We start from the raw sequence: 56222 nt of genomic DNA on the forward strand, positions 1-56222 counted from the left end.
GTACTTCCCGTCATTCGTTCGGCTGGTGGGGCGTTCAAGGTTCTGCGAGGAAGTCCACCGCTTCTTCCCGCCGCTTTGCTTCACAAGGTAGACACAAAGGGCGGCTATGCCGTTTTCATCGGCTTGCAGGCGGTCAGCGTTGCAAAATCCGATTCGATCGCCTTTCTTCTGGCCCTTGCGTTTTCGCTTCCTCCACAGCTCTTCCACCACGTCACGGTCTAACCCGCCGTTCATAACGATATGGTGATGAATACGAACGGGTGTGTCGCTGTTTCGTTTGGTGGTGTATGACGTGATCAGCAGATATTTCAGCGGCGGCAATCCCTCTTTCTCCCTGCGGTATGAAATCCGGCGGAGGTAGTTTGTCGCTTCCCGTTCCGCGTCCTCCACCGTGGCCGGAAGATATTTCGGGCTGTATGTAGCCGATACATGAAGCGCGTCCGGGTCGTCCCCGAAATTCAGGTTTCCAAGCTGGATAAAATATCGCCGGGCGTTTATGTCGTTCAGGTTCTTTTGCTTTGGCTCCGATTCTCGCACTTTCTTCGAGCGGGTCCGCCTTGTGGCTCTGTACTGCGCGTCTGTGTACTGGAATATGTCAACTTCCCGGTAACTCTTTCCGCAATAGATTTTCTTTTCTCTGATAAATGTTCGCACTTTGCTTCACCCTCTTTCTGCGGATGATGAAGCGGGCGTGTCCTGTCTTTCCGGTCTGCTCCCCGTCAGGGCGCAAAGGGGGAAGAGGGTTCCTATCCTGCGCCCCCTCCCTCTTCCCCCTTTGCAATCCCCCTTTACCCTCGGCGGCGCAAAAAGAGAAAGTGAAGAGGGAAGAGGACGTGGAGTAGGACCGCTGAACCCGTGCTTTCTTCCTGTCTGCGTAACAAGGCTTCGTCGGAATGATAATACCCATTACAAGCCCGCTACGCCGCATAAAAACGGCGTTGTTTCTTGACTTTTCCGCCGCTTTTTGCTATACTTTCGTTAGGTTGATAGATGATATATTTTCATCGGCGGAATCCGCTTCGCGTTGCTTTGCAGAACAACGCGGGGCGGTTTTTCTTATGTACTTTTTGCGGCGGCGGGGAGGGGTTTACCCCTCCGCCGCCTTTTTGTCTGCCTCTTCCTGCGCGATCTCTTCCGCGTCCTACTTTGACTGGAACAGGGCGGCAACCACCGCGCCCAGCGCGTCGCCCCACAAATAGGGCGGATAATCGTTCAGCGTGGACATGAGCGCGTCCACGGCTTCCAGCTTCATTTCTTCACGGCGCGCGGCCTGCTCTTCTTCGTCGTCCTCTCCGGGGATAGATACCAAGATTACAGATTTCGGATAGCAAAGCGGGCGAACGCCCCCGTTGCCGTAGTACGCGTCGTTCCAGTTCATCGCGCCGGAGGAATAGACGTTGCGGACGTAGTACGAGTTCGACGCGTCACACGTCCACGGGGTCAGGTTCCAGCACCATTCGTCCACGGGCGGGGTGATCTCCCGATACTTGCGGCAAAGCGCGTCGGACCGCAAAGCGATCTTGTCCGTGGCGGTTCCGTAATCGGTCATTCCGTCGTCGGCGGTCAAGTCGCTTTCCCAATCAAGGAACGCGGCCCGGTCCGCGCCCTCCGCAACCAATGCGTCGAGGAACGCCCCGTTCAGTTCCCGGCGCAAAGAGGATTTCCGCCAGTCGTTGCAGTTCTCTTCATCGAACGCCCGGAGAAAAACAGGCTCCGCCGCCAGACAAAGCGTTCCCGCGCCGATGTCCTCGAATTTGACCCATTCCACGCCGCCATACATGAAGCGGTCGCCCGGTTTCAGTTCAGCAAGTTTTTTCATGGTCCTTTTCCTCCCGAAAAATAGATTTGATTTCCTTGATATAGTCCCGCACCGTTGCGGAAATTGTGTAGTAGAACACGGGGAGGAAGAGGGCGAAAACTTCGCCGCCGATCGCCTTATATCCCCGTTCTGTCAGGGCGTAGGCCGCACCCGCTCGAAACAGCAGGACCCCGGCCACGGTCAGGGCCGCATATTTCGCCACGGTCCAGCCGTTCAGCCGGACGCGCCGCCGGGTGTTCTTCTGGCTCCGCCGCCGCGGGCGGGCTTGTCCCGCTCCAATGGTGATTGTTCTGATTTCCTGCGTCATGGTGTCGCCTCTTTCCCGAATCTGAACCCGGCCTTGAATGCTTCTATGCACTCTTTAGCAATCAGGTCTTTCAATCTGCCGTACTCCAAATAGTCGTTGTAACTTCCGCCCCGCAGGTACGCCGGGCGCGCTCCGATTTCCTCCATGTCTGCGATCAGACTTTTAACCCGTTCGTTCAGTTCTTCCTGGGTCATCTTCTCCCGCTCCTTTTGGCAACGTGATTCGGTCTGCCGCCGCGATTGCAACGGCGCGCCCGTTCCGGTCCAGCAGTTCGCCTTGCACGTGAAGTCCTTTCCCGTCCGGGGTCTTTCGGTAAATCACCGCCGTTATTTTCTGATAGGTAATACCGCCGAACGCAACCGGGCGTTCATCCAGAAAAGCCCGCTTCAATTCATTCACTGTCACGGCGCGCACCGCCTTTCCGGGAAATCTCGTATTCTGCCCCGTAGCGGCGGCGTTTGCACCGCCAACAGGTGATTTTCAGGTTCTTTCCGCCAGCTATGCGGGTTATGTCGTGCTTCCCGGCCTTTTTTAGTTCGAGGAAGCAGGGCAAGCAGAATTGACGCTTCACAGCTTCACCCCCTCTTTGATTTTCAAATAGAATTCCTCCGGGGTCATGTCCGCCGGAACGGTCAAACTGATTGCGTGGAACTGCTTACGGCATTTCGTACATTCCCGCCGCTCGATTGCCCCCACGGTCCAGATATTCACACTTCCGCCGTGGCCGGGGTAAAGTCCGATTTCTCCGCAACGGGGACAAACAACACGCAAGCCATTTTTCACGATCTCGCCGGATTCTCCGTAAATCACGCCGTTTGTGGCCTCTCGCGCTACGTTCTTCATTCCGGTTCCCTCTCGATCACTTCACAATCCCCGGCGCGGATTCCCAAATAGTTCCCGCCGTGGTGGATGAAATAGACTGTTTCGCCGTCCCCGGTCGTCGATACCCCTTGCACGTAGAAAATCCGGCCTTTCTCAACAAGCGGAATTTTTGTATCGCGGGTGATTCGGATTTTCACGCCGTCACCCTCTTTCCCAAATCCGCTTGACTTCTTCGCAACAGTAGTCCGCCCCGTTGGTTAGCACCCAATCTTTCAGATCGTCCCGCTGGGCGCGCTTGCAATGCCGTTCCAGCGCGTCGAAATCGTCTTGCAGGGTGTCCGGGTTAAGGAATTTCAGGGTTTGCCCCGTAGCGAACGCCAGTTCAGCCGAAACCACAATGCACCCTGTTCCGTCGTAGGTGTCCGGGTGAATGCGAATGAACAGGTTCCCCAACCTCATTTTGAAGTAGCCGGGCATTGCGGTTTCTTCTTTTGTCAGGCCCTTTGTGGTCCCGAATTCCTGCATTGCCACGGCGCGGGCTTTCGTGGCCGTCAGTTTCACGCCGCCGGGGTATTCTTTTTTCTTCATGGTTCCGCCTCCGCCGCCATAGCTTCAAGCCCTAACCACCAGCCCGGACTATTCCGTTTGTCCTCATAAGGACAAGGGCTTCCGTCGTCACAACTGACTTTCCCGCACCCGGCGCAATAGTTCCGCTGGAATTCTTCGTCCCACGGCCCTTCCAAAATCGGCAAGGCCCGCAAGAACGCGGCCAACGTCTCCGGGTTTTTGGTGATCGCTTCAAAATTAGTTGCCAACTCGCACGCCCCCTTTAGCATTCGCCGCGGCGGGCTTCCCGCGCCGCTTGAAATTCTCCTGAACTCTCTGTTGTGCAAGAACGGGGTTGTATTCCCGCCGCTGGTTGCGGTCAAGTTCTCCCGTTTCGCCGCGCTTCAATTCGCGGTAGACCGTCGCCGTTGTCACGCCAAGCCCTGCGGCAATGTCGGCCACGCGGTCCCCGTTCAGGTATCGGGCGGCGATTTGCTCCCGGTCCCGAAAGTCTATGTATCTGTACTGCCGCACCACATTTCACCCCCGTTCTGTTTCTGCTTCCCGCAGGCGCGGTGGTGGTACGCCGCGCCTGCGGCCTTTCATTCGTAAACTTGATAAATCTCGCCGTTTTTCATCAGCCACGCCCGCCCCGAACAGTTAAAGCGGATGAAGTTCCAGTCCGTCGCGTCATAGTACGGGGTCCCGATGATTTTTACCCGGCTTGCCTCGAACCCGAATTCCTCGCAAACTTCAATCCGCGCGGCCTCTTCGGTGATCTCTTCGGAACAGTTATTGACCACCCATTTCTCGCGGCCCACTTGATACGCAATAACCGCTTCCGGTCTATTCACGCACCATCTGTAATGCGCGTACTGCATAACGTCGCCCGCAGTCAGCCGCCCCGCGTTTACGTGTTCCATGACCGCCTCGTAAAGCCCCGACGCGTCAACCAGTTTCCCGCGGCTCATAACCTCCGCCGCGAACTCTTCTTCTGTCAGGGTGATTCCGTGTTGTGCTTTCCACGCCCGGTCATAGCCAGCTTTTAGCGCGTCGCTCGAATCGTACAAATATCCGTTATCCAGCACGAATTTTTCAAACGGTTTCAGATTTGCGAAATCCGCCGTTTCCCTGATTTTCTCGGCCAGCAAGTCACCATATCCGGGAACTGCCCCCACATTCTCCGGGAGGCCCGCCCGCTCGTTTTCATCGTAAATCCGGCTATCCGGGTGCTTGTCGCTCCAAAACTCAATGCACCCGCCGTCGTTCACCTCGTAGAACGTCCCGTTCTCTTCCGTCGTGTAGGTCTTTCGGATTACGTTCCCCTCCAAGGTGGACATTTCCTTGTACTGAACTCCACCGATGATTTCCGCTTTCGCGGCCTCGTACTCTTCAAAAGAAACGTGCGTCATGTCGGTTCCTCCCTTGTATTTCTGGCTCTGTTATGGTAAAAAAAATAAATGCGATAGAACTTTCACCCGTCGTTCGACGTGGTGTTTGTTCTTTCGCATTTAATATTACAAGGCGCGAGTAAAAGATATTACATTCATTTCTGAAATCAATTTATTGACCAATTTGTTTGCTGCTGTTTGATAAGCCGCTGAAAATGCTGTGTGTTCAGAAAGACCCCTTATAACATCTGCAGCCGCTTGGAGGTCGCCGGAACATATGCATTGTTCCATCTCGTCTGGCTCTATGATCATATGAACTTCACAATCGCGTTTTGCCATCCAAAATAGCGCATATCCAAATGACGACTTATCCTCATCTGTTTGTGGCAGCAGACTTGGATGACGACAGTTTTTAACGAAATAGTCTGTTGCTTGATAATCTATGGTTAGTGATGTAAGTGAATTCTTTATTTCATCAATAGCACTTTGTAGCGCTTCCTTGTCTTTGAATATCGAAAATTCTTTCATGGTGTCCACAATAATTTCATTACAATGATAGACACCAGAAAGGTCAAGTGGTAGAAAACAAAGCCATCCCTTACCGCGCTTCTTAATTAAATCCTGGATAGCCGCCATATTACAATCAACATAGCGTTTTGCATCTAACCAAAGCATAGTTTTTATTACGCTCGCAAATCCAATCCAATCGGTAAATTTGCATTGAGAAAGTTGATGCAACTCATCTAAATTGCAGGGTTGATGAGAAAAGTAATCCATCAAAATAACTCGTATATTCTTAGACTCCACACAAGGTACTGTCTTGAAAACTATATCTTTCTCAGTCGTACCAGTTTGTGCGCAGATGGTATCAAATACAATTTGCGCACGAACCGGATGAAGAGCTTCAATCTTGTTCTCATCAATAACTCTAATAAGATACTCATCTTTTAACCGTTGTATGGCTGACTGCATAGTCGTGCAATGGATCTCCTTTTTTGCTGATAGGAAATCTACATTGGCACCTAAACGGCCGGCATAACATACCAACTGTAACAATTCCAACCAATCATCGGATACTTTCTCTTTTATGAGCGCATCAATTTGATACTGTAGGCGAGCTGTCAAAGTTTGATTGTTTGAAAGCAAGTATACAAATTCAATTAAGGGCCCTCCACCGCCGAAGGCAATCCATGCTTCTTCAAATGTTCTATAAATTGGGTGTGGTCTTTCACTTGTAAAAATATTATAAATATTCTCTGCTTCATCCTTTGAAAGCGCTAATTCAACCACATCGTATTTAATAGCTTTTCCATTCAATGGGGTGGCATTATAGTCTTCATCACGAATTGAAACCAAAACAGGTATCCCTAATCCACGAGTCTGTAATTCTTGAATCAGAAATGCCCATAGCATTTCTCCCGGTTGCACATCAATATAAATAATAAGATTTTCATTATGCTTTCCAAGTCCATCTAGTGCAGCCACAAGGTTTTGGGCTTGCGTTTCCGTAGCGATTGTGCGGACACAAAATACGCATCCTTCCGGATATGTATCAAGCAAATAACGGTAGCATAAAGCGGATTTTCCTTGACCTGAAACTCCTTTAATTACTGCTACGCCGTTTTTCTCAATGGCAAATTGAATCTTTTTTAACCAGTAGCCTCGTTTGACATCCACACCGCTTCGAATATGTGATGGATGGACAGAAACCCCTTGTGAAAACTCATTCTGAAGCTGCTCTTGGCTGGTATTAAGTTTCAGTTCACTCAAGCATACGAGAGACTTATTATATTCTTTGTAAAAACCATCAATAGCAGAAATACTTACTCCAATTTCATGGATTTTGTCTTTCCACATTGCTAAAGTTGTATAGCCTTTACTGTTGGATAACCTAGAAATGTATTGCACTAATAATTCTTGAGCCAGTTCAGGTGCTGGCATTACAGGTACATAACTTCGGATCTGTTCTTTTAGGTTCTCTTTGAGTTCCTTAAGGCCAACTTTTTCAAATTTCAGGGAATTGATTAACCAAGCGGCGTCTTCGGCTGACAGTTTATGTTTTTCTTTCAACCGATTAGCCAATATCATTTTTACTTCTTTGTTGTCGTTGGCGACTTCTTGAAACTCTGCACCCAACCTCCCAAAATAAACAATCTTTACACCGGAAAAGGATTTATCTATGGCGTGTAAACTACACATCCGATTAAAAAAGCCCTCTCCACCCTTAGATGTTTTAATAGAAGCAAGGCTTGAAAGTGTTAGATCGGAAGATATATTTTTAACTTGAACAGCCTCAATAACAGATCCATCTTTTTTTATAACCAGATCTTCGATATCTTCGGGGTAATATTCGTAACCGTCTTCATCCGCAAGCAATCTATAAGCAATATATAAAGTTTGAGATGAAAAACCTTTCCATGCAGCCTGAGCACCAATATCTGATTTTGTAAAATTCGGATTACTCATCTCTTACCTCCTTAAAGCAAAGCCGCGCAGATGCCCCATCAAAAGGACATCTCTATATCTATTGTTAAATTACCAAAATAGTGTGCTATCGCCTTCAGTTTAAATAAACTTATATTATTTTCTGATTTATTATATCATTTCCCTCTTTTTCCCACAACGCAAGAGTCAAAGGAGGCAAAAATATCTCTGCCAAGAAAAATGAAAGCAATTTACCGATTCTCAATCGTAGTCAATAAAGATAGCGTCATTATCAGGCCTTATGCAATGATTACACTCCTATCTTTGTCTAAAAAGGCGAATTTGGGCGTTTATACTACATAGAAACGATCTTCATATAGGAAATTTACTACCCCTATACACGGAAACCATCACGGCGTTTCTTGCTCATTTTGAACCATAATTTCTACACCTTTAAAAGGGGAAGAAAAATAGTGTGGGCAAGGATGCCTCCGCCACCTTGAAACGCTGCTTGTAAAGCTTTAGTAGTGTTGTCCTATGCCCGCTTCAACATCTCTTCTAATCTAAAAGTAGGTCCTCGATAGTTCTTTGGCCCCGTATCCAATCCTGTCTAGTCCAATTGACACCTATGGGGACTTGATAGGATAGGATTTGATCCTTTTGTACTTGATGAATCTGTATTTCTTTTATCTTTATTTAATTGCGGCCGGTTTTCCAGACATGGGTTATCCATATCCGGTTTTCCCGTATCTGGACAAGCCGTATTCGGATCGTCCACATACGTTTGAGCCGTTTGGTGAGATGGAGCGTCACATAGATGACATATTTTCGTAGATTTAAAAAAGTGTTGTTTTCTGAGAAAAAAGCTACTTCTGTGCCACTTTGACACGCTGGGTGATAAATCACCCATGTCCCATTTCTAACGGGCAATACAAAAAGAAAAAAGAGGCTTTTTCAACCCAAATCAGTACATTTATTTGAGACATTATGAAAGGGCGGCTGCTTCAAAATAGCCGCCCCAAAGTAGAGGGATATACAAGATAATTTTCTGTTTGGATGTCCATAAACCTTGATATTACTGGGGTTTTCAAAAAGTTCTGTATCACCACTCATACCATCGGAGTATCCTTCGTGGTACTCCGATTTTTTATTTTCCAAATTGTCCGGATTTTCCCAAGTCCTATAATTACACTCGGACCATCGGAGTATCCTTCGGGGTACTCCGATTTTTATTTTCCAAATTGTTCTGTGATATTTGTACGGAAATGTGCAACTTTTTGCTTATTTCCCCTTATTTGTGAAGAATGTTGTACTATAAACGATGTTTCGGTACAATACAAAAGGGTGCAGGACTACCAAGCTGGGTCAAATGGACGCACCATTCAGAGGGCGAAACCCACTGTGAAGAGTGCTTGATGCTGGATGGCTGCAAGCAGAGATAGAACGGCAAGCGAGGGAACGTTATGTCTCTGGGCAATATGAGCTTGGAAAGCTAAATATGTTTGGACAAAGAATCAATATCAGAGTAACTATTCCAAAGAAAGATGGCTTTGGCGATGTTTCTTTTGTCACAGGTTGGATGGTAAAACCCAACGGGCAGATAAAACTGAATACGCCATACGGAGGTAAATAATATGACATACATGGACAATGTAGAAGTTATCGTCGAAAAGGAAAAGTACACAAGAGATGGCGTTCATAAAGGTATGCAAGGGTGGATCACTGAACCAGAAAACATCAACGGATATTGGTTGGTTAATTTTCCTCAGTGCGGTGAAAAGAATGATATTGCTACAATTCCCGTCAGGGAAGAAGATATGAAAGTGGTGAAAATCCTTGATGCACGCATGAACGAGCAAATCAAGGCGCAATTTGAAAAAGAAGCCGATCAGGCAAAAACATTTGCCGAAAAGCTGGATGATCTTTCTAATTATCGTATCTAATGGGATAAAAACCTCTTGCTTGCTACGCTAAAACCATTGATATGACTGGATTTTTCCAAGTCCTATAATTACACTCCGATTTTTTATTTTTTAGATTGTTCTGTGATGGTTGTAAAGACCCAATTGGTATAAAATATTCTATCTCTATCCTATCCAAACATTGCAATTAAACTTTGAACGGACGCTCCCAATAGAGCGTCCGTTCATCTTTTATAAAACATATCTGCTGTGCATGTCATCCAGATCTTATCTTCCCGCATTGATAGCAAATTGGAATGGAAAAAATATCAAATGCGCAACCCATTCTTCTGTTTGGAAGAACTTCCTTCGTCCGCACGAAATTTTAACTCCAGCTCCCGACTCAGGCGGTACAAGGTAACAATCGCCACTGCCGCCAGGATAACCTCTGCTGTAAGTTGGGCATAGGCCAGACCAAAAAGAGTCCAAAACAGGTTCCAAATAAACAAAGCAGGAATCTCCAACACAATTTTCCGCAGAATTGCAAAACTCAGTGCCCGTTTCCCCATACCACGCGCCTGAAATACAGTATTCGCCGCGGCGATTCAAAGAAGATAGCGGCAGCAAAAAACGCAGAAAAGACCGCAGCCTTTGCCTGCACCATGGTTCAAACGACCGCACAGCTGGAGCGCCAGGCAGTCCCCTTTTCCAAGCTGACAGTTGGGCTGGAATGTGGCGGGTTAGATGCTCTCTCAGACATCACGGCCAATCCGGCAAACAGCGAAATTTGCCGTGAAATCTGTGATTTGATCGATCTGGGCGAAAAATCCCCTGTTGTTCCGGTCTATCGATTATGGATGGGCCAGGCTTTGACACAGAGTCCATGACCGGCCTGGTAGCGGGTGGCGCTCAGATCTGTATCTTTCGTACCGGCCATGGAACTCCGATTGGCCATCCATGCTGTCCCGTAGTAAAAGTGGCAAGCAACAGCAAGGTTTTCCATGCGATGCCCGGGGATATGGATATTAACGCTGGTGAAATTCCGGAGGGAAAAACGCTGGAAGAGGTTGGCGAACAGATCATCTCTCTCATCCAGGCAGTTGTAAACGGCCAAGAGACTGCTGCTGAACAGAATCTTCAGGGTGGTATTGGGGGAATGTATGCATTCTCCCGCTCCTTCTAAATTTTCTATTTTCTAAACATATAAGCAGACACCTTATCCCTATCCCTAATATGGACAGCAATACACCCCAGAACGACGTCTTCCGCAGAAGGCATCTGTCCTGGGGTGTATCATCCGGGCAAGATGGAAATTATTTGGACTTTTTCTCCTTAATCAAACGCAGCACCTTCTCCGGGGTGGCAGGAAGGCTGTCCACCACCACCCCAACTGCGTCATAGATGGCATTGACGATGGCCGGGGACTGGGTGTCTACCACCATCTCGCCGCAGCCCTTTGCTCCGTAAGGACCATTGGGGTCGTAGTTCTCATAAAAAGAGGTGGCACTATGCTGGGGCATATCCATAAAAGTAGGGATAATATAGTCGGTAAAGCTGTCAGCATAGGGCTCCATACGCTCCGGGAAACGGGGGGCCAAATCCTCAAAGAGCGCCATACCAATTCCCTGGATATTGCCTCCGTCAGCCTGGGCCTCGGCCTGGAGAGGATTGATCACCGTGCCCATGTCATAACAGTTGTACAGGTTGATTACCCGTACCACCCCGGTCTCGTCATCCACCTCCACATCGGCCACGCAGGAGCCGTAGGCCATGATTTTACTGGGCAGAGTAGCTCCTGTCTCCGGATCACGCGGCGGGGCGGGCTCGGGAAGGTATCCCCCGGTCCCCATGAGAAATACCCCGCCATAGTTGCTGGCCGCCCCTATCTCCGCCAGAGTCATTCCCTTTTCCGGCTGGGTGGTGATAAACGTCCGGCCCTTCTCATAGGACATCTCCGCAGCAGGCACGCCCAGCTTCTCCCCCACGAAAGTCTTAAGCTTTCCTATCAGATCGTCGGCAGCCGCCAGGATGGCATTGCCCACGATGACGGTAGAGCGGGTACCTGCCGTATCCATGCTGAAGGCGGCGGTATCAGAGTTCGTATTATCAAAATTAATTTGCCCGGGCTCAATTTCCAGCCGCTCAGCGGTAATCTGGACCACTACATTTTTGAGACCCTGCCCCATCTCACAGGAGGCATTCGACACGTCGATGGTGCCGTCGGGCTTGATCCGCAGGGAGACCAGATCCGGATCTCCGCCCCCATTGAATCCAGAGGGATAGTAGATGGTGGAGATCCCCCGTCCTGTCCGAATCATTTTTCCACCTCCTTGGAGCTCATCGTCCGGTACTGCTCTTCCAGGGAGATGCCCGCCAGGTCAGCTACCCCTTGGAGCGTCTCTATGGTGGACACTGCCCGCAGCCGGTTGCCCACATGGCTGATGTCATCCTCGTGGAAGGCATTGATAAACCGGATAGCCATGGGAGATATTCCTACTGCACGGGCGTCCCGATCCAGTTGAACCTGCTCGGCAAACTGGCCCACATTGACTCCGAATCCCCGGCGGGATCCGCTGGGCAGCTTGTTGGTAAACACCATATGGGTGTCTACTGCCAGGTTCTCAATCAGGTTCGCTCCCGCCACCAGGTTTGCATTCTTCTCGGCGGCATAAAGGCCCAGTTCGGTAAAGGCTCCGCAGTCGTGGATAACCTCCACATGCCGGGCAGTGATCTTTCCATCCCTGCGCACACCGTCCTTGATCTTGAAAATCCAGGGGGTGGAAATCGTGGTGAACATCATCTCCTCGGCCCGTGTGAGCGTGTAGCGCACCGGTTTGCCCGTCTTGAGGGCCAGCAGGCCAGCGATATGGTCAGTGGCCACACTGTTGCCCGAGCCGAAGCTACCACCAATGGTATTGCCAATGAACTTCAGCTTATTCATGGGAAGCTGAAACACATTAGCCAGGTCGCCCATGACAAAGTAAACACCCTGTGTCTTGCTGTAGAGCACCAGCTTACCGCTTTCGTCTACATAGGCCAGTGTGGAGCAGCACTCCAGCGGGGCATGCTCCTCGCAGGGCGTGGTGTAGCGCCCCTCCACAATGACATCGGCTTCGGCAAAGCCCTTCTCAATATCTCCCCGGCGGACACGCCGCACCGGCGAGGTCCCGTCAAAGAGGTGAACATTGCCTTCCGGCCGGATCTGGGGGGCATCAGGCTCCATGGCCTTCTCCGGGTCAAAGACAGGTTCTAGCTCCTCGTACTCTACCTTAATCTTGGCCAAGGCATCCAAGGCAGCTTCCTTGCTCACCGCTGCCACTGCTGCCACCGGCTGCCCCCGATAGCGGGTGATCTCCTCGGCCAGCACATGGTTGTCAGGTACCATGGCAAAACGATTGTAGGGCACGTCCTCCCGCGTGATGACCCCGTACACCCCGGGCATCCGTTTTGCCTGGGTCACATCCAGCGAGACAATGCGGGCACGGTGATAGGGACAGCGCAATACCTTGCAGGTCAGCGTGCCGGGCATGGTCACGTCGCTGACATAGATCGTGCGGCCAGTTACGTGGCCCAGGCCGTCATAACGTGGGATAGGCTTACCGATGGCATTAAACATCCTGCTCCCTCCCTTCGGGCAGCGGACCGTACTCGCCATTTGCCACAGCCAGCACCGCCTGGGCGTATTTCTCATAGGAGCCGCAGCGACACAGGTTGCCGCTCAGTGCCTCCTTGATTTCCTCCAGCGTGGGATGGGGATTGCGATGCAGGAAGGCATCGGCGGCCATCACCATGCCGGGTGTGCAGTATCCGCACTGGGGCGCGCCTTTTTCATAGAAAGCCTGCTGGATCGGGTGGAGCCCCTGGCTGGGGGTGATGCCGTCCAAAGTAACTACTTCACGGCCCTGGACTGTCATGGCCAGAACCAGGCAGCTCTTTACCGCTTGGTTGTCCAGATGGACCGTGCAGGCGCCGCAGTCCCCATGGTTACAGCCGCACTTGGGGCTGGTCAGGCCGATCTCGTCCCGGAGCATCTCCAGCAGGGTGGCTTCGGGCTTTACCGCCACCTCCACGGGGATGCCGTTCAACACAAAGGATACCATCTGTTTCATGTCCGTTTCCTCCCTTATGCCTGATCGGCCATGCCGGCGGCGGCCAGGATAGCCCGCCGAACCAACACCGGCGCGGTCTCCATCCGATACCAGGCGGTAGAGCGGATGTCATCAATGGGCGAGAGCGCTTGGTTGACCAATCCAGCCGCCCTTTCCACAGCTGCATCGTCCAAGGGCTTCCCCACCAAGGCCTGGGCCGCCGCCTCACACAGTTTGACGGTAGGGGCAGCACTGCCCACGGCGATCCGTGCAGCGGTACACACGCCGCCCGACTGTTCAATGTAGGCCGCAGCATTGACCACAGAGAGCGTTTCGGCCGCCCGGCGCCCCAGCTTTTGGAAATTAGCATGGCCCGTGCCGGGAAAGACCGTAATCTGGGTGAGAACCTCATCCGCCGCTGCCACCGTTTTGCCCAGACCGGTAAAGAACTCGGCCAGGGGCACCTTCCGCTCACCGGACGGGCCCCGAAGGGTGAGCTGGGCACCCAGCACCAACAGAGCAGGTAAAGTATCCGCCGCCGGAGAGGCATTCATGATGTTCCCTCCCAAGGTGGCTGTATTGCGCACCGCAAAGCCAGCCATGAGGTCGGCAGCCTGGCACAGCACAGGGATTTTATCCCGCAGCAGAGTGCTGTCCTGGATCTGAGTGATGGTGGTCATGGCACCAATGCAGATGGCCTCTCCCTCCTCCCGGATACCGCCCAGCCCAAGTTTGGCCAGGGAGATCAGGGCCATGGGCGGCTTCTCCTCATAGGGGATCTGATCCCGCTCCATATTGATCCGGGGTACCAGGTCGGTGCCGCCAGCCAGGAACTTGATCTGAGCTCCCTGCTGGGCGGACACCGTTTCAAAGAGGGCCTGGAAGTCATCCGGTGCAAAGAACCGGTATTCTCTCATGGCATTTCCTCCTATTTCTTGGCAAAGACCGACTTGCTAAAATCGTAGTTCTCGCTGCCATCGGGATAGCGGTAGCGTCCCTTGTCCTTGTCGGCGGGGTAGTTGAATCGTCCGCCGCAGCGCATGATCATCGTCTTGATCTCGGGAGTATTCTCACTGACAATACGCTCAAACTGCTTGACCAGCAGTTCCGGGTCCCCGGCGGTATTGGCCCAGTTATCGTAGTGATCGGGGATAAGTACTTTAGCCTGGAGGATCTGACCCACCCGGGCGCAGTCGTAGGGAGTCATCTTGTCGGTGGCACCGGGGGCGTTGGAACCCATGTCGAAAATCGCCACATCGATGTCATACTTGTCCCGGATGGCCACATAGCCGTCATGGTACCAAGTGTCACCCATGAAGAGAATGTTGCCCGCGCTGGTCTTGAAGAGGTAGCAGCAGGCCGCCTGCTCAAAGGGCAGCAGCACATCCCCCTCGCCAGTCTTAATGGCTGTCTGGTCATAGCAGATGAGGAATTCCACCTCGGCTCCCTTTACCTTCACGCTCTCCCCTACCTTGGCCAGAACGATTCGGTCATCCGGCACACCGAAGCCCTTGAGCTTCTCCACTGCCGTAGGCGGGCCGTAGAAGGGCGCATTGGTGGTCTGGAGGGCAGCCTTGACTGCATACAGGTCGCAGTGATCCTGATGGGCATGCGTACAGAATACTCCGTCCAGCTGATTGAACCGCCAGGGGTCAATCACCTGAGGATTGAGGCGGATCCAGTTGATGGAATCAGCCCCCGATTGCTTGCACACTCCGCAGTAATAGAGCTCGGTGTACATGGATGGTCCACAGTACTGGTCGATGAAGAAGATACCCCCCTCATCCGTCTTGAGCACCCAGGAGGGGCCGCCGCACCACCACAGGCTTACCTGTCCCTTGGGCACCTGATAGGATTCAATCTCCTGGTTGAGGAAGGTCCCCCACTCAGGGAAGCTGTCTTCCAGCCACTGGGTCCGGTCGATGGGGTGATCCTGGTTGACATAGGCACCAGAGATGATGCCCCGTCCGTCACTCTTCGGTACGTTGTTTGCCATAGTAACTCAGCTTCCTTTCTTGATCAAATAGAATGGTTGGTAGCTTCTATGGATCGCGCCCTAGGGCGCGGTGGAACCAATCGTGGTTATGTCTCGGGATGAGACAGGATCTCATAGGCTGTCCGGCGCGCCCGGGCATCCCGGCAGGCCTTCTCCTCCAGGCGCTGGGCTCGATCCGGGAAGCGAAGAGCCAGGGAGGCATACCGATTCTCTCCCCGCAAAAAGTCCTCCAGGGAGCCGGTGGGTGCCTTGGAGTCCAGCTGGAAGGGATTCTTCCCCGCCTGGGCCCGTGTGGGATCGTAGCGGTAGAGATGCCAGTAACCCGCCTCCACTGCCCGCTTCATCTCCTGCTGGCTGCATCCCATGCCGCACTTGAGGCCATGTTCGATGCAGGGACAATAGGCAATGATGAGAGATGGGCCGGGATAGGCCTCCGCCTCCCGCATGGCTCGCAGGCACTGTTCTGGATCGGCTCCCAGAGCCACCTGGGCCACATAGATATAACCGTAGCTCATGGCGATCCGTCCCAGATCCTTCTTGCCGGTCTCCTTCCCGGCGGCGGCAAATTTGGCCACTGCCCCTGCAGAGGTAGATTTGGAGGACTGACCGCCAGTATTGGAGTAGACTTCAGTGTCCAGCACCAGCATGTTGATATTTTCTCCGCTGGCCAGCACGTGGTCCAGGCCGCCAAAGCCAATGTCATAGGCCCAGCCGTCTCCTCCAAAGGCCCACACCGATTTCCGCGCCAGATAGGATCGGCCCTCCAGCACAGTCTGGGCGGCACGGGCGGCCTCCCCGGTGAGTTGGGCTCCCTCCAGGGCATCCAACAGGTCGTCGGAGGCGGCGGGAGCGGCATCGGTATCCAAGTAGGCCTGAGCCTCTGTTATACCGGCCTGAGCCAGTACCCGAACCGACTCGCCCAGGGCCTCCCGTTCCTGCTGAGCCGCAAGAAACATACCATAGGCATATTCCGCACAATCCTCAAACAGAGACATGGCCCAGGCCGGTCCCCTGCCCTCACGGTTGGTGGTATAGGGGGTCGATGGCGTGGAACCGCCGTAGGCGGTGGAACACCCCGAGGCGTTGGCAATGTACATCCGATCCCCAAATAGCTGGGTGAGCAGTTTAATGTAGGGGGTCTCCCCACAGCCGGCACACGCTCCGGGGAACTCAAAGAGCGGCTGAGCAAACTGGCTGGACTTTACGTTGGCGGCACTCACCGCGTCCTTTTTCACCTGCACCTGTTCTACCGCGTAGGTCCAGTTGGCATCCTCTTCCCGGGCCTGGTCCAGAGGAACCAGTTTTAAGGCCTTTTCCTGGGCCGGGCAGCAATTGACGCAGCTGCCGCAGCCGGTGCAGTCCAAGGGGGAGATCTGAATCCGGTAGGTATATTTCTCCAATCCCTTGCCCCGGGCGGACAGGGTCACAAAGGTGTCGGGGCGCTTGTCTTCCTCCTCCTGATTCAGCAGGAAGGGACGGATGGCCGCGTGGGGACAGACCAGGCTACACCGGTTACACTGGATGCAGTGATCCGGCAGCCAGCAAGGGACCTGATAGGCGGTGCCCCGCTTCTCATAGGCAGTGCTTCCTGGCGGGAAGGAGCCATCTTCCATCCCCACAAAGGCACTCACCGGCAGGCGATCGCCCTGCTGACGATTCATTACACTGGCCATTTTCTCTACATAGGTCGGGACGGAGCGCACAGGGACAGGTACATCCTCAGCCTGGGCCCAGTGCTCCGGAATGGGAAAGCTGCGCAGCTGGCTGAGCCCCGCATCCACAGCGGCGCAGTTGAGATCCACTACCTTTTGCCCCGCCTTTTTATAATAGGTCTTGTAGATGGCCTGCTTCATCAACTGGGCCGCCTGGTCCATGGGCAACAAGCCGGCCAGCTGGAAGAAGGCCGCCTGGAGCACCGTGTTGATTCGCCCTCCCAGTCCCAAGCGCTGGGCAATCCCTCCAGCATCAATGAGGCAGAGCTTGGCATTCTTCTCCGCCAGCCCCCGCTTGAACGAAGCGGGCAGGTGGCATTCCAGTTCCTCGTCGGTCCAGGGACAGTTGAGCAGGAAGGTGCCTCCAGGCTTCAGGTCAGCAGTCATGTCATAAACTCGGAGGTAGGCAGGGGTATGGCAGGCCACCAAGTCAGCCCGGGTAACCAGATAGGAACCCCGGATCGGTCTGTGGGAAAAACGCAGATGGCTCTGGGTCAGGCCCCCTGACTTCTTGGAGTCGTAGACAAAATAGGCCTGGGTATACAGGTCGGTGGCCTCTCCCACGATCTTGGCACTGTTTTTATTGGCCCCGACGGTTCCATCGCTCCCCAGGCCCCAGATCTTGCAGGCAAAATCCCCTGGGACAGAGAGATCCGGGTCAGGAAGCATGGGCAGAGAGAGATGGGTGACATCATCCTCGATACCAATGGTAAAACCATTTCTGGGCTGGTCGCTGGCCAAGTTCTCATAGACTGAGAGGATCTGACCGGGAGTGGTATCCTTGGACGCCAGACCATATCGGCCGCCTACGATGCGCATATCGGGGTTTGCTCTGTAAAAGACATTGCATACATCGGAGTACAAGGGCTCCCCGGTTGCCCCGGGCTCCTTGGTCCGATCCAGCACGGCAATGCGCTCGACCGAAGGGGGAATGGCCGCCAGCAGGTGTTCGGCCGAGAAGGGCCGATAAAGGCGTACCGCCACCATACCTACCTTGCCCCCCTGTGCATTGAGGTAGTCCACTGTCTCCATGATGGCACCGCACACCGATCCCATGGCGATGATGATGTCCCGGGGCTCCTCCGCTCCGTAATAGTCAAATAAGTGGTAACTGCGGCCGGTAAGTGCGGAAATCTGGTCCATATAGCCCTGAACGATACCGGGCACCGCATTATGGAAGGGATTGGATGCCTCCCGCTGCTGGAAGAAGATGTCTGGGTTCTGCGTAGTGCCCCGGGTGCAGGGATGGTCTGGGTTAAGGGCCCTGGCCCGGAAGGCCCGGATGGCATCCCAATCCACCAGAGGCGCCAATGCCTCATCTTTGATCACATCAATCTTCTGGATCTCATGGCTGGTGCGAAATCCGTCAAAGAAGTGGAGGAACGGTACTCGTCCCTTGATTGCTGACAGATGGGCCACCGCTCCCAGATCCATCGCCTCTTGGGGACTGGCAGAAGCCAGCAGGGCAAAGCCGGTCTGGCGGCAGGCCATCACATCGGAATGATCTCCGAAGATGGACAGGGCATGGGCGGACAAGGTCCGGGCAGATACATGGAACACGCCCGGGAGCAGTTCACCGGCAATCTTGTACATGTTGGGGATCATCAGCAGCAGCCCCTGAGATGCGGTGTAGGTGGTGGTCAGGGCACCCGCCCCCAGGCTGCCGTGGACGGTACCGGCAGCGCCTCCCTCACTCTGCATCTCCACCACTCGGACAGGTTGTCCAAATAGGTTCTTACGTCCGGACGCTGCCCACTCGTCCACCTGCTCGGCCATGGGGGACGAAGGGGTGATGGGAAAAATACTCGCTACCTCGGTGAAGAAGTATGACACGTGGGCAGCGGCTGTGTTCCCATCCATGGCCGCCTTGTAAGTATACTGGTTCATACATCCTCTCTCTTTCCGAACAGGCACTGAGACAGTTTGAGAAATTCCGCATCCCGTTTGGCGATGGCCTTGGCCGCCTTATCTCCGCTGTAGTCGTGGAAACCAGCACCGCTCTTGACTCCCAGTCGGCCCGCTTCAAAGTTCTCCTGGATGATTCGAGGCACACAGGTGTCGTTACACAGTTGGCCGAAGAGATAGCTGCCCACATTGTAAAAGACATCGATCCCGCCAAAATCCACGGTCTCAAAGGGGCCCAAGCAGGCATAGCGCATCCCCAGGCCGTATTTCATCACGCTGTCTACGTCCTCCAGGCTGGCATACCCCTCCTCCACAATGTGGCAGGCCTCCCGCAGCAGTGCATACTGGAGTCGATTGAGCACAAAGCCGGGCGGATCCTTGTGGACCATCACCGGGTGCTGCTCCAAGCGGAGGGCCAGAGAACGAATCGTCTCCAGACAGTCCGGGCTGCTCTTCTCCCCGGCGATGACCTCCACCAGGGGGATGAGATGGGGTGGATTGACCCAGTGCATCCCGGCAAAGCGCTCCGGATGCTTCACGGCCTGGGCAATCTGAGAGATGGAGAGGCCGGAGGTATTGGTGGCCAGCACGACATCCTCTCCCACCAGCTCGGATACCTCAGACCAGAAGCTATGCTTCACCGCCATCTTCTCTACAATGGCCTCCAGCACGAAGTCTGCACGGGTAAATACCTCTTTCTCGGTCGTGTAGCAGATCTGCTGCACCAAGTCCCTGGACTCCTCCTGGGTAAGGGCCCCCTGGTCCACCATGGCCTTTTGGTTGATGGCGATGAGGGAGGCCGCCTTATCCAACGCCTCCTTGGCAATGTCGTAAAGAGTGACGGAATAGCCATGGGCCGCAAAAATCTGGGCAAAGGATGCCCCCATCACCCCGGATCCCGCCAATACGACATGCCGGATGTCTGCTGCCTGTTTCATCGTTCTACCTCCTCTTCTCCACAATGGATGACCGCGCCCTGGGCCGCCGAGGAGGCCCAACGGGCATAACACTGTAAATATCCTCTGGGGGCCTGCACCGGCGGGGGTGTCCACTTGGCCCGGCGGCGAGCCAGCTCATCTTCCTCTACCAGCAAGTCCAACCGTCCGGCGGGCACGTCGATGACAATCTCATCCCCGTCCTCTACCAGAGCGATAGGCCCCCCTTCGGCGGCCTCGGGGGAGATATGCCCCACAAAGCAGCCATTGTTGGTGCCTGAAAACCGTCCGTCGGTGACTAAGGCCGTCTGCTCGGCTAACCCTCGACCATAGAGGAATTTCATAGCCCTGTACATCTCCCGCATACCGGGTCCCCCCTTGGGCCCCTCATAGCGGATGACCACCACATCGCCTGGCTGAACAGTCCCGGCCAGAATAGCCTCGTTCGCTGCTTCCTCCTGGTTAAACACGCGGGCCTTTCCGCGGAATCGCTGTAAATGAGGTCCATATGCCCCCGGCTTGGTAACCGCTGTGTGGGGGGCCAGATTCCCCCGGAGCACCGCCACACCCCCGTGGAGGCCATAGGCAGTCTCCCGTGTGCGGATGAGCTCCGGGTTATCCGGGAAGAGGTAGTGGTACCCCTTCAAGTTCTCCCCCACCGTCTGTCCGGTACAGGTGAGGGCGGTGGAGTCGATAAGATCACCCAGCCGTTCCATCAGCCGTGGAATCCCACCCGCACGGTGGAACTCCTCCATATCATAGGCCGCCGCAGGATTCACCTTTACCAAATGGGGCGTAGTGTGGTACATCTGATCAAAAAGATCCATGACACTTCCGCTCCATCCCGCCTCATAGGCCACCGCGCTGAGATGAAGCACTGCGTTTGTGCTGCCGCTGATGGCCTACACGACCCGCACCGCATTGCGCAGGGCCCTTTCATCCAGGATTTTTCGAGGGGTAATCCCCGCCTCCACCAGCTGACAGATCCGGATGCCCGCCTCATAGGCGCTGCGCTGCCGGTCAGCCCAGACGGCCGGGATAAGGGCACTGCCCGGAAGGCTCATTCCCAGAGCCTCACTGACACAGGCCATGGTGTTGGCCGTGCCCAAAAAGGAACAGGACCCACAGCCTGGACAGCTTACATCCTCCCAGGGCCCGCAGCTGAGCGGCGGTAATGCGTCCGGCATGGTACATGCCGGCGGCCTCATCATTGGAGGTGGCATCTGATTTGCGCCCGTCAAACATTCCGCCTCCCTGCATTACTCCTCCGGTGACCACAATGGTCGGAATATCCAATCGGGCCGCAGCCATAAGCATCCCAGGCAGGATCTTATCACAGGAGGCCAGCAGCACCAGGGCATCCAGTCGGTGCGCTTGGGCCTCGATTTCTACCGAATTGCATACCACCTCACGAGCAGGCAGAATATACTTCATCCCCTCGTGGCCGTTGGCAATCCCGTCACAACAGGAGATAACTCCGAACTCCACCGCCGTTCCCCCTGCGCGGTAGATCCCCTTGCGCACAAAGTCGGCCAGCTCCCGCAGGTTGTAATGGCCTGGAACCAAGGTACTCCAAGAGTTTGCAATTCCGATGACAGGCCGGTTCGTAAGTTCTTCCTCGGAATACCCCATGGCCTTGTACAGGGAGCGGCACAGCCCATTGTCCGTCCCGGTCAAATTGGTGCTGCTTCTCAACGTCACATCCCTCAGCTCCTCTGACATATGTTGTCTGACTTCATGCAATAATATTATCACATCTATCATAAATGTCAAACATTAATTTAACGGCTCTATAATTTTAGTCATATTGCCAATAGCATCTGTGAAAATTGTGTAAATCGACGGCTATTTTCAAATTGCATGATGTCATACAAACAGGTATAATAAAAAATAAATGAAACTGTTTTTCTGCGTGCCCGCCCCTGTTTCTGGTGCGGGCGGCCGTGTTTAAATGAGGAAGTGTTTGTATGAACCAGGTACAGCAGCCGCAGACCTCTCCCCTTTCTCCCTCCGAGGTGTTCTCCCATCTCACCGTCACCAGTCGGAGGGCTATTTCAGAGGAGCTGTTTGAGAAACTGCGGGAAGCTATTCTCTCCGGGGCACTGCCCGAAGGTTACCCTTTTCCCAACGAGAACGAACTGTGCAAGAAGCTCAATATCGGACGCAGCACTCTGCGGGAAGCCTATGCGCCCTTGGAAACGCTGCACTTGATTACCCGCACTAAGACAGGCACTTGTGTCAGCAAAGAGTCAGATCGGCGCAATGCTATGAACTTTGATGCCATTGCTCAATATACCCAGCCCCAAAATATGATAGAGTACCGGCGGATTGTAGAGGTAGGAGTGGCCCAGTTAGCTGCGCAGAAAGCTGCCCGGGAGGATATTGTAGAGCTGGAGTCCATTGTGGCCGAGATGGAGAAACATGGGGATGATCCGGAGACTCTGACCCAGCTGGATTTTCAGTTTCACTCTACTCTGGCCCGGATTACTGGCAATGAGCTGCTGATGATCTCCTTCAATACCATCCGCATTGTCTATGAGCGGTTTGTAAAGGAGCAGTTCGGCAAAAACCTGCTGAACACTTCCTTACAGGACCACAGGGCATTAATTGAGTCTCTGCGGGCAAACGACTCTGAGCGGGCCGGCAAACTGATGCAGGAACATCTGTCCCACATCGAACAGGTTGCCAAGTGAATGTATGTGCCCCGATATCTCCGGTGGACAAACCATTCACGCATGCGGAGTATCATGAAAGGATCCAAAATGTTCTTTGGATGATACTCCGCATTTTTATATTCAAATCTATACGGCACTCTGTGTGAAGGCGTAGCATGAATGCTACGCCTTCTCTCATATTGGTCAGCCCCTTGCAGCACACAGTACTGGTTCCGGCCGTCACCTTACCGAGGGCTGCGGCAAGCGCCAGATCTCTCAGAAGAGGAAACTGAGCTTCAAACTGTGCAAAGAAAAAACAAGCATCGTGCACACCATTTCAAAAGGCCCTGTGCTATACTGAATTTAATCTCAATTCTAATCTTTTAGGGGGGACAGGCATGCTCTTATTCAGTCAATACCTCCGAGAACTGCTGGAAATAAAGCAGATGTCAATCTCTGCCTTGTCCCGGCTTTCCGGTGTAGAGCGAACGGCTCTCTCCAAAACTCTGGCCGGTCAGCGGGTACTGCCCTATGCCGCTCTGGACAGTCTCATTTACCACTTGCGCCTAACCCTGAGAGAGGAGAGCCGGCTGCGCGGTTATTACGACGCCCAGTTTGAAAAAGAAGGCATCCGCCGTTCTCGGGAGATGGTGGGCCGGATGTTTTCTGACCTGGCCGAACTGGACTTCACTCCACCGGCCTTCGAGGAGAGCCGGCTGTTGCTGGACCTGGATGGCTATGCCGGGCAGCGGTCCATCTTTACCGGCACCACCAATGTGCAGCCTTTACTGCGCTTGGTGCTCTCTCAAGAGCTCACCCGACCGGACGCCCGGGTAGAACTCACGGTCCCCCCTACCGACGCCTTCCTGGCCGGGGAGCTGCTGCGCCGGTATCTGGACGGCCGTATGGGAGCAGATGTGCGTCAGATCATCGCATTTGATGCCTCCGGCTCTCTGGAGGACATCAATCTCCATAATTTAAAGTGCTTTTGCAGTATCTTCCCCATCTGCCTGTTGTCCAAGCGGCACTACCACCCCTACTATTACTACGATAATACCCTGACCGCCCGGTACACCGATCCCTACCCCTATTTTCTGGTCACCCACAGCTGCGTGGTCTGTCTCTCCGAGGATGGCGGACAGGCTATGCTCCTACGGGGCGCAGATCAGGTAGAGGGTTATCATCGGCACTTTCAGACCCTGCTGGAGCGGTGCCATCCCCTGATCCAATACACCTCCGATCCGGTAGAGATCCTGGAGTCCTATGACGGCTGCACCGATATGGATGGTTTCTACATGATCATGGATCAACCCTGCTTCGGACGGTTTTATGATGAGGCCACCATTGGCCAGTATCTGCGCGCCGAACTGCCTTTCCACGACCGGCTGGAGGGTGTAGCACGGAAGCGATTTGGAAAGCTGCGAACCGTGGAGCGGTTCTGCCAAACCGGCTCCCTGGACGACTTCCCGGTGGCCTTTGTGGCCCCCTTCCCGCCGGAGGTACGGCGGCAGCTTCTGAACGCCCTGGCCGGACACATCCGCAGCGGGGACATCACCGGCCGCATCCTGTCGCCGGGGACCTTCCCCGACTACCTGAGCATGACCACCTCCCAGCGCTCGGGCGTGGGCTTCTTTACCACGGAGCGCTTCCCGCTCCAGGATGGCTTCTGCTCCGTCCAGGTGAAGGAGCCCGACCTGTGCCGGGCCTTCCACGGCTGGCTCACCCATCTGCCCGCCAGCGCCCAGGCTCTGGGGGCAGAGGAAACGGCGGAGACGCTGGAGACACTGGGGAGGACCTGCAGAACATGAGAGAAGGAGAGAGGAACATGAGAGACAGAAAAAAACGAATCCTAAGCATTCTGACCGCACTGGCCCTGGCTCTGGGGCTGTGTACGCCATTGGGCAGGCTGGTGCCGAAAGCGGAGGCGGCAAGCTCCCCCAAACTCGCCGCACCGGTGCTGGACGACTTTCTCGTACCGGTTTCCCAGGTCACGAAGGTCCCCACCGGATACACCGGCGTGTACACCGCCACTGACCTGCTGGCCATCTCAGACGCTCCCAACGGCAACTACATTCTGATGGCCGACATTGATCTGTCCGGCTATGACTGGACTCCCTTATGCAACGATTCCGAAGCGACCTTTACCGGTGTTTTTGAGGGCAACGGCCATGTGATCTCCAGCCTGAATGGCGTCAACGGCCTGTTCTCCTATACAGCTGCCGGAAGTAGCGGAGCAGAAATCCGGAATCTGGGCATCGAAAATGCCTCCATCCACGCGCAATATGAAAATCAGTGGTCAGGAATCATTGGCGGCATCGTCGCTTATGCCAAAGGTGACACCACCATCTCCAACTGCTATTTTCAGGGGGATATCGACAGCAACGCCAATATGATCGGCGGTATCGTAGGAAATCACAGCAACGAAAAACCGGTAGAATACTGCTGGATGGCAGGCAGCATCCGCTCCACCAATGCGGGTAGCAGCTATAACGAGCCGCTGGTAGGCGGTATTATCGGTCAATCCAACTACAGTAATTTGACCATCACCGGCTGTATCCACAGTGGCTCCATTGAAACCTCTGGTTATGCAACTTATGTCGGTGGAATCAGCGGCATGGCAGAGGGGACCATCTCCAACTGCCAGAACTACGGCTCCATTACTCAGTACGACCAATATGCCAATATCGGCGGCATTGTCAGCGGACTTTGGACACCTGAAATCGAGTCCTGTATGAATGCCGCGGATATCCAGATGGTGGGAAATGGTGCCGTCTCCCGCTCACGACTAGGCGGTATTACCGCTACCACCGCCAACATCAGTAACTGCTTCAACTGCGGCGATATCACTGCCGATGGCGCCTCCTATGTCGGGGGAATCACCGCCGAGAACGGCCATGCGGATAACAGTTACAACGTGGGGTACGTGCATTTGGACAACCCGGCCACTGCCGGCGCTTTGGCCGGAGCTTATGGTTGCGGCGCTCTATTTGGGGAAGTTATGGGTATCTCCTCCAACTGCTACTATCTGGCCGGCGACCTGCCCGCCTATGAGAAGGTCAACGGCACTCCCACCCTCAACAACATCCGCTCCCTGACCGCCGACCAGATGAAAAACAGCGGCAGCTTCGGCGGCTTTAACTTTGACAGCGTATGGACTATGGGCAGCGGCAGCTACTTATACCCCGTTCTGAAAAGCATGGATCTCTCTGGCGGCTCTACCACCCAGCCCCCCTCCGGCGCTATCCCCACTCCAATTTTGGACGAGCCGACCTGCACGGAGGAGGGAGTATCCCTCTCCTGGACCCTGCCTCTGGAGGTACCGGACAAACCTCACACCGTGGATGGCTTCTATATCCTGCGCAAGACCGCCGGCGGCAGCTACCAACGCGTCGGCCAGGTGGGAGAGTACGACAATCTGTATACGGACACGTCGGTCCAGGAGGGCCAGACCTACACCTACACCATCCAGGCCTATTACCAGGACCAGACCGGGGACTACGACCAGACCGGGAAAACCATCACCTTCACCCGTCCGGTAACCGTCCCGGTGACGGTCGAAGTGAAGAACGTGGAATTCAGAATAGAAGGAGGAAAGAACGGCCTGAACACGGATACGCTGTGGATGGGTGCACAGTCAAAAGTTTATATTTATATCAAAGAGGATGCGGGTATCGAGCACGGCAGTGACCCAGGTTATGTGGTCCTGATGGACCGGGAAAGCGGAGCACAGCTGTGGCGCTCCGATACCATCCACTACTACACCAGTAGTTCCATCGCAGAGTCCCACCACTTTGACTTTGTGTTTAGACCGGAAGACTGCGTGGGTGGCTACCTCCCCAGTGGACGAGAGATCCAGTTCCGGATCATGGATGACACGGGGAAGGAGATCCTCACCTACAACTGCGAGACCTTCCCCCTTCAGCTCTGGAGCTTTGGCAATCCCAACAGTCCCTTTGACCAGGCGTTCCTGGAGCAGTTTTATTCGGAGAGCCGGGCGAAGGCCATCTTTAAGGCAGCCAAGTCGGATACATTAGGCGGAGATGGTCTGTGTGTCGGCATGTCCCTGCTGGTCTCCCTCATCAACAGCGACGGCATCGGGGAAATCGGTTTCTCCGGCTGTACCGAGCTCGGACAGGTCCAAAAGGACACCCCCCTGACCGGGTCTATGAAGGGCTATACAGCCCTGGACCTGATCAAGGCCTGTCAGGCCCGGCAGTATTTCGACAGTATCGTCCGCCAGCGAAAAGAGAACCGGGAGGATCTGACGGGGCTCATCGATGCAGTGGAGTCTTATGAGCGCGGTATCGGTGCTATGCCGGTGGTCATCATCTCGGTGCCCCAGGAGGGCGCGTCAGACTATGTCCACGCCCTGGCCGCCTATGCCGCCGAACCGGATGGAAAGGGCAACATGCGCATCGATGTATACGACCCCAATCATCCTGATATCATCGGAAGCTATATCCTCATCTACAATTATGAGAGCAGTGATCCTTTCTGGGTCTATCGGGAACAGTTTAGAGGCGGCGAGGGGGAGCTCAAAGTCCAAGGCGGGTCCCTGATAGATGATGTACTCCAGAAATACGGTCTCACCTACTTTACCAGTCGGAGTTACCCCATGCAGCAGGAGGATGATATCTGGATTAGCATTGCGGGCTATGACTTTTCCACCCTGAAGGACGGAGGCTTAGATATCACCGTCTTTGATCCCAACCGGTTCCAGGGCCTCAACGCCGCCTGGGTCTCCGGCCAGGGCACCTTGAGTCTGTCCAGCCTCACGGCTCAGGCGGAGATTGCCGACGACGAGACCTTCTACACCATCGACGCCGACGGCGGAAGCACCGACCTCACCCTGAAGGAGGGGTTGGACAGCGTCCATGTCACCGGCGAAGGAACACTGACCATCACCTGTGCCTACGAGGGGGAAAACGGCACTGTCTCTACCCGTTTCTCTGGCACTGCCAAAGACGGCGTCCGAGTGAACCGGACCGGCGATACCGTCCGCTTCTCCGGCGGGGAGAGCGGCACAGTCACCGTGACCTATGAAAACGGCAAAACCTGGACGGAGCAGGTGGAGCCGGGCAAGGACCTGAGCGTCACTGCTGATGGCAAGAATGAGCCATCCACTGGCGGCAAGAACGAGCCATCTACCGGCGACAAGAACGAGTCATCCACCAACGGTACCGTTTCTCAGAAGCCCGACAGCGTCCGCTTCTTCGACGACATCTCCTCTGACGACTACTTCTACGACGCGGTGGTCTGGGCGGTGGAGAACGGCATTACCACCGGGACCGGGGCCAACACCTTCTCCCCCAACCGCCCCTGCACCCGGGCCGAGGTAGTCACCCTTCTGTGGAGGGCGCTCTCCCTGGATGAGTCCAGCGCCCGCGCTCAGAGCAATCCCTTTGTGGATGTGGAGAACGACGACTACTTCCGGGACGCCGTCCTCTGGGCGGCGGAGTATGGCATCACTTCCGGTACCGACAAGAGCCACTTCTCCCCTGACAAGACCTGCACCCGGGCCGAGGTGGTCACCTTCCTGTGGCGCAGCCACTTCCCCACTGAGGTGGTCATGGACGGAACAGACTTCCGGGATGTCAGCAGCACCTCCTATTACTTTCTGCCGGTGAGCTGGGCCGTGAAGGAGGGCATCACCAGCGGCACCGGGAAGGACACCTTCTCCCCCAACATGGTCTGCACCCGTAGCCAGGTGGTCACCTTCCTCTACCGGTACTTTGGAGACTAACTCCTCCCCCGCATCTTCAAGGGCCCATCAAGCCATGATAAAATTCCAAGTAATCCCTATCACGATACTCGGACCAAAACAGAAAGACCGTCGGTATGTACCGGCGGTCTTTTTCTCCTTCAAAACCTGGATCCCCTGTATACTCTGTAAAAGTCACTTTTATTCCATGTATCATGATGGAAGAAAAGGTAAATACTAGAGAAAAGAAGGTGATGATATGCGAATTCCAAAGCACATCGGAATTATTCCAGATGGAAACAGGCGTTGGGCCAAATATGCAGGACTACAAAAGAAGGAAGGCTATGCCCACGGTTTGAAGCCTGGCTTGGATCTGTTGAGACTGGCAAAGGATGCAGGGATCCAGGAAATCACTTACTATGGTTTTACAACCGATAACTGCGGACGACCTCCGGAACAAGTCAAGGCTTTTTCCAAGGCCTGTGTTGACGCAGTAAATCTGATCGCATCGGAACCTGTTTCACTCCTTGTCGTGGGCGACGAAGATGCCTCTACATTTCCGAACGAACTCTTGCCATATACCACGCGAACCGACTTCAATGGCGGCGGCACTCGTGTCAATTTTCTGGTGAACTATGGGTGGGAATGGGATCTCGCCGGGTTAGATCATCCCGGCAGAAATCGCCGGAACATTTGCAGGGAACTTCATTCCCATGATATTTCACGGGTTGATCTGGTGATCCGTTGGGGCGGAATGCGCCGATTATCCGGCTTTTTGCCGGTGCAGTCCGTTTATGCGGATTTCTTTGTTGTGGATCGGCTCTGGCCTGATTTTCAAGTAGAGGACTTCGCTCAGGCGCTGCAATGGTATCAAGAGCAGGATGTGACTCTGGGCGGTTAACCATCGGCTCCCCTCCTCTATTACGAAAGCCGGAGCATCTATAATATGGATGCTCCGGCTTTATGCTTCTCCCGCGGAATCCAGGAGGAATCCTGTTCTCCGTACAGCTCCCCTACTCCCATAGCCGCATTTTCGTCCTGGTCCGGGTGCGTCCCCGCCGTGTCTTGCCACGCGGCTTTTTCGCGGGAAACACTTCTCTCAGGCGGGCCGGGAAATCCGGAAGTGTGATCCCGTCTACCGCCCCGGAGATCAGGTAGCCATAGACCTGCATTTTCTGCTTTTCGTACAGATCCAGCGCCTGATAGAGCTTTTTATAGTAGGAAAATGTGACCCGCTTCATCTCAATGGTATTGCGTACCGTGGCCTGTGTCACGACCAGGCTCTCCGGGCGCTTCACGTAATAGTAGACTGGATGGGGTACTGCCGCCACCAGGCGCACATGCCGCAGATATTCCAGGTTAAACAAAAAGTCCTCGCACCAACTCAGCCCTTCCGGGCACTTCAGCTCTTCCCGCTGGATGATGCTGCGCCGGTATAGCTTGTTCCAGAGCACACCATAGTAATAGTTGGCCGGCGCCTTTCGCATCTCCGTGGCGTATTCGCCCAGTGTCAGAACACAGCGCTTCTTAATATGCCCCCTGACGGCCATATGCTCCCCCGAGACACGGTAAAAGTGGCCCACCGTCAGATCTGCACCGGTGGATTCCGCTGCCCGCACCAGGCACTCCGTGGCGTCAGAAGGCAAATAGTCGTCCCCATCCACAAACTGAATGTATTTCCCGCTCGCTCTGGAAATAGCGGTATTTCGGGTGGCAGAAACGCCCCGATGGGGCAGATCCAGCACCTGAAAACGGCTGTCCTGCTCGGCAAACTGCCGGCAGATCTCCAGACTGTGATCCGGGCTTCCGTCATTGGCCAGCAATACCTCTATTTTCTCCCAGCTCTGTGTCCGGATACTCTCCAGACACCGCGCAATCTCCCGTTCTACCCGATAAACCGGCACAATAATGCTGACCAGCGGTCGCTCCATGCCCATCCTCCTCTGTTTTCGTCTGCGCACACTGCGCTGTTACGATGATAAAGAACCTCCCATGCGAAATCAAGGGACATTTTGTAAACATCTGCCCATTTGCTGCCCGGATACATAGGGCGTATCCCATCGGGCTATCCTAAATCAGCATACCACGTTCTGTTTCTCTTATCCCTGACATAAATTTTGCATGAATGCCCCATCTTGATCGGAGGTATCGCCATGAAAGCATCCTGGGAAGCTCTTCTTGCACACCTGGCCATCCCGCTTTTGGTGGGCGGTCTGTCCGCTCTCCTGACCCGGAACAGCATGGAACATTATGAGGTCTGGCAGCACCCGCCCCTCTCCCCGCCCGGTACCGTTTTTCCCATTGTATGGACCATCCTCTTCCTTCTGATGGGATACTCGGCCTACCGCATCTGGCGAAGTAAGCTCCCGGGGCGGGAACAGGCCCTGGTCCTATATGCGCTTCAGCTGCTGGTAAACTTCCTGTGGCCCCTGCTCTTCTTCCGCTGGGGATGGCTGCTGCCCGCTTTTTTCTGGATCCTGCTGCTCATCGGCCTGGTGGCCTGGATGATCGCGCTCTTCTACCCGCTGGACCACACGGCCGCACTCCTCCAGATCCCCTATCTGCTCTGGCTGATCTTTGCCGCATACCTCAATCTGGGGGTCTGGTGGCTCAACCGCATATGACAAAAAGGCTCTGGAACTTGCGTTCCAGAGCCTTTTTGGTACGGCTGAAGGGATTCGAACCCCCGACCTTTTGGTTCGTAGCCAAACACTCTATCCAGCTGAGCTACAGCCGCATACCGTTTCGCGATCCCTCGTCGCTGACAGCTTAGTTATAATAGCACACTCTCCGACAGATTGCAAGCCCTTTTTTCAAAAAAATTGATTTTTTTGAAAAAGCCCCACGGCGGAGGCCTCCGCCGTGGGGCTGCCGTTACCGGCTATCGTACAGAAGTGAGTCTCTTTTTGCCGCTCAGCAGCAGCCGTTATTGTTGTTGCAGCCGCAGTTACCGCAGCCACAGCTATTGCCGGAGCCGGAGCCACAGCCGCAGCAGCAGCACAGAACGATGATGATGAGCACGATCCACAGGCAGCCGCCGCCAAAACCATTGTTACAACCCATAATGAGTACCTCCTGAAAAATTGTGGTGGTCCGATGCCCTCGGGACTCTGTCGGCCACAGTCCATACTATGCCGGCGGGGGCAGATGGTGCAGAGACAGAAAAAGGCGTGGAGCGCTCCTGTGAGCACTCCACGCCAGTGGCTTGCTATTAGGCGATCCGGCTTACCGTGACCTGACTGCGGATCGCTTTGACCTGTTCCCCGTCCAGTGCGCCGGAGGCGCTCAGAGATTCCAGCAGGGTTCCGCCCTCCTTACAGGTGGCATCCAGCCCGAAGTAGGAGAGGTATGCCACATGGGCCCGCAGAAACGTACTGCTGCTCAGCAGTGTGTACTCGCCCGGTGTGATCACACCCAGCTCCCGCGCTCTGGGCAGAACCGTCTGCCAGGTGAAGTCCGGGTTGCTGCCGCTGTCCCGATATCCCAGGGCGCGGAGCAGGAAGGTGAGATACTCCCCCGCGCCGATGGTCCGCTCCGGTCCAAAAGCGGGCTTTCCCTCCGCAGTAGGCCCCACGCCGGCGGCATACCCCTTTTCATAGGCGTAGGCCACATAGCTGCGGCACCAGTCGGGCACATCCACAAAGGGGCACGCACCGGTATAGGCCTGGGCCTGCTTTTCCTCACCGATCATGCGGAGGAACATGATAAGGCCCTCAATGCGGGTGGGGATCTTCTCCAGGTCATACCCGGAGCCATATCCCGTCCCGGTCCCCGCAAACATACCCATCTGCTGGAGCGCCTCCGCCAGGGCATTGTAGTCGGTGGCTGCGCTGGGCGAGAGGGTGACTACCCCCTCGGTACTGACCACGGCCGTCTCACTCACGATGGAGACCACGGCAGAGGTCCCTTCCGCAGCCAGATAGCGGTGCATCGGGGTGAGCCGCTGCCCGGAGGGCACCACATTCCCCGCCGTCACATCCACTACCGCACCGGCGGAGTAGGTTACAGCTGCCTCCCCGGCCAGGAAGAGCAGCCCCGATCCCGTGGAAACGGAGAGCACATCCCCTTCCTTATAGCGGTCATCCCGCAGTCCGCTGCTTCCGCCCGCCTCGGCCAGATTCTCCTGGTAGGCCTGATTCAGCTCCTGGAAGACTTGGTCATAGGTGGTCTGCGTGCGGGTCTCGATCCGTTTCTCTGCCTGCGAGAGTACGTCAGGCAGATACGTCCCGTTCAAAAAACTCAGTGAGACCAGCGGGTCCTCCGCCGAGCCGCCCGCCGCATAGGCCAGGCCGCTGCCGATCAGGACCACCGCAATCAGTAAAAACGCCCACGCTCGCTTCATGCATCCTCCGAAATCAGATAACTCAGGGTCTGAAGGCTGTCAGAGAAATGTACATTCTCAATGAAGATTCCCTCTTCCCGGATATTCAGCTCTGTATTCGTAAAATTCCAGATTCCTTTCACACCGGATTTAACCAAGCGGTCCGCCATCTCCTCCGCAATGCTGCGGGGAACGGTGAGCACGCCCACACTGGCGGGATGCTCCCGCAAATAGTTCTCCAGCTGGTCTATATGAAAAATCGGCGTCCCGGCCATGATCTGTCCCACGACCTCCGGACGCACGTCAAATGCCGCATTGAGATGGAATCCGCTCCAGCCAAAGTTGAAATTCTCGATCAGAGCACGCCCCAGGTTTCCCACGCCGAGGATCACCGCCGTATGGCCCCGGTTCATGCCCAGAATATCCACGATCTCATTGAGCAGATTGTCCACATTATAGCCGTAGCCCTGCTGCCCGAACTCCCCGAAGCAGGAGAGGTCCTGCCGGATCTGGGAGGCTGTCAGTCCCATGGACTTTCCCAGGGCGCTGGAGGAGATCCGCACCACGCCGGCCTGGTTCAGTTCATTCAAATGCCGGTAATACCGCGGCAATCTCCGGATCACCGCTCCCGACACATTTTGCTTCCGCATCCATATCACGCTCGCTTATGTTTGTTTCCCTGCCTGAACCGCACCGCAGGTGCCGGTCAGGTCACTCCATTCCAATTGATTAGTATACCATGTCACACACACTTCTGCAAATGATTTTCCCGGGAAACCATCCAACATATCTATGAAAAGACGGCATGTCTCCACACCGCAGACAGAACATCCTTTTTCCGTCAAACCGGACACAAACGAGATGTTCGGTATGGAACTTCACAAAACAAAAAGGGAAATCCCGTGAGGACTTCCCCTTTGGTCTGGCTATTATAAAAAATCTATAAAAATCCCGCTTTTTATAAGTAGGAGAGAATAAGCAAAAAGTTGCACGCTTCCGTACAACTATCACAGAACAATTTAAAAAATAAAAAATCGGAGTACCCCGAAGGATACTCCGATTGGTCCAAGTGGCATTCAAGAATCTGTGAAAATCCAGTAATATCAACGGCTTGTAAGCAAGGCTTTTATCCAAATACTACTTCAGCGGTGAGTAAATGAGGCCACAACGAGATAAACCGTGTCAAAGGCCAGCAGCATCCACAGGGCGGGATTGCTCCACACGCCGCTACTCCCGCCGGCCTGACTTCTCTCGCGCTTCCGTCCCCGTCTTTTCAGCAGCAGGCGGATCCCTCCTGTCACTGCGATCACCACCGAGACAAACACCAGAGCCAAGGTAGCCAGGGCACCAGGAGTGCCCGCCTGGCGCAGTAGCGGCAGCGCCACAGCAATGCTGTTTCCGGCGATGTGCAGTCCGATGGACGTCCCCAATCCGTAGTGCAGGGCCGCATAGCCGAAAATCAATCCGCACCAGAAGGCGGACAACCCCTGATAGAGATCGTGGTGCATCAGCCCGAAGCACAGGGCCGACAGTAAAATGGCCTGCCGCGCACCCCCTGGCAGCAAGCGGCGCAGCACCACTCCTCGGTAGATCAGTTCCTCAAGGACAGGACCGACTATACAAATATATATTGCCAGCAGCGGTGTGGCGATTTCTTCTCCCACTGCCGCCGCTTGGGCGGTGAAGCCAACCAGGTTCCACACCCGCTCTAGAACCGGAGTAAGTACCATGACGGCAAGATTTCCACTCAGCGCCACACTTATGAGAAAAACCAGCGTGCCCAAAGAGGCCTTCTGGGAAGAGAAGTGAGGGGCTTCGCCGCTCACTAGTGAGGACCAGAGCAGGGGGATCGCCGATGCCACCGCGCAGCTAAGGAGCAGCACGATACCCTCCGGCAAGCCGGGAACAGAAGACAAAAGTTTTTGCAGTAACCCAAACAGCACGCTGTATGCGAATAAGCTGCACCACAGCCATGTCAAGCTGTGTAGCGGGGGAATCTTTTTGTTCATAACAACCTCCCATGCGGCCTTGGCCGCAAAATTTAGCCTATTATAGCATATTCCCGTCGATTTGCGGGCAGCTTTAACAAATTTTAAGCTTTTTTTAAAATAGCTCCATCACCAAACGCACGGCTGCCGAGCTCATTCAGTACATCGAGGTTTATCCTGCGGTCAAGGAGAACAGAATCACCAAAACTGCATTGGATCCTTTGAGGTGCCGGATCGCCGGAAAATCCCCGAGCGGGACATTCTTTTGGAAACGAGAAAAGGCGTAGCACTAAGCTACGCCCCCACACAGATCGCTATGTAGATTTGGAAATAAAAAATGCGGAGTATCATCAGCAGACCTTTTCAGATCCTTTAATGATACTCCGCATGGTCCGAGTGTCATTAAAGGATCTGTGGAAATCCAGTAATATCAATGGTTTGCAAGCAGCAAGCAAGAGCTTTATCCAATCAAATCATATAATTGGAAATACCCTCTGCCTTTTTCTCTTTTTCTAGTGCATCAAACTGCGCCTTGATTTGCTCATTCACATCTGGGGACATAACAGGGATCAATTTCAGATCCTCTTCTTTCATGTAGAGATCTGCAATATCTTCCTTATCTCCACATTGAGGAAAGAGAACGACCCAGCAACCGTCTTTTGGCTCCTCTTCCCAGACGACCCCTTGCATTCCTTTGTGAACGCCTTCTTTTGCATAGCTGTCTTTTTCTACAATCACTTCTACACAGTCCATCATCTTCATTTTATTTTCCCCCATACGGCGTATTCAATTTGAGTTTTCCGTTCGGCATAATCATCCATCCAGTAATAAATGACACGCTACCTGATTCGCCTTTTCTGGGAATCGTAACTCTGATATTAATTCGCTGGCCTCGTTTATCCAACTTTCCTAACGTATAGTCACCGGATAGGTATTTTTCAAGTGCCTGTTTCTCAATTTCATTCTTAAGCCACATGGAATCGGAAACAGAATAGCCCCAACTTTCAAATGCTCGATTTTTTCCATGCCTATATGTATTTTCTGGGTCAAATAGATAGGGATCAAATTTGCTGTAATCGCTATATGATGTTGCATTCATCAAAACCAAAGCATAAGGAATCGGGTCTAATGTGCAGTGACAATAAGGATTATGTGGACAAGGTGGGGCTTTTTCTTTCTGAAACCAACAACCATCTAATTTCAGACATTCTTCACAGTGAGTTTTTCCTTCTGAATGATGTGTCCATTTGACCCAGCTTGGTAGTCTGGCACCCTTTTGTATTGTACCGAAACATTGCTTATAGTACAATAGTTATTCCCCCTTTTGAAAGTATAAGAAAATCATTCTTTACAAATAGAGGGAAATAAGCAAAAAGTTGCACGTTTCCGTACAACTATCACAGAACAATTTGGAAAATAAAAAATCGGAGTACCCCGAAGGATACTCCGATGGTCCGAGTGACTGGATTCGAACCAGCGGCCTCTTGAACCCCATTCAAGCGCGATACCAAACTTCGCCACACCCGGATTTCGTCGCCTCACCAGACGGCTTATATAATATAGCATATCTTTCCTCCTTTTGGCAAGCCCTTTTTTCAAAAAATTTTTGACACATCGGAAGCGGCCTTTCCATACACTGAAAAAGAAAAAGGAGGAATGCGCTTTGGCTTCCATCGGAACCATCATCACCCGTATTTACGCCTCCCAGGCCCGTCTCCCGATCCAGGGTGCCACCGTGGCCTTTACCCAGGGCGCCGCCAATGAGCGGCAGACTCTGCTGGCCGTCCGGGTCTCCGACGCAAACGGTCAGACCGCCCCCGTCCGCCTTACGACACCCAGCCAGTCCCAGGGTACCAGTCCCGGCGGAGAAACCCCCTATGCCCTGTGCAATATCTGGGCGGAGGCCCCCGGATACGAATACCATGTCATACAGGGGGTACAGGTCTTTCCCGGTACGGAGACCATCCAGGAGATCGAACTCACCCCTCTCCCCCTCACGCTGCCCAACCACCAAAATACCGACACCGCCCAGATCACCCCCCAAGAGCTTTGATTCGATTGGAGTGAACGCCATGCCGTCCACCGTACTCCCGTACATCCCGCAATATATTACCGTGCATCTGGGCCCTCCCGGGTCAGACGCCGAAAATGTCACGGTCTCCTTTCCAGACTATGTAAAAAATGTGGCCTCCAGTGAGATCTACCCCACCTGGGAGCCCGCAGCGCTCCGGGCCAATATCCTGGCTATCATCTCTTACGCCCTCAACCGGGTCTATACCGAGTACTACCCCAGCCAGGGCTATCCGTTTAACATCACCTCTTCCACCGCGTACGACCAAAAATACATCCATGGACGCAACACCTATGAGAATATCGACCAGATCGTGGACGAGATTTTCAATACCTACATCCGCCGGATCGGCTATGTGGAACCTCTGGCCGCAAAATTCTGCAACGGCACCACCACCACCTGCGATGGCCTTTCCCAATGGGGCAGCCAGGATCTGGCCAAACAGGGCTATGACACCATGGACATTCTCCGCTATTATTACGGCGACAACATCGAGCTGGTCAGCAACGCGCCCATTCTGGGCATCCAGTACTCCTATCCCGGCGCTCCGCTCCGGCAGGGAGCCCAGGGCCCCGACGTGGTCCAGCTCCAGACCATGCTCAACCAAGTGGCCAGAGATTATCCCGCCATTCCCCGTATCCAGCCGGTGGACGGGATCTTCGGCCCCTCCACGGAACAGTCCGTCATCCGCTTTCAGGAGATCTTCGGACTCACCCCGGACGGCGTCGTGGGGAATGCCACCTGGTATCGACTGGTCTATCTCTATGTGGGAATCCGCGACCTGTCCGAACTGGTCAGCGAGGGACAGACCTTTTACAGCTTCCAGCTGCAAAATCTCAACGACGGGCTCCTCACCCTGGGCAGCCAGGGCGACGGCGTCAAGGTACTGCAATACATGCTCACCGTGCTCTCGGAATTTTACCCCGATGTCCCCGCGGTGGAACAGGACGGCATCTATGGTGACAGCACCCGGCGCTCTGTGATGGCCTTTCAGCGGCACGTAGGTCTGCCGGCCACCGGGGCGGTGGATTCCGCCACCTGGACCGCCCTTTACCGCGCCTATGAGGGCATCCGCGATACCGTCATCATTGACGGAAACCTCTTCCCCCTGGCCTCATTTGTCGGGGAGCAGGGCCAGCCCGGTACAAACAGCCCCTGACCTTACCGATAGGAGGTGATCTTGTGTACCATGCGATTCCCCCCGGGACACGCTGCCCGGAGTGCGCCCATGCCCAGCGGCTCTTTCTGGAGCTCTCCACCGCTCTCTCCGGAATCGAACGCTGCCCCGCCACCGGTTTGCACACCGGTGCCTCTGTCCGCAATGTCATGTGGCTCCAGCGCTCCCTGGGGCTGGCACAGACCGGAGTGATGGACGACACCCTGCTCTCCGTCCTTGCCGCACTCCACCGCTCCGCCCGCCGCTGTTCCGGCTGTTACAGAGCATCCATTTAAAACATACCAAAGCGGGGGACGGCAAGCCGTCCCCCGCTGTTTGCTTCTCTTTGTCTTAAGTCTCCCGATCCACGGTGTGGAACTGCTTCAGGTTGCCGATTTTCTGACTGCGCCGGTCCAGCTCCTCCATCACGGCGCCCAGCGGGATCTCCTGGGCCGCCAGAAGCACCATCAGATGATAGATGAGGTCGGAAATCTCTCCCACCGTCTCGGGGGCCACCCCGTTCTTGGCGGCGATGATGGTCTCGGCAGACTCCTCACCCACCTTTTTCAGGATCTTGTCCAGTCCCTTGTCAAAGAGATAGCAGGTATAGGAGCCCTCCTGCGGATTGCGTTTGCGCTCCAGTACGACCTCGTATAATCTCTCCAGTACGTCTTTCTCGCACATGGTTTATCCCTCCTGTGGTTCCATTGGTATCTCATTGAAAAAGCAGCTCTCCCGCCCAGTGTGGCAGGTGGGCCCCACCGGCTTGCAGAGGTAGAGCAGTGTGTCGGTGTCACAGTCGGTGATCATCCGCTGCACCCGGAGGAAATGGCCGGAGCTCTCCCCCTTGTTCCAGAGCTTCTTCCGGCTCCGGCTCCAAAACCAGGCCGTCCTGGTCTGGAGGGTGCGCTCCACCGCCTCCCGGTTGGTGAAGCCCAGCATCAGCACTTCCTTGGTGTCGGCCTCCTGAATGATCACAGGGATCAGATCCGACTTGGTGAACAGGCGGTCCAGATCAAACATATCCCTTTCCCCTTTCCGGGAGCTGCGGCTCCCTTTTCCTTCTCTCCCGGATCAGCGCACCGGGATACCCCGGCCCCGCAGATAGTCCTTGACCTGTGGGATGCTCAACTCCCGGAAGTGGAACAGTGAGGCGGCCAGCGCCGCGTCACAGCCGGTCTCCCGGAACACCTCCTCGAAGTGCTCCAGCTTGCCGCAGCCGCCCGAGGCGATGACCGGAATCCCCACCGCCTGGGTCACCGCCCGGGTCATGGGGATGTCGAAGCCGGCTTTCGTTCCGTCGGCGTCCATGGAGGTGAGCAGGATCTCTCCGGCGCCCAGGGCCTCTCCCCGGCGCACCCACTCGATGAGGTCCAGTCCGGTGGGCTTTCGTCCCCCGGCCACCACGACCTCCCAGCCGCCGTCTCCTCTGGCCCGGGCATCCACCGCCAGGACCACGCACTGGGAGCCGAAGCGCTCCGCCGCCCGGGCGATCAATTCCGGGTTGGCCACGGCGGCCGAGTTCATGGAGATCTTGTCCGCCCCCGAGCGGAGCAGGGTCTGCACATCCTCCACCGTGCGGATGCCGCCCCCTACGGTAAGGGGAACAAAGACCTGCTGTGCTGTCCGCTCCACCACATCGGCCACTGTCTTGCGGGCCTCCACCGTGGCGGTGATGTCCAGAAAGACGATCTCATCCGCTCCCTGGTCCGAGTAGTACTTTGCCAGCTCCACCGGGTCGCCCGCATCGCGGATATCGATAAAGTTAACTCCCTTTACAACCCTTCCGTCCCGGACATCCAGGCATGGTATGATCCGCTTGGCTAACACTGCGCTCCCTCCTCCCGGACGGCCTGTGCCAGATCCACCGCCCCGGTGTACCATGCCTTCCCGATGATGGCCCCATACAGGCCCTGACGGCTGAGGGCACGCAGATCCTCATTGGAGGAGACGCCGCCCGACGCCACGATCTGGCCGGAATAATTCTGGCGGAGGGCCTCCAGCCGGGCAAAGGACGGGCCGCTCAGAGCTCCATCGGTATCAATATCTGTAAAGATAATCGTCTTTACACCAATGGACTCCATCTCTTTGACAAAATCCAGATAATCCAGGCCGGAGTCCTGGACCCATCCGGCCGTACGCACCTTTCCGTCCTTGGTGTCCACGCCCACGGCGATCCGCTCCCCGTACCGGGATACCGCCTCCCGGACAAAGGCCGGGTCCTCCACCGCGGCAGAGCCCAGGACGGCCCGCCACACCCCCAGCCCAAAGACCTTTTCCAGATCCTCCATGCTGCGGATGCCGCCGCCCAGCTCCACCCGCAGGCCGGACTGCTCTGCCACCGCCCGGACCAGCGCGCCGTTCTGGCGCACCCCGTCCCGGGCTCCGTCCAGGTCCACCATGTGGACATATCTCGCACCCGCCTGCCAAAAGGCCCGGGCGGTCTCCAGCGGGTCCTCTGCCACCTGGTGAACCGTTGTAAAATCTCCTTTGTAAAGCCGAACTACTTTTCGGTCTTTCAGGTCAATGGCCGGAAATAAGATCATCGGTTCAGCCCTCCGAAATTCTTTAGAATCTGAAGCCCTGTCTCGCCGCTCTTTTCCGGGTGGAACTGGCAGCCGTAGACGTTTCCGTTCTGGACCGCCGCCACCACCGTGGCGCCGTAGTCGGTGGTGGCGATGACCTGCTCAGGGCGGGTCTCCACCCCGCAGAAGGAGTGGACAAAGTAGACGCAACTCCCCTCCTCTACCCCGGCAAAGAGCGGGGAGTCATTGGGAAAGGCGAGCTGGTTCCAGCCGATGTGAGGCAGCTTCTCTGCCGTCTCTATCTTACGGATACATCCACTGACAAGCCCTAATCCTTCACAGTTTCTGACCTCTTCTCCCCGCTCAAAGAGGAGCTGCATGCCCAGGCAGATGCCAAGCAGCGGCTTGCGTCCGGCCTGCTCCAGCAGCACCCGGTCCAGACCGCTCTCCCGCAGCCGCTCCGCCGCGTCGGGAAAGGCCCCCACTCCGGGCAGGAGGATGGCGTCCGCCCGCTCCAGTACGGCGGCCTCCCCGGTGATCTGAGTTGAAACCCCCACATAGCGCAGGGCGTTGGTCACGCTCTTCAGGTTGCCCACGCCGTAATCCACGATGGCCGTATATCCCATTACAGCACCCCCTTGGTGGAGGTAACGCCGGTACCGGTGATCTCCACGGCCTCCCGCACGGCCACCCCCAGAGACTTAAAGAGGGCCTCGGTGATGTGGTGGGCGTTTTTGCCGTAGAGGCATTTCATATGCAGGGTGAGCCCGCTGTTCATGGCAAAGGCCCGCATGAACTCCTCGGTAAGGCAGGCGTCATAGCTCCCGATCATGGGCTGGGGCATCTCCGCATCAAAGACCAGGAAGGGACGGTTAGAGAAGTCCAGGACCGTGAGGCACAAGGCCTCATCCATGGGGATGTAAGCGGAGGCAAAGCGGCGGATACCCTTTCGGTCCCCCAGGGCCCGGCTCAGGGCCTGCCCCAGAACGATACCCACATCCTCCACCGTGTGGTGGCCGTCCACCTGGAGGTCTCCCTCAGCCTCCAGCTTCAGCCCCAACCCGCCATAGAAGGCAAAGGCGGTGAGCATGTGGTCGAAAAAGCCGATGCCGGTGGACACCTGGATCTCTCCGCCGCTCAGGCAGAGGTCTGCGCGGATGCAGGTCTCCTTGGTTTTCCGCTCCAGAACATAGGCCCGGATGGGTCCGTCTTTCTCGTTGTAGATGGAAGCCTCCATCACTTCCCCTCCCCTCTCGCTCCGGCAGCTTCAAAGCGCACGCGGATGGAATTGGCATGGGCGGTGAGCTTCTCGGTCTCGGCCAGGGCGATGATCTCCTCCCGAATGGGGAACAGGCTCTCCCGGCTGTACTCGATGACGCTCATACTCTTCAAAAAGCTCTCCACGCTCAGAGGAGAGAAAAACCGCGCCGTCCCGCTGGTGGGGAGCACATGGTCCGGACCGGCCAGGTAATCGCCCAGCGGCTCGGGAGACCACGCCCCCAGGAACACCGCCCCCGCGTTTCGGATGGCGGGCAGCAGGGCCCTGGGATCCTCCGTCATGATCTCCAGATGCTCGGGCGCGATCTCATTGGCGAGGGCGGCGGCCTCCTCCAGGTCCCGGCATACGATGGCGCAGCCGAAATCCCGCAGAGAGCACTCCATGATCTCCGAGCGGCTCAGGTAGCCGGTCTGCCGCACGATCTCCGCCCGGACAGCTTCGGCCAGCGCGCCGCTGGTGGTGAGGAGCACCGCGGAGGCCAGCTTGTCGTGCTCCGCCTGGCTGAGGAGGTCTGCGGCCACAAACCGGGGATCGGCCGAACCGTCAGCGATGACCAGCACCTCGGAGGGACCGGCCACCATGTCAATATCCAGCGTACCGTAGGCTAGACGCTTGGCGGTGGCCACATAGGCGTTGCCCGGGCCCACCAGCTTATCCACCCGGGGAATGAAGCCCGCGCCCCAGGTCAGGGCGGCCACCGCCTGGGCCCCGCCCACCGCAATACAGCGGTCCACGCCGGCGATTTTGGCGGCGGCCAGAACGGCATTGCTCAGGTTTTCCGTGGGGGGCGTCACCATAACGATCTCCTCCACCCCTGCCACACGGGCGGGCACCGCGTTCATGAGCACACTGCTGGGATAGGCCGCCGTGCCGCCGGGGACATAGATCCCCACCCGGGTCAGTCCCCGGACCACCCGGCCCACTCGGCCGCCGTCCGGGGATGCCCACTCCACGCTCCGGTGGAGGAGCTTTTCATTGTAATCCCGGATATTGGCCGCGGCGTGCTCCATGGCCCGGATGAGCTCGGGCGGACAGGCGGCATAGGCTGCCTCCATCTGCTCCCGGGTGATCTCATAGGGCTCCCGCCCGTCAAAGCGGAGGGAGCACTCCCGCACCGCCTCCAGCCCGCGGGCACGCACATCCTCCATCACGGCGCGCACCGCACGCTCGATCTCGCTATTCTGTTCGGCCGCCCGCTGGCGCATGGCGGCGATCACCGCCTGCTCCCGCGTGCCGTCGGCCTGAATGATCTCGTTCATGTCTCTTCCCTCCGCCGTTTCAATTCCGCCTCACAGCGGCCGATCAGGTCCTCGATCTGGGCCTTGTGGAGCTTCATGCTGGCCGTATTCACAATGAGCCGCGCGCTCACCTGGGCCACGTCCTCGATGGGGACCAGCCCGTTCTCCCGCAGGGTGGCTCCGGTCTCCACGATGTCCACGATGCCGTCGGCCAGGTCCAGGATGGGCGCCAGCTCCACCGAGCCCTCGATCTTGATGATGTCCACGTCCATTCCCTTCCGGGCAAAGAACTGCTTGGTCACATTGGGGTATTTGGAGGCCACCCGCCGGGTGCGGTAGGTGCCGTAGAAATCGCTTCCCTCCCGGACGGCCAGGGCAAAGCGGCAGCGGCCAAAGCCCAGGTCCAGCACCTCGTAGAAGGACTTTCCCTGCTCCAGAATGGTATCCTTGCCCACGATCCCCAGGTCGCAGACCCCGTGCTCCACATAGGTAATGACGTCAGGGGCCTTGGCCAGCACCGCCTCCAGGGGATAGTTGGGCAGAGCGTGGATGAGCCGCCGCCCGGGGCTGCGGATGGGCGAACAGTCCAGCCCGATGGCCTCGAAGAGCTCCACGCTCTTGTCCTGCAAGCGCCCCTTGGTCAGGGCAATGCGGAGATTCTGTCTCATACCTCTACCATCCTCTCTCCGTCGGCATCCAGTACCAGCACATGGAGCGCGCCCTTGGAGCGTGCCAGGGCCAGCGTCTCCTCCAGTGTCTCACAGGGGGAGAGCTCACAGGTCCCGGCCGCCCGGCCGTCCACCGCGGTCAGTGCCCGGTCCAGCTCCCCTGCGGCAAAGTGGACCAGCGTGCCCACCCTGGGGAGCTCTGTCCCCGGCCGGCAGGCGGCCACCGCGTCCACATCCACCGCAAAGCCGGTGGCCGGGGCGGGACGGCCGAAATCACCCACCAGACGGTCATAGCGCCCGCCGGAGAGGACGGCGTCCCCCGCCCCCTCCACATAGCCCCGAAAGACCACGCCGGTATAGTAGTCGATCTGGTGGACCAGTCCCAGGTCAAAGCGCAGATACTTTCCATAGCCCGCGCCGCATAGGGCCTCATAGAGCTCCCGCAGATAGGAGAGGGCCTCGTTCTCCCCGGCCAGGGCCTCGGCCTCCTCCAGCACCTCTGCCCCGCCAAAGAGACGGGAGAGCTTTCCCAGGGCGGCTGTGGCGCTCTGCCCCTGATAGGGGGCCAGGAAATCCCCCAGCGCGGCGAAATTCTTGCCCTCGATCAGAGTCCGAAGCTCCTCCACCTGATCCTCCTCCAGCTCCATGCGCTCGGCCAGAGAGCGGAAGAATCCGGCGTGTCCCAGCTCAATGTGGAACCGGGCCAGCCCGCAGGCGCGCAGGGCGTCCACCGCCATGGCGATCATCTCCAGGTCCGCCTTCCGGCCCGCCGCGCCGATGAGTTCCACCCCGCACTGGGCGATCTCGCTGCTGCCTCCCCGGTGCTGGTCGCCGGAGCGGAACACCGTCTCGGCATAGTAGAGCCGCTGGGGGAGCGGCAGATGCTTGAGCTTGGTGGCCGCTACCCGGGCGATGGGGGCGGTGCAGTCGGGCCGCATGACCATGATCTTCCCGCTGCGGTCGATGATCTTGAGCATGGCCTCCTGGGGAATCGGGTTCCCCGAGCGGAGAAACAGGTCGTAGAACTCCACCTCCGGCGTACTCACCTCAGAATAGCTCCGCCGACGGAACAGATCGGTCAGTGCGGTCTGCGTATCCCGCCGGTCCCGGCATTCCGCAAAGAGTCGGTCCCGGGTACCCTCCGGGGTGTGAATCGTATAGGCCATAGCGCGCCACCCTCCTTCTTCATCACTTTACCACGCTAATATACTATAACAAGAGCACTTTGTCAAGCTCTTTTGGTTTGGGAGAACGGGAGATCCGACAAAACGGCCCCTGTCCGCAGTGCGGACAGGGGCCGTTTCTCTTACAGCACCAGCGAAGGGGCGGAATAAACCCGTCCCGCCATTTCGCTGTTGAGCATATACAGGCTCTTGGCGTCGTCTCCAAAGAGCTTCATCTTTTTGATGAGGTCCTCGGCGTTCTTCTCCTCCTCGCCCTGCTCCTTGACAAACCAGTCCAGGAACTGGGTGGTGCGGAAATCCCTGACTTCATGGGCCGCCTCGTACATCTCGTGGATCAGGCTGGTGACATAGCGCTCGTGCTCCAGGCCAAACTCCAGCACTTCCAGCTTGTCCTTCAGCACCTTGTCCGGCTTGGCAATGGCATCCAGCGTGACCTTGCAGCCGTTGTTCTGGAGATATTTCAGGAAGAGCATGGCATGGTCCCGCTCCTCCTGGGCCTGGATCTGATACCAGTTGGCAAACCCGTCCAGACCAATGTCGTCAAAATAGACGGAGAAATCCAGATAGAGATAAGCGGAATAAAATTCCTTGTTCACCTGATTGTTCAAAAGCTCGGCTACCTTTGCGTCCAGCATTGTGAAACACTCCTTATCTATAAAAATAATCTGATTTCATGGTATCACCCTCGGTCGGAAAACGCAAGCCCGCGTCCCCTCAGAAGAGGGTGATCTGGCTGGTCTCCGGCATCCCGTCCAGGGCTCCGGCCGCCTTGAGCTGCTCGATATGGGTCTTGGACACCTTGGGACAGGCGGCGGAGAACTCCTCGATGGAGATGAAGTGCTTCCCCTCCCGCTGCTCCAGGATGGACCAGGCTGCGGTCTCACCCAGGCCGGGAATGGCGGTAAAGGGCGGGATGAGGGCCCGCTTCTCCCGGTCCACCCGGAAGAGCGTGGCGTGGGACTCGTAGAGGTCCACATGCCGGAAGGTGAAGCCCCGGAGATAGAACTCATAGACCACTTCCAGCGTGGTCATCATATCCTGCTCCACGGCGGTGGCCGCCTTCTCCTTGGCCGCGATCTCCTTCATCTTGGCCTGGGCGGTCTCCATGCCCCAGCACATACAGGTGGCGTCGAAGGCCTTGGCCCGGATGGAGAAGTAGGCGGCATAGAAGGCCATTGGCTCATGCACCTTGAACCAGGCGATGCGGTAGGCCATCATCACATAGGCTACCGCGTGGGCCTTGGGGAAGAGATACTTGATCTTCTTGCAGGAGCCGATGTACCAGTCGGGGACCCCCGCGGCCTGCATCTCCTCCTCCGCCCCCTCGGGCAGCCCTCTCCCCTTTCGCACCGACTCCATGATCTTGAAGGAGCGCTTTTCCGGCATACCGCAGGAGATGAGGAAGATCATGATGTCATCGCGGCACCCGATGGCCTGCCCGACCGGGATACCCTGGTTGACGATCAGATCCTTGGCGTTGCCCAGCCACACGTCGGTTCCGTGGGAGAAGCCGGACAGACGCACCAGAATGTCAAACTGGGTGGGCTGGGTATCCACCAGCATTCCCCGGACAAAGGAGGTACCGAACTCCGGGATGGCCACCGCCCCGGTTGGGCCCAACACCTTGTCGTTGGCATAGCCCAGCACCTCGGAGGAGGTGAAGATGGACATAGTGTCCGGGTCGTCCAGGGGAATGGTCTTGGCGTCCATCCCCGTCAGGTCCTCCAGCATGCGGATCATGGACGGGTCATCGTGTCCCAGCATGTCCAGCTTGAGGATGTTGGACTCCATGGAGTGATATTCGAAGTGGGTGGTGATGATGTCGGTCCCCGTGTCGTCCGCCGGGTGCTGGACCGGGCAGAAATCGTAGATCTCCCGGTCCTGGGGAATAACCACCATGCCGCCAGGGTGCTGGCCCGTGGTCCGTTTGACCCCGGTACAGCCCAGGGCCAGGCGGTTTTCCTCGGCCCGGGTCACATGGGCCGCCCGCTCATCCAGGTATTTCTTCACATAGCCGAAGGCGGTCTTTTCGGCCACGGTGCCGATGGTGCCCGCCCGGAACACGTGGCTCTCTCCAAAGAGCTCAAAGGTGTGACGGTGGGCCTTGGCCTGATATTCTCCCGAGAAGTTCAGGTCGATATCGGGCACCTTGTCGCCGCCGAAGCCCAGGAAGGTCTCGAAGGGGATGTTGAAGCCGTCCTTCACATAGGGCGTCCCGCACACGGGACACACCGCGTCGGGCATATCCGCGCCGCAGCCGTACCCCTCCCGCACGCCGGTCTCAAAGTCGGAGTGCTTGCAGTTGGGACAGCGGTAGTGGGGCGGCAGGGAGTTTACCTCCGTGATGCCCGACATAAAGGCCACCAGGGAGGAGCCCACCGATCCTCGGGAGCCTACCAGATAGCCGTGGTCCAGCGAGTCCTGCACCAGCTTCTGGGCCGACATGTAGATCACGTCGTAGTGGCGGCCCAGGATGGCATCCAGCTCGATGTTGATGCGGTCCACCACCAGCTGGGGCGGCTCTTCCCCATAGAGTGCCTTGGCCTTGCCCCACACCAGGCGCTTGAGCTCGCCCTCCGAGTCCTCCAGATTGGGAGCGAAGAGTCCCTTGGGCAGGGGGACCACATCCTCGCACCAGTCGGCCACCAGATTGGTGTTGCGCACCACCACGTTGTAGGCCTCCTCCTCTCCCAGGTAGGAGAACTCCTCCAGCATCTCCGTGGTGGTCTTGAAGTAGATGGGAAGCGGGGAGTCGGCGTCCTCAAAGCCCTTGGTGGCCAGCAGGATGTGCCGGTAGACCTCGTCCTCCGGGTCCAGGAAGTGGACGTCCCCCGTAGCGCAGACCGGCTTGTCCAGCACCCGGCCCAGCTCCACGATGGTGCGGTTGAAGTCCCGGATCTCCTCTGCGCTCTGCACGATGCCCTTGCGGAGCATAAAGGCGTTGTTGCACACCGGCTGGATCTCCAGATAGTCGTACCAGGAGGCAATGCGCTTGAGCTCCTGGAAGTCCTTGTGCTTGACCACCGCGTCATAGAGCTCGCCCGCCTCGCAGGCCGATCCCAGGATCAAGCCCTCCCGGTGCTGGTTGATGAGGCTCTTGGGCATGATGGGATAGCGCTTGTAGTGCTCCAGATGGGCCTTGGACACCAACTGATAGAGATTGCGCAGACCCAGCTGGTTTTTCGCCAGGACGATGAGGTGTTTGGGCTGGCGCTTGGCCTTACCCGCGCCCCGGAGCTTGGTCATGGCCGGGTTGATGGCCTGGAGGGTGTGGACCCCCCGGTCCTCCAGCATCCGGAAGAAGGGCACCAGCATATAGGCCACCGTGGCCGCGTCGTCGCTGGCCCGGTGGTGGTTGAAGGCCGGGAGATTCAGGTGCTCGGCCACGATGTCCAGTTTGTGCTTGGAGAGCTGGGGCAACAGGTTCTGGGCCAGGATCAGGCTGTCCAGAGAGGTATTCTCAAAGGGCCGGCCCATCCGGCGGCATCCCTCGGCGATAAAGCCCATATCGAACTCCGCGTTGTGGGCGGCCAGGGGCCGGCCGGCGGCAAAGTCCAGGAAGGCGTTGATGGCCTCCTCCTGGGAGGGCGCGCCCTGGAGCATCTCGTCAGTGATGCCGGTGAGCTCCACGATGTTCCGGTCCAGAGGGCGGCCCGGGTCGGCAAAGGTGTTGAAGGTCTCGGCCACTTCCCCGTTCCGCAGCACCACGGCGCCGATCTCGGTGATGAGGTCCCGCTTTTTATTGAGACCGGTGGTCTCAATATCAAAGCAGACGATCTCCCCTGAAAAGTCCTGCTCGGTCTCCCCGTGGACCACCACCCGGTCGTCCACGTCGTTGACAAAATAGGCCTCCACCCCGTAGAGGATCTTGATCTTCTTGGCCGAGTGCCAGGCGTCCGGGAAGGACTGGGCCACGCCGTGATCGGTGATGGCGATGGCCCGATGTCCCCACGACTCAGCCCGCTTGACCACGTTTTTGTCCGGTCCCAGCTTTGGTCCCACCTGGGTCAGGGCGTCCATGGAGGACATGGTGGTATGCAGGTGGAGCTCCACCCGCTTCTCCGGGGCGTCATCCATCTTGACGGTCTTGCTCCCCTCCATGATGGCATAGGGCTCCAACACCATGTCGTTGGTAAAGCGGTCAATGTTCAGGCGGCCCTGCACCACTAAGTGCTGCCCCTTCTTCACCCCGTCCACGATGGGCTTGCCCTCCTCGCCGGTGAAGAACTTGTTGATCCGCACCGATCCGGTATAGTCGGTCATATCGAAGGAGACCACCCAGGCGCCCCGCTTCTTGAGCTCCTTGTGGTCAACGGCGAACACATCGCCCTCCACAATGACGGTCCCCATGTCCAGCTCCAGGGTGTTCATGGGCACCGCCTCCCCCTTCACCTCCCGCTTGCCGAAGAGAAGGCGGCTGCTCTTGGCGGCGGCCTTGGGCTTTGCCTTGGGCCGGGCCGTCTTGAGCTTGCGCAGAGCCTCCTGCCGGATGGCCTCGGTGCGGGCAAAGGCCTCGGCCGCATCGGCATCCACGCCGCTGGGGATGGGCGCTTCCACGGGGGCTGGGGCCGGTGCGGGAGCCGGTACCGGCTCCGGAGCTGGAATAGGTGGGTGCGTCTCAGGAGGTGCCGCCGCGGGCGCGCTCTGGAGCAGCTCCACCCGCTGGAGACGGTATGCCTCCCGCAGCTCCCCCTCCAGACGGGCGAGGAGCGCCCTCTCCAGGTGGGGAGGCTCCTCCAATTCCGCCTGCAGCGTGCGCTCCGCCGGGTCAATCACCGCCCGCTTCACTAGAAGGCCCCGGAGCCCATCCATCACTTCGGGCTCGGATCGCCAGGCGGAAAAAAGTTGTAAAAAGGGTATCTTCTGCTCAGACATGGACCTACGCTCCTAGCTATGTATCGGTATGCGGCTCAAATCTGGTCGATGAGCCGGAACAGCTCGTCCACCAGCTGGCTCTGGGGGACCTTCTTGACGATCTCGCCCCGCCGGAAGAGGAGGCCCTCGCCGTCCCCTCCGGCAATGCCCACATCGGCAGAGCGGGCCTCGCCGGGGCCGTTGACCACGCAGCCCATAACGGCCACGGTGATGGGCTTGTCCACCGTCTTGAGGCGCTCCTCCACCTCTTCGGCCAAGCCGATGAGGTCGATTTTGGTCCGCCCGCAGGTGGGACAGGAAACCAGCTCGGCCCCCTCCCGCCGCAGGCCCACCACCTTGAGGATATCCCGGGCCGCATAGACCTCCTCCACCGGGTCCGCCGAGAGAGAGACCCGGATGGTATCTCCGATCCCCAGGGCCAGGAGTCCCCCGATCCCCACCGCGGATTTCAGCACGCCCATGCGGGGCGTCCCCGCCTCGGTGAGGCCCACATGGAGGGGATAGTCGCTCTGCTGAGCCATCTGGCGGTAGGCCGCGATGGTGTTGGGCACGCTGGAGGTCTTGAGGGATACGCAGATATCGTCAAAATCATACCGGTTGAGCAGCCGGATATGCCCGAAGGCCGACTCCACCAGGGCTTCGGGCGTGGGGCCGCCGTATTTGGCCAGCAGCTCCTTTTCCAGAGAGCCGCCGTTGACCCCGATGCGGATGGGGATGTTCCGCGCCCGGCAGGCGGCGGCCACCGCCTTGACCCGGTCCTCTCCGCCAATGTTGCCCGGATTGATGCGCACCGCGTCGGCCCCAGCCGCCGCGGCCTCCAGGGCCAGCTTGTAGTCGAAATGAATGTCCACCACCAGCGGGATGTGAATGCGCTCCCGGATGGCCCCCACCGCTTTTGCGGCGGCCAGGTCCGGGACGGCGCACCGGATGATCTCACACCCGGCGGCCTCCAGACGGAGGATCTGCTCCACCGTGGCCGCTACGTCATCGGTGCGGGTATTGGTCATGGACTGGATGGTTACCGGGGCTCCGCCTCCCACAGGGACATTTCCCACGTGAATCTGTCTGCTCATACCTGCCGCTCCCTTCTTATTGGATGAGTTTGTACACGTCGTTGACGGCTACCACCGCCATCAGGGCCAGCAGGCAGAAAAAGCCCGCCACGTTGACCGCGTTTTCATACTTCGGGTCCAGCTTCTTATGGGTAAAGAGGGTCACCACCGTGTTGATCAGCAGGAAGAAGATCCGTCCGCCGTCCAGCGCCGGGATGGGCAGGAGGTTCATCACCGCCAGGTTGATGGCGATGAAGGCCACCAGGCTCATCACATTCTGCACGGCCTGCATAGGCGTGGCCGACTGGCTCCCCACCTCACCGATGGTATTGACAATGCCGATGGGGCCGGAGAGATCCTGGAAGCCCACCGCGCCCCGGATCAGATCGCCCAGGCTGAACCAGACCATACGCACATAGTCCAGGGACTGCTTGACCGACATCTCTACCTTCACCAGGAGCGTGGCCGGACGCTCCACCGCGCCCAGGTTGATCCCCCGCAGGCGGGTCATACCCTGCTCCGTCTGCCGCTCCTGATAGGGGATGTGGAGATCGTCCAGCACCACCCGGGCGCCGTCCCGCTCCACCACCACGTCCACCGTGTCCCCGGCCCGGTCCAGCAGGAGTTTGGCGTCCCCGAAGATCCAGACCGGATGGCCGTCGATCTCCAGAAACCGGTCCCCGATCTGGAGGCCGCTGTCCTCCAGCCCGTACCCCTCCGAGAAGCTGGACACCACCGGCAGCAGATAGGCCCGGGCCGGGATGGACAGCAGCAGGAGGATGACCACGCCGGTCAGGAAATTCATGAAGGACCCCGCCACCAGGATGATGACCTTGCGCCAGGCCGCCTTGTTCTCAAAGGAGCGGGGATCGGAGGAGTCCCCCTCCTCCCCTTCCATGGCACAGAATCCGCCGATGGGCAGCAGGCGGAGAGAGTACTGGGTCTCTCCCTTCTTGCGGGAGAACAGCTCCGGCCCCATGCCGATGGAGAACTCGTTCACCTTTACCCCAAGGAGCTTGGCGGTAAAGAAGTGGCCGAATTCGTGGACGGCAATGAGCAGGCCAAACATCAGGATCGCGATCAAAATATACAGCATGGGACCTCCAATCAAATGAAAAAGCAGGGGCGGCGCGTGACCGCGCCGCCCCGATGGGAACTCTCAGCGGACGCAGGCGCGGGCGGCCTCATCCGCTGCGAAAACATCGTCCAATGTGTCTGCCGGTCCGGCGGGGACCCGCTCCAGCGCCCGTTCCACCAGGCGCGGGATATCCAGGAACCCGATCTCTCCGGCCAGGAACCGGGCCACGGCCGCCTCATTGGCGCCGTTGAGGATGGCGGTCGCCGTTCCGCCCCGGCGGGCGGCCTCCTTGGCCAGCGGCAGGGATCGGAAGGTCTCCTCGTCCGGCTCGGCAAAGGTGAGGACCCCGCACTTGACCAAGTCCAGCGGCTCGGTCACCGCACTTCCCCGGTTGGGCCAGGTGAGGGCATATTCGATGGGCAGGCGCATATCGGGCACCCCCAGCTGGGCGAGCACCGCGTTATCAGTGTATTCCACCAGGGAGTGAACTATACTCTCCCGGTGGACCACCACCGCGATTTTTTCCGGCGGAAGGCGATAGAGCCGCATGGCCTCGATAAATTCCAGGCCCTTGTTCATCAGCGTGGCCGAATCCACCGTGATCTTGGCGCCCATGGACCAGTTGGGATGGCGCAGGGCATCCGCCAAGGTCACATGCTCCAGCTCCTCCCGGGTTTTTCCCCAGAAGGGACCGCCCGAGGCGGTGAGGATGAGGCGCTTGACCTCTCCCCGGTCCCGGCAGCCCTGGAGGCACTGGAAAATAGCCGAGTGCTCCGAATCCACCGGGACGATCTCGGCACCCCAGCGGTCAGCCTCGTCCATCACCAGTTCTCCGGCGCAGACCAGGGTCTCCTTATTCGCAAGGCCGATCCGCTTGCCCGCCCGGATGGCGGCCAAAGTGGGGCGCAGGCCCACACTTCCCACCACAGCGGTGATGACCGTGTCCGCCTGGGGCAGCGTGGCCGCCTCCAGAAGGCCCTCCATGCCGGAGGCCACCCGGATGCCCGTGTCGGCCAGCCGGACCCGCAGGTCGTCAGCTGCCGCCGGGTCCATCAGAACGGCCAGCTGGGGCCGGAACTCCCGGCACTGGGCCTCCAGGCGCACCACGTCCCGGTTGGCCGTCAGGGCGGCCACACCGATCTGACAGGCCCGGGCCACGTCCAATGTCTGCCGGCCGATGGAGCCGGTAGAGCCCAGGATCGAGATCATCTTCTGCATGCGCTCTCCTCCCTCCGTCAGACCCGGATGGCGGGCAGACACCGGACCAGCGCCTCCATCAGGGGGGCACAGAAAATCACGCTGTCAAACCGGTCCAGCACACCGCCGTGTCCGGGGAAGATCTTGCCATAGTCTTTGATGCCATACTCCCGCTTGATGTAGGAGAAGGACAGGTCCCCGATCTGGGAGACCGCACTGCCCACCGCACCGTACAGGGCCAGGAGCGGATAGCTCACCTGGAACTGGAAGCCAAACTGGAGCACCGCTCCATAGAGCAGCAGCGTCAGAATGCTTCCCACAAAGCCGCCCACGGCCCCCTCCACCGTTTTCTTGGGGGAGAGCTCAGGGGCCAGCTTATGCTTTCCAAAGAGCATCCCGGCGAACAGGGCAAAGGCGTCGCTGAGGAAGGCCGCCAGGAAGGGCAGCAGGATCAGCACCTGCCAGTGCTCCATCCCACGGATGCGCACAAAGGAGGAGAGAAAAAAGGGAATAAAGACCGTAAAGAAGAAGGCCCCTCCCATTTTCTCCGTGGTGATCGTCTTGTGGCTGCGGATGGCCCGCAGGAACAGGAGCAGCACATACACAAAGAGGCCCGTCATGGCCCAGGCCTCATCGCCCCCCAGATAGACCCAGAAAGGGATGAGACCCGCCAGCACGATGGAGCCCCAGGTAAGGGCGGCATCCTTCAAAAAACCCGTGGACCAGAGCACCTCATGGACGGCGATCATGGACAAAATGGCCACCGCCGCCGGCAATACCACGGGAAACTGAGGCGCCAGGCCAAAGAGCACCAGAAAAATGACCGGGATAAAGACCACGGCCACCAGAATACGCTTCCCCATCAGACACCTCCGAACCGGCGGGAGCGGGTCTGATAGGCGTGAAGCGCCCGGTGGAGCTCCTCTTTCGAAAAGTCCGGCCACAGCACGTCGGTGAAATAGAACTCCGCATAGGCCGACTGCCAGGGCAGGAAATTGGACAGGCGCAGCTCCCCGCTGGGGCGGATGACCAGATCCGGGTCCGGGATACCGCCGGTGTAGAGATAGGAGGCAAACTGTGCCTCGTCCAGCGCCTGGGGGTCCTGCCGCCCGGCGGCGCAGTCCGCCGCAAAGGCCCGGGCCGCCCGGACGATCTCATCCCGGCCGCCGTAGTTGAGGCAGATATTGACCTGACAGCCATCGTAGTGGGTGGAGATCTCCTCTGTCCGGCGGCACAACGCCTGGAGCTCCTCGCTCAGCGGTGAGAGATCGCCCAGGAACTTCATCTTGACCCGGTCCTTCTCCATCTTGCCGATGGCCTCTTGCAGATACTTTCTGAGCAGTCCCATGATGGCCGAGACTTCCTCCTCCGGCCGCTTCCAGTTCTCGGTGGAAAAGGCATAGACCGTCAGATATTCCAGGCCGATCTCCTTGCAGTAGGTGGCGATGGTTCGGAAGGTCTCCGCCCCCGCCGCGTGACCTGCGGTGCGGGGCAGGCCCCTCCGCTTGGCCCAGCGGCCATTTCCATCCATGATGATCGCCACATGGCGGGGCAGCCGGGTAAAGTCCACCTGGACTCCCGGCGCTTGCTTCGGTTTAAAGATGGGCATAGTGTTACTTCCTACCAAATCAGAATTTGAGTGCGGGGCGCGCCGCGTCCCGCACTCAGACTGTCAAACAAGCGGGGCTTACACCGCCATGAGCTCGGCTTCCTTCTTGGCGGAGAGCTCATCGATCTGCTTGCAGCGCTTCTCCGTCAGGTCCTGCATCTCCTTCTCGTACTCCTTCAGGTCGTCCTCGGTGATCTCAGCCTTCTTCTTCATGGCCTTGTAGGCGTCCACCGCGTCCCGGCGGATGTTGCGGATGGCCACCTTGCCGGCCTCGGCATACTTCTTCACCTGCTTGGAGAGCTCCTTGCGGCGCTCCTCGGTCAGCTGGGGGAAGGCCAGGCGGATAAGACGGCCGTCATTCTGGGGATTGATGCCCAGGTCGGAGGTCTGAATGGCCTTCTCAATGGCCTTCAGGATGGTGGCATCCCAGGGCTGGATGGTCAGGGTGCGGGGATCGGGAGAGGAAATGGCGGCCACCTGGTTGATGGGGGTGGGGCTGCCGTAGTAGTCTACCGTCACCTTATCCAGCACGGCGGCGTTGGCGCGGCCGGCACGGACGCTGGCGAAATCACTGATGACCACGTCAATGGTCTTCTGCATCTTCTCGTCATAGGGCTTGTGGACTGCGTTCATCTCACTTTTCCTCCTTCACAATGGTGCCGATCTTCTCGCCTTCCAGGACCCGGATGATGTTCTGGGGGTCCTTCAGGGCAAAGAGGATGACGGGAATCTTATTGTCCATGGACAGGCTGGTGGCAGTGGAATCCATCACCTGGAGGTGCTGCGCCAGCACGTCGTCATAGGTAATGGAGTCGTACTTCACCGCGGTGGGGTCCTTGTTGGGATCAGCGCTGTACACGCCATCGATATTCTTGGCCAGCAGGATCACATCCGCATCGATCTCCGCGGCGCGGAGCACTGCGGCGGTATCCGTGGAGAAGAAGGGATTGCCGGTACCGCAGCCGAAGATGACCACTCTTCCCTTCTCCAGATGGCGGATAGCCTTGGAGCGGATATAGGGCTCGGCAAAGGCCCGCATCTCAATGGCGGTCTGCACGCGGACCTCCACCCCCATCTGCTCCAGCACATCGGCCAGTGCCAGACAGTTCAGGGTGGTGGCCAGCATCCCCATGTGGTCGGCACGGGTACGCTCCATCCGGCCGCCGCCGTCCTTGACGCCCCGCCAGAAATTGCCGCCGCCCACCACGATGCCCACCTGGACACCCATGGAAATGGCCTGTTTGACCGCCTGGCATACGCTGCCGATCACACCGAAATCCAGTCCGCGGCCGGCGTCACCTGCCAGAGCCTCTCCGCTGATCTTCAGAAGAACGCGTTTGTATTGCGGCTCACTCATACTGTCAACCCCTTTTATATCTATGGTAAGGCGGCACCGGGCGGATGCCGATAAACCGCCAGTTTCAGTCTTTTGTTATTTTAACTTATTTTCCCCTGTTTGCATAGGCCTTGAAGCAAAGTTTTTACAATTTGTTCGCAACCGGCATACGGTTCTGCCGGCGCAAAAAAGGGACCAAGTACAAAACGTACCTGGTCCCTCTCGCTCCCCGGTCGCAAAGAGCGGGGACGCTTGCTTCAAATCTGGCCGGCAGGGGAAATTACTTGCCCAGCTGCTTGGCGATCTCCTCGGCGAAGTTCTCCTGCTTCTTCTCGATGCCCTCGCCCTTCTCGAAGCGGACGGCGTTCTTGAAGGTGATGGTGCCGCCCAGAGCCTTGGCGCTGGAAGCGATATACTGCTCCACGGTCATGGAGCCGTCCTTCA

At 57.1% G+C, this 56222-nt stretch carries 60 protein-coding genes, 2 tRNA genes and 1 pseudogene (2 of these 63 cut by a window edge); 12 read left to right on the forward strand and 51 right to left on the reverse strand.

The window, feature by feature from the left end; genetic code table 11:
* From I2C21_RS00355 to I2C21_RS00410, 12 genes are all read right to left on the reverse strand, one after another.
* Positions 1-654 carry the 5' portion of a hypothetical protein gene (locus I2C21_RS00355; protein WP_195278223.1) on the reverse strand. 165 nt of this gene lie to the left of the window's left edge, so the window shows 654 of its 819 coding nt (coding positions 1-654); its start codon is at positions 652-654; the stop codon falls past the left edge of the window.
* Positions 655-1141: 487 nt separating this feature from the next.
* Positions 1142-1819: a mucin-5AC gene (locus I2C21_RS00360; RefSeq protein ID WP_195278224.1), complete on the reverse strand. Its 678-nt coding sequence runs from the start codon at positions 1817-1819 to the stop codon at positions 1142-1144.
* The gene (locus tag I2C21_RS00365; protein ID WP_195278225.1) at positions 1803-2126 is read right to left on the reverse strand and encodes a hypothetical protein; all 324 of its coding nucleotides are present in this window, start codon (positions 2124-2126) and stop codon (positions 1803-1805) included. The genes I2C21_RS00360 and I2C21_RS00365 overlap by 17 nt, the downstream gene beginning before the upstream one ends.
* The gene (locus tag I2C21_RS00370; RefSeq protein ID WP_195278226.1) at positions 2123-2320 is read right to left on the reverse strand and encodes a hypothetical protein; all 198 of its coding nucleotides are present in this window, start codon (positions 2318-2320) and stop codon (positions 2123-2125) included. The genes I2C21_RS00365 and I2C21_RS00370 overlap by 4 nt, the downstream gene beginning before the upstream one ends.
* The gene (locus I2C21_RS00375; RefSeq protein ID WP_207730551.1) at positions 2289-2531 is read right to left on the reverse strand and encodes a hypothetical protein; all 243 of its coding nucleotides are present in this window, start codon (positions 2529-2531) and stop codon (positions 2289-2291) included. The genes I2C21_RS00370 and I2C21_RS00375 overlap by 32 nt, the downstream gene beginning before the upstream one ends.
* 162 nt (positions 2532-2693) lie before the next feature.
* On the reverse strand, positions 2694-2837 hold the full coding sequence (locus I2C21_RS00380) for a hypothetical protein (protein ID WP_195278228.1): 144 nt from the start codon (positions 2835-2837) through the stop codon (positions 2694-2696).
* Positions 2838-2965: 128 nt separating this feature from the next.
* Complete coding sequence (locus I2C21_RS00385; protein ID WP_172697872.1) at positions 2966-3145, reverse strand: hypothetical protein; 180 nt, start codon at positions 3143-3145, stop codon at positions 2966-2968.
* Between the two features lie 4 nt (positions 3146-3149).
* Entirely contained in the window at positions 3150-3536 is a 387-nt protein-coding gene (locus tag I2C21_RS00390) for a hypothetical protein (protein WP_195278229.1), read from the reverse strand.
* Positions 3533-3763, reverse strand: a complete 231-nt coding sequence (locus I2C21_RS00395) for a hypothetical protein (RefSeq protein ID WP_172697870.1) — start codon at positions 3761-3763, stop codon at positions 3533-3535. Before I2C21_RS00395 ends, I2C21_RS00390 begins: the two co-directional genes overlap by 4 nt.
* Positions 3753-4031: a helix-turn-helix domain-containing protein gene (locus I2C21_RS00400; RefSeq protein WP_319638413.1), complete on the reverse strand. Its 279-nt coding sequence runs from the start codon at positions 4029-4031 to the stop codon at positions 3753-3755. The genes I2C21_RS00395 and I2C21_RS00400 overlap by 11 nt, the downstream gene beginning before the upstream one ends.
* 65 nt (positions 4032-4096) lie before the next feature.
* Positions 4097-4906 (reverse strand): hypothetical protein, encoded by an 810-nt coding sequence (locus I2C21_RS00405; RefSeq protein ID WP_195278230.1) that lies wholly within the window; start codon positions 4904-4906, stop codon positions 4097-4099.
* Positions 4907-5011: 105 nt separating this feature from the next.
* Entirely contained in the window at positions 5012-7351 is a 2340-nt protein-coding gene (locus I2C21_RS00410; RefSeq protein ID WP_195278231.1) for a hypothetical protein, read from the reverse strand.
* A gap of 1366 nt (positions 7352-8717) precedes the next feature.
* Here I2C21_RS00410 and I2C21_RS00415 point away from each other — a divergent pair.
* Both I2C21_RS00415 and I2C21_RS00420 read left to right on the forward strand, forming a co-directional pair.
* The gene (locus I2C21_RS00415; protein WP_195278232.1) at positions 8718-8942 is read left to right on the forward strand and encodes a hypothetical protein; all 225 of its coding nucleotides are present in this window, start codon (positions 8718-8720) and stop codon (positions 8940-8942) included.
* 1 nt (position 8943) lies between these two features.
* Complete coding sequence (locus I2C21_RS00420; RefSeq protein ID WP_101693312.1) at positions 8944-9252, forward strand: hypothetical protein; 309 nt, start codon at positions 8944-8946, stop codon at positions 9250-9252.
* A 287-nt stretch (positions 9253-9539) separates the two neighbouring features.
* Here the strand turns inward: I2C21_RS00420 and I2C21_RS00425 are convergent, their stop codons facing one another.
* The gene (locus I2C21_RS00425) at positions 9540-9779 is read right to left on the reverse strand and encodes a hypothetical protein (RefSeq protein WP_195278512.1); all 240 of its coding nucleotides are present in this window, start codon (positions 9777-9779) and stop codon (positions 9540-9542) included.
* Positions 9780-9872: 93 nt separating this feature from the next.
* On the opposite strand from I2C21_RS00425, the gene I2C21_RS17720 reads away from it, so the two are divergent.
* Together I2C21_RS17720 and I2C21_RS00435 are read left to right on the forward strand one after the other, a co-directional pair.
* Positions 9873-10097, forward strand: a complete 225-nt coding sequence (locus I2C21_RS17720; RefSeq protein ID WP_252192579.1) for a UxaA family hydrolase — start codon at positions 9873-9875, stop codon at positions 10095-10097.
* On the forward strand, positions 10094-10393 hold the full coding sequence (locus I2C21_RS00435; protein WP_286167176.1) for a UxaA family hydrolase: 300 nt from the start codon (positions 10094-10096) through the stop codon (positions 10391-10393). Before I2C21_RS17720 ends, I2C21_RS00435 begins: the two co-directional genes overlap by 4 nt.
* Positions 10394-10523: 130 nt before the next feature.
* Here I2C21_RS00435 and I2C21_RS00440 read toward each other — a convergent pair whose 3' ends face one another.
* The 10 genes and pseudogenes from I2C21_RS00440 to I2C21_RS17475 form a co-directional block, all read right to left on the reverse strand.
* Positions 10524-11528: a xanthine dehydrogenase family protein molybdopterin-binding subunit gene (locus I2C21_RS00440; RefSeq protein ID WP_195278235.1), complete on the reverse strand. Its 1005-nt coding sequence runs from the start codon at positions 11526-11528 to the stop codon at positions 10524-10526.
* Positions 11525-12826 carry a xanthine dehydrogenase family protein molybdopterin-binding subunit gene (locus I2C21_RS00445; protein ID WP_180956876.1) on the reverse strand — a complete coding sequence of 434 codons (1302 nt, stop codon included), beginning with the start codon at positions 12824-12826 and terminating at the stop codon, positions 11525-11527. The genes I2C21_RS00440 and I2C21_RS00445 overlap by 4 nt, the downstream gene beginning before the upstream one ends.
* Entirely contained in the window at positions 12819-13319 is a 501-nt protein-coding gene (locus tag I2C21_RS00450; protein ID WP_101693336.1) for a (2Fe-2S)-binding protein, read from the reverse strand. Before I2C21_RS00450 ends, I2C21_RS00445 begins: the two co-directional genes overlap by 8 nt.
* 14 nt (positions 13320-13333) lie before the next feature.
* Positions 13334-14215 (reverse strand): FAD binding domain-containing protein, encoded by an 882-nt coding sequence (locus I2C21_RS00455; protein WP_195278236.1) that lies wholly within the window; start codon positions 14213-14215, stop codon positions 13334-13336.
* An 11-nt stretch (positions 14216-14226) separates the two neighbouring features.
* Positions 14227-15294, reverse strand: coding sequence for an MBL fold metallo-hydrolase (locus I2C21_RS00460; RefSeq protein WP_101693338.1), 1068 nt, complete (start codon positions 15292-15294; stop codon positions 14227-14229).
* Positions 15295-15380: 86 nt separating this feature from the next.
* The gene (gene nifJ / locus I2C21_RS00465) at positions 15381-18893 is read right to left on the reverse strand and encodes a pyruvate:ferredoxin (flavodoxin) oxidoreductase (RefSeq protein WP_195278237.1); all 3513 of its coding nucleotides are present in this window, start codon (positions 18891-18893) and stop codon (positions 15381-15383) included.
* Positions 18890-19849 carry a 3-hydroxyacyl-CoA dehydrogenase family protein gene (locus tag I2C21_RS00470; RefSeq protein WP_195278238.1) on the reverse strand — a complete coding sequence of 320 codons (960 nt, stop codon included), beginning with the start codon at positions 19847-19849 and terminating at the stop codon, positions 18890-18892. The genes nifJ and I2C21_RS00470 overlap by 4 nt, the downstream gene beginning before the upstream one ends.
* Positions 19846-20562, reverse strand: a complete 717-nt coding sequence (locus I2C21_RS17885; protein WP_502709452.1) for a hypothetical protein — start codon at positions 20560-20562, stop codon at positions 19846-19848. The genes I2C21_RS00470 and I2C21_RS17885 overlap by 4 nt, the downstream gene beginning before the upstream one ends.
* Positions 20554-21033: pseudogene (locus I2C21_RS17890) on the reverse strand (dihydroxy-acid dehydratase domain-containing protein); the annotation flags it as partial. The gene I2C21_RS17885 and the pseudogene I2C21_RS17890, both read right to left, overlap by 9 nt.
* On the reverse strand, positions 20921-21547 hold the full coding sequence (locus I2C21_RS17475; protein ID WP_353654754.1) for a dihydroxy-acid dehydratase domain-containing protein: 627 nt from the start codon (positions 21545-21547) through the stop codon (positions 20921-20923). The gene I2C21_RS17475 and the pseudogene I2C21_RS17890, both read right to left, overlap by 113 nt.
* A gap of 266 nt (positions 21548-21813) precedes the next feature.
* Between I2C21_RS17475 and I2C21_RS00480 the strand changes: the two genes are divergently transcribed.
* The 4 genes from I2C21_RS00480 (at position 21814) to uppS (I2C21_RS00495) (ending at position 29102) form a co-directional block, all read left to right on the forward strand.
* Positions 21814-22539: a FadR/GntR family transcriptional regulator gene (locus I2C21_RS00480; protein ID WP_193539301.1), complete on the forward strand. Its 726-nt coding sequence runs from the start codon at positions 21814-21816 to the stop codon at positions 22537-22539.
* A gap of 422 nt (positions 22540-22961) precedes the next feature.
* Positions 22962-24308, forward strand: coding sequence for a hypothetical protein (locus I2C21_RS00485; RefSeq protein WP_195278239.1), 1347 nt, complete (start codon positions 22962-22964; stop codon positions 24306-24308).
* Positions 24309-24325: 17 nt separating this feature from the next.
* On the forward strand, positions 24326-28243 hold the full coding sequence (locus I2C21_RS00490; RefSeq protein ID WP_195278240.1) for an S-layer homology domain-containing protein: 3918 nt from the start codon (positions 24326-24328) through the stop codon (positions 28241-28243).
* A gap of 217 nt (positions 28244-28460) precedes the next feature.
* Positions 28461-29102, forward strand: a complete 642-nt coding sequence (gene uppS / locus I2C21_RS00495) for a polyprenyl diphosphate synthase (RefSeq protein WP_195278241.1) — start codon at positions 28461-28463, stop codon at positions 29100-29102.
* Positions 29103-29214: 112 nt separating this feature from the next.
* Here the strand turns inward: uppS (I2C21_RS00495) and I2C21_RS00500 are convergent, their stop codons facing one another.
* Positions 29215-30132 carry a glycosyltransferase family 2 protein gene (locus tag I2C21_RS00500; RefSeq protein WP_101693346.1) on the reverse strand — a complete coding sequence of 306 codons (918 nt, stop codon included), beginning with the start codon at positions 30130-30132 and terminating at the stop codon, positions 29215-29217.
* Positions 30133-30354: 222 nt separating this feature from the next.
* Here I2C21_RS00500 and I2C21_RS00505 point away from each other — a divergent pair, with 222 nt between their 5' ends.
* Positions 30355-30825, forward strand: a complete 471-nt coding sequence (locus I2C21_RS00505; protein ID WP_195278242.1) for a TspO/MBR family protein — start codon at positions 30355-30357, stop codon at positions 30823-30825.
* A gap of 36 nt (positions 30826-30861) precedes the next feature.
* On the opposite strand, the gene I2C21_RS00510 is transcribed toward I2C21_RS00505, so the two are convergent.
* The 8 genes from I2C21_RS00510 to I2C21_RS00545 all read right to left on the reverse strand — a co-directional run bounded on the left by I2C21_RS00510 (position 30862) and on the right by I2C21_RS00545 (position 36037).
* Positions 30862-30938, reverse strand: a tRNA-Arg gene (locus I2C21_RS00510).
* A 176-nt stretch (positions 30939-31114) separates the two neighbouring features.
* A complete protein-coding gene (locus tag I2C21_RS00515) occupies positions 31115-31264 on the reverse strand; it encodes a hypothetical protein (RefSeq protein WP_180956877.1) in 150 nt (49 codons plus the stop codon).
* A gap of 148 nt (positions 31265-31412) precedes the next feature.
* A complete protein-coding gene (locus I2C21_RS00520; RefSeq protein WP_101693348.1) occupies positions 31413-32543 on the reverse strand; it encodes a hypothetical protein in 1131 nt (376 codons plus the stop codon).
* Complete coding sequence (locus I2C21_RS00525; protein ID WP_101693349.1) at positions 32540-33172, reverse strand: redox-sensing transcriptional repressor Rex; 633 nt, start codon at positions 33170-33172, stop codon at positions 32540-32542. Before I2C21_RS00525 ends, I2C21_RS00520 begins: the two co-directional genes overlap by 4 nt.
* 492 nt (positions 33173-33664) lie before the next feature.
* Positions 33665-34531 (reverse strand): CPBP family intramembrane glutamic endopeptidase, encoded by an 867-nt coding sequence (locus I2C21_RS00530; RefSeq protein ID WP_016147931.1) that lies wholly within the window; start codon positions 34529-34531, stop codon positions 33665-33667.
* 447 nt (positions 34532-34978) lie between these two features.
* Entirely contained in the window at positions 34979-35272 is a 294-nt protein-coding gene (locus I2C21_RS00535) for a hypothetical protein (protein ID WP_193537463.1), read from the reverse strand.
* Position 35273: 1 nt separating this feature from the next.
* A complete protein-coding gene (locus tag I2C21_RS00540; protein WP_195278243.1) occupies positions 35274-35819 on the reverse strand; it encodes a DUF6883 domain-containing protein in 546 nt (181 codons plus the stop codon).
* A 141-nt stretch (positions 35820-35960) separates the two neighbouring features.
* Positions 35961-36037 (reverse strand) — tRNA-Pro (locus I2C21_RS00545).
* 136 nt (positions 36038-36173) lie between these two features.
* On the opposite strand from I2C21_RS00545, the gene I2C21_RS00550 reads away from it, so the two are divergent.
* From I2C21_RS00550 to I2C21_RS00560, 3 genes are read left to right on the forward strand one after another with little or no spacing between them, the layout of a single operon-like run.
* Positions 36174-36563 (forward strand): spore cortex-lytic protein, encoded by a 390-nt coding sequence (locus I2C21_RS00550; RefSeq protein WP_101693350.1) that lies wholly within the window; start codon positions 36174-36176, stop codon positions 36561-36563.
* A gap of 19 nt (positions 36564-36582) precedes the next feature.
* Complete coding sequence (locus tag I2C21_RS00555; protein WP_101693351.1) at positions 36583-37740, forward strand: peptidoglycan-binding protein; 1158 nt, start codon at positions 36583-36585, stop codon at positions 37738-37740.
* Between the two features lie 23 nt (positions 37741-37763).
* Complete coding sequence (locus I2C21_RS00560; RefSeq protein ID WP_195278244.1) at positions 37764-38033, forward strand: hypothetical protein; 270 nt, start codon at positions 37764-37766, stop codon at positions 38031-38033.
* 55 nt (positions 38034-38088) lie between these two features.
* On the opposite strand, the gene hisE is transcribed toward I2C21_RS00560, so the two are convergent.
* The 19 genes from hisE to tsf form a co-directional block, all read right to left on the reverse strand.
* Positions 38089-38421, reverse strand: coding sequence for a phosphoribosyl-ATP diphosphatase (gene hisE, locus I2C21_RS00565; RefSeq protein WP_101693353.1), 333 nt, complete (start codon positions 38419-38421; stop codon positions 38089-38091).
* A 3-nt stretch (positions 38422-38424) separates the two neighbouring features.
* A complete protein-coding gene (gene hisI, locus I2C21_RS00570; protein ID WP_101693354.1) occupies positions 38425-38760 on the reverse strand; it encodes a phosphoribosyl-AMP cyclohydrolase in 336 nt (111 codons plus the stop codon).
* Positions 38761-38811: 51 nt separating this feature from the next.
* Complete coding sequence (gene hisF / locus I2C21_RS00575; RefSeq protein ID WP_195278245.1) at positions 38812-39567, reverse strand: imidazole glycerol phosphate synthase subunit HisF; 756 nt, start codon at positions 39565-39567, stop codon at positions 38812-38814.
* Positions 39561-40283 carry a 1-(5-phosphoribosyl)-5-[(5-phosphoribosylamino)methylideneamino]imidazole-4-carboxamide isomerase gene (hisA, locus tag I2C21_RS00580; protein ID WP_195278246.1) on the reverse strand — a complete coding sequence of 241 codons (723 nt, stop codon included), beginning with the start codon at positions 40281-40283 and terminating at the stop codon, positions 39561-39563. The genes hisF and hisA overlap by 7 nt, the downstream gene beginning before the upstream one ends.
* Positions 40280-40888, reverse strand: coding sequence for an imidazole glycerol phosphate synthase subunit HisH (hisH, locus tag I2C21_RS00585; protein WP_195278247.1), 609 nt, complete (start codon positions 40886-40888; stop codon positions 40280-40282). Before hisH ends, hisA begins: the two co-directional genes overlap by 4 nt.
* Positions 40888-41499 carry an imidazoleglycerol-phosphate dehydratase HisB gene (gene hisB / locus I2C21_RS00590; RefSeq protein WP_193537479.1) on the reverse strand — a complete coding sequence of 204 codons (612 nt, stop codon included), beginning with the start codon at positions 41497-41499 and terminating at the stop codon, positions 40888-40890. The genes hisH and hisB overlap by 1 nt, the downstream gene beginning before the upstream one ends.
* A complete protein-coding gene (gene hisD, locus I2C21_RS00595; protein WP_195278248.1) occupies positions 41499-42800 on the reverse strand; it encodes a histidinol dehydrogenase in 1302 nt (433 codons plus the stop codon). Before hisD ends, hisB begins: the two co-directional genes overlap by 1 nt.
* Positions 42797-43447 (reverse strand): ATP phosphoribosyltransferase, encoded by a 651-nt coding sequence (gene hisG, locus I2C21_RS00600; protein WP_101693360.1) that lies wholly within the window; start codon positions 43445-43447, stop codon positions 42797-42799. The genes hisD and hisG overlap by 4 nt, the downstream gene beginning before the upstream one ends.
* Positions 43444-44613 (reverse strand): ATP phosphoribosyltransferase regulatory subunit, encoded by a 1170-nt coding sequence (gene hisZ, locus I2C21_RS00605; protein WP_101693361.1) that lies wholly within the window; start codon positions 44611-44613, stop codon positions 43444-43446. Before hisZ ends, hisG begins: the two co-directional genes overlap by 4 nt.
* A 140-nt stretch (positions 44614-44753) precedes the next feature.
* Complete coding sequence (locus I2C21_RS00610) at positions 44754-45266, reverse strand: ferritin (RefSeq protein WP_186962731.1); 513 nt, start codon at positions 45264-45266, stop codon at positions 44754-44756.
* Between the two features lie 79 nt (positions 45267-45345).
* Positions 45346-49506 carry a PolC-type DNA polymerase III gene (locus tag I2C21_RS00615; RefSeq protein WP_195278249.1) on the reverse strand — a complete coding sequence of 1387 codons (4161 nt, stop codon included), beginning with the start codon at positions 49504-49506 and terminating at the stop codon, positions 45346-45348.
* 35 nt (positions 49507-49541) lie between these two features.
* On the reverse strand, positions 49542-50579 hold the full coding sequence (gene ispG / locus I2C21_RS00620) for a flavodoxin-dependent (E)-4-hydroxy-3-methylbut-2-enyl-diphosphate synthase (RefSeq protein WP_195278250.1): 1038 nt from the start codon (positions 50577-50579) through the stop codon (positions 49542-49544).
* A 16-nt stretch (positions 50580-50595) separates the two neighbouring features.
* Positions 50596-51654, reverse strand: a complete 1059-nt coding sequence (locus tag I2C21_RS00625; protein WP_101693365.1) for a M50 family metallopeptidase — start codon at positions 51652-51654, stop codon at positions 50596-50598.
* A 63-nt stretch (positions 51655-51717) separates the two neighbouring features.
* Entirely contained in the window at positions 51718-52854 is a 1137-nt protein-coding gene (locus tag I2C21_RS00630; protein WP_195278251.1) for a 1-deoxy-D-xylulose-5-phosphate reductoisomerase, read from the reverse strand.
* A gap of 17 nt (positions 52855-52871) precedes the next feature.
* Positions 52872-53696 carry a phosphatidate cytidylyltransferase gene (locus tag I2C21_RS00635; protein ID WP_101693367.1) on the reverse strand — a complete coding sequence of 275 codons (825 nt, stop codon included), beginning with the start codon at positions 53694-53696 and terminating at the stop codon, positions 52872-52874.
* The gene (gene uppS, locus I2C21_RS00640; RefSeq protein ID WP_101693368.1) at positions 53696-54442 is read right to left on the reverse strand and encodes an undecaprenyl pyrophosphate synthase; all 747 of its coding nucleotides are present in this window, start codon (positions 54440-54442) and stop codon (positions 53696-53698) included. Before uppS (I2C21_RS00640) ends, I2C21_RS00635 begins: the two co-directional genes overlap by 1 nt.
* Positions 54443-54520: 78 nt before the next feature.
* Entirely contained in the window at positions 54521-55075 is a 555-nt protein-coding gene (gene frr / locus I2C21_RS00645) for a ribosome recycling factor (RefSeq protein WP_101693369.1), read from the reverse strand.
* A gap of 1 nt (position 55076) precedes the next feature.
* Positions 55077-55799 carry a UMP kinase gene (gene pyrH, locus I2C21_RS00650; protein ID WP_101693370.1) on the reverse strand — a complete coding sequence of 241 codons (723 nt, stop codon included), beginning with the start codon at positions 55797-55799 and terminating at the stop codon, positions 55077-55079.
* A gap of 259 nt (positions 55800-56058) precedes the next feature.
* Positions 56059-56222, reverse strand: the final stretch of a protein-coding gene (gene tsf / locus I2C21_RS00655) for a translation elongation factor Ts (protein WP_195278252.1). 754 nt of this gene lie beyond the right edge of the window; the window shows 164 of its 918 coding nt (coding positions 755-918); the start codon falls outside the window, past its right edge; the stop codon is at positions 56059-56061.

Source organism: Clostridium sp. J1101437_171009_A5 (genome assembly GCF_015547905.1).
GTDB lineage: Bacteria > Bacillota > Clostridia > Oscillospirales > Oscillospiraceae > Pseudoflavonifractor_A > Pseudoflavonifractor_A gallinarum.

Excerpts from the sequence above, each read along its gene's own strand:
- I2C21_RS00360 (WP_195278224.1), bottom strand. The coding sequence starts at position 1,819 with ATGAAAAAACTTGCTGAACTGAAACCGGGCGACCGCTTCATGTATGGC.
- I2C21_RS00365 (WP_195278225.1), bottom strand. The coding sequence starts at position 2,126 with ATGACGCAGGAAATCAGAACAATCACCATTGGAGCGGGACAAGCCCGC.
- I2C21_RS00370 (WP_195278226.1), bottom strand. The coding sequence starts at position 2,320 with ATGACCCAGGAAGAACTGAACGAACGGGTTAAAAGTCTGATCGCAGAC.
- I2C21_RS00390 (WP_195278229.1), bottom strand. The coding sequence starts at position 3,536 with ATGAAGAAAAAAGAATACCCCGGCGGCGTGAAACTGACGGCCACGAAA.
- I2C21_RS00405 (WP_195278230.1), bottom strand. The coding sequence starts at position 4,906 with ATGACGCACGTTTCTTTTGAAGAGTACGAGGCCGCGAAAGCGGAAATC.
- I2C21_RS00410 (WP_195278231.1), bottom strand. The coding sequence starts at position 7,351 with ATGAGTAATCCGAATTTTACAAAATCAGATATTGGTGCTCAGGCTGCA.
- I2C21_RS00420 (WP_101693312.1), top strand. The coding sequence starts at position 8,944 with ATGACATACATGGACAATGTAGAAGTTATCGTCGAAAAGGAAAAGTAC.
- I2C21_RS00425 (WP_195278512.1), bottom strand. The coding sequence starts at position 9,779 with ATGGGGAAACGGGCACTGAGTTTTGCAATTCTGCGGAAAATTGTGTTG.
- I2C21_RS17720 (WP_252192579.1), top strand. The coding sequence starts at position 9,873 with ATGGTTCAAACGACCGCACAGCTGGAGCGCCAGGCAGTCCCCTTTTCC.
- I2C21_RS00435 (WP_286167176.1), top strand. The coding sequence starts at position 10,094 with ATGACCGGCCTGGTAGCGGGTGGCGCTCAGATCTGTATCTTTCGTACC.
- I2C21_RS00440 (WP_195278235.1), bottom strand. The coding sequence starts at position 11,528 with ATGATTCGGACAGGACGGGGGATCTCCACCATCTACTATCCCTCTGGA.
- I2C21_RS00445 (WP_180956876.1), bottom strand. The coding sequence starts at position 12,826 with ATGTTTAATGCCATCGGTAAGCCTATCCCACGTTATGACGGCCTGGGC.
- I2C21_RS00450 (WP_101693336.1), bottom strand. The coding sequence starts at position 13,319 with ATGAAACAGATGGTATCCTTTGTGTTGAACGGCATCCCCGTGGAGGTG.
- I2C21_RS00455 (WP_195278236.1), bottom strand. The coding sequence starts at position 14,215 with ATGAGAGAATACCGGTTCTTTGCACCGGATGACTTCCAGGCCCTCTTT.
- I2C21_RS00460 (WP_101693338.1), bottom strand. The coding sequence starts at position 15,294 with ATGGCAAACAACGTACCGAAGAGTGACGGACGGGGCATCATCTCTGGT.
- nifJ (WP_195278237.1), bottom strand. The coding sequence starts at position 18,893 with ATGAACCAGTATACTTACAAGGCGGCCATGGATGGGAACACAGCCGCT.
- I2C21_RS00470 (WP_195278238.1), bottom strand. The coding sequence starts at position 19,849 with ATGAAACAGGCAGCAGACATCCGGCATGTCGTATTGGCGGGATCCGGG.
- I2C21_RS17885 (WP_502709452.1), bottom strand. The coding sequence starts at position 20,562 with ATGGAACGGCTGGGTGATCTTATCGACTCCACCGCCCTCACCTGTACC.
- I2C21_RS00480 (WP_193539301.1), top strand. The coding sequence starts at position 21,814 with ATGAACCAGGTACAGCAGCCGCAGACCTCTCCCCTTTCTCCCTCCGAG.
- I2C21_RS00490 (WP_195278240.1), top strand. The coding sequence starts at position 24,326 with ATGAGAGACAGAAAAAAACGAATCCTAAGCATTCTGACCGCACTGGCC.
- uppS (WP_195278241.1), top strand. The coding sequence starts at position 28,461 with ATGCGAATTCCAAAGCACATCGGAATTATTCCAGATGGAAACAGGCGT.
- I2C21_RS00500 (WP_101693346.1), bottom strand. The coding sequence starts at position 30,132 with ATGGAGCGACCGCTGGTCAGCATTATTGTGCCGGTTTATCGGGTAGAA.
- I2C21_RS00505 (WP_195278242.1), top strand. The coding sequence starts at position 30,355 with ATGAAAGCATCCTGGGAAGCTCTTCTTGCACACCTGGCCATCCCGCTT.
- I2C21_RS00515 (WP_180956877.1), bottom strand. The coding sequence starts at position 31,264 with ATGGGTTGTAACAATGGTTTTGGCGGCGGCTGCCTGTGGATCGTGCTC.
- I2C21_RS00520 (WP_101693348.1), bottom strand. The coding sequence starts at position 32,543 with ATGAAGCGAGCGTGGGCGTTTTTACTGATTGCGGTGGTCCTGATCGGC.
- I2C21_RS00525 (WP_101693349.1), bottom strand. The coding sequence starts at position 33,172 with ATGCGGAAGCAAAATGTGTCGGGAGCGGTGATCCGGAGATTGCCGCGG.
- I2C21_RS00530 (WP_016147931.1), bottom strand. The coding sequence starts at position 34,531 with ATGAACAAAAAGATTCCCCCGCTACACAGCTTGACATGGCTGTGGTGC.
- I2C21_RS00535 (WP_193537463.1), bottom strand. The coding sequence starts at position 35,272 with ATGAAGATGATGGACTGTGTAGAAGTGATTGTAGAAAAAGACAGCTAT.
- I2C21_RS00555 (WP_101693351.1), top strand. The coding sequence starts at position 36,583 with ATGCCGTCCACCGTACTCCCGTACATCCCGCAATATATTACCGTGCAT.
- hisE (WP_101693353.1), bottom strand. The coding sequence starts at position 38,421 with ATGTGCGAGAAAGACGTACTGGAGAGATTATACGAGGTCGTACTGGAG.
- hisI (WP_101693354.1), bottom strand. The coding sequence starts at position 38,760 with ATGTTTGATCTGGACCGCCTGTTCACCAAGTCGGATCTGATCCCTGTG.
- hisA (WP_195278246.1), bottom strand. The coding sequence starts at position 40,283 with ATGATCTTATTTCCGGCCATTGACCTGAAAGACCGAAAAGTAGTTCGG.
- hisH (WP_195278247.1), bottom strand. The coding sequence starts at position 40,888 with ATGGGATATACGGCCATCGTGGATTACGGCGTGGGCAACCTGAAGAGC.
- hisB (WP_193537479.1), bottom strand. The coding sequence starts at position 41,499 with ATGGAGGCTTCCATCTACAACGAGAAAGACGGACCCATCCGGGCCTAT.
- hisD (WP_195278248.1), bottom strand. The coding sequence starts at position 42,800 with ATGAACGAGATCATTCAGGCCGACGGCACGCGGGAGCAGGCGGTGATC.
- hisG (WP_101693360.1), bottom strand. The coding sequence starts at position 43,447 with ATGAGACAGAATCTCCGCATTGCCCTGACCAAGGGGCGCTTGCAGGAC.
- hisZ (WP_101693361.1), bottom strand. The coding sequence starts at position 44,613 with ATGGCCTATACGATTCACACCCCGGAGGGTACCCGGGACCGACTCTTT.
- I2C21_RS00610 (WP_186962731.1), bottom strand. The coding sequence starts at position 45,266 with ATGCTGGACGCAAAGGTAGCCGAGCTTTTGAACAATCAGGTGAACAAG.
- I2C21_RS00615 (WP_195278249.1), bottom strand. The coding sequence starts at position 49,506 with ATGTCTGAGCAGAAGATACCCTTTTTACAACTTTTTTCCGCCTGGCGA.
- ispG (WP_195278250.1), bottom strand. The coding sequence starts at position 50,579 with ATGAGCAGACAGATTCACGTGGGAAATGTCCCTGTGGGAGGCGGAGCC.
- I2C21_RS00625 (WP_101693365.1), bottom strand. The coding sequence starts at position 51,654 with ATGCTGTATATTTTGATCGCGATCCTGATGTTTGGCCTGCTCATTGCC.
- I2C21_RS00630 (WP_195278251.1), bottom strand. The coding sequence starts at position 52,854 with ATGCAGAAGATGATCTCGATCCTGGGCTCTACCGGCTCCATCGGCCGG.
- I2C21_RS00635 (WP_101693367.1), bottom strand. The coding sequence starts at position 53,696 with ATGGGGAAGCGTATTCTGGTGGCCGTGGTCTTTATCCCGGTCATTTTT.
- uppS (WP_101693368.1), bottom strand. The coding sequence starts at position 54,442 with ATGCCCATCTTTAAACCGAAGCAAGCGCCGGGAGTCCAGGTGGACTTT.
- frr (WP_101693369.1), bottom strand. The coding sequence starts at position 55,075 with ATGAACGCAGTCCACAAGCCCTATGACGAGAAGATGCAGAAGACCATT.
- pyrH (WP_101693370.1), bottom strand. The coding sequence starts at position 55,799 with ATGAGTGAGCCGCAATACAAACGCGTTCTTCTGAAGATCAGCGGAGAG.